Source organism: Parabacteroides sp. AF21-43 (assembly GCF_003635435.1).
GTDB classification, from domain to species: Bacteria; Bacteroidota; Bacteroidia; order Bacteroidales; family Tannerellaceae; genus Parabacteroides; species Parabacteroides distasonis.
The window spans coordinates 1-57,671 of record NZ_QTMG01000014.1 but is presented as its reverse complement, the minus strand read 5'-3'; the positions used below and the strand labels follow the sequence as shown (position 1 = coordinate 57,671).

34 protein-coding genes and 1 pseudogene are annotated in these 57,671 nt (G+C 46.9%); 27 read left to right on the top strand and 8 right to left on the bottom strand.

Annotation, left to right across the window (positions count from 1 at the left end; translation table 11 throughout):
* Window positions 1-403: 403 nt before the first annotated feature.
* The 8 genes from DWX84_RS11460 (at window position 404) to DWX84_RS11425 (ending at window position 10,054) form a co-directional block, all read left to right on the top strand.
* Window positions 404-1,507: a hypothetical protein gene (locus tag DWX84_RS11460; protein ID WP_048927885.1), complete on the top strand. Its 1,104-nt coding sequence runs from the start codon at window positions 404-406 to the stop codon at window positions 1,505-1,507.
* 32 nt (window positions 1,508-1,539) lie between these two features.
* A complete protein-coding gene (locus tag DWX84_RS11455; RefSeq protein WP_005861021.1) occupies window positions 1,540-3,594 on the top strand; it encodes a fimbrial protein in 2,055 nt (684 codons plus the stop codon).
* A 33-nt stretch (window positions 3,595-3,627) separates the two neighbouring features.
* Window positions 3,628-5,526 carry a hypothetical protein gene (locus DWX84_RS11450; protein WP_048927886.1) on the top strand — a complete coding sequence of 633 codons (1,899 nt, stop codon included), beginning with the start codon at window positions 3,628-3,630 and terminating at the stop codon, window positions 5,524-5,526.
* A 349-nt stretch (window positions 5,527-5,875) separates the two neighbouring features.
* Window positions 5,876-6,028: a 50S ribosomal protein L34 gene (rpmH, locus tag DWX84_RS11445; protein ID WP_005633099.1), complete on the top strand. Its 153-nt coding sequence runs from the start codon at window positions 5,876-5,878 to the stop codon at window positions 6,026-6,028.
* A 150-nt stretch (window positions 6,029-6,178) separates the two neighbouring features.
* Entirely contained in the window at window positions 6,179-6,805 is a 627-nt protein-coding gene (locus DWX84_RS11440; RefSeq protein ID WP_005861027.1) for a PASTA domain-containing protein, read from the top strand.
* A 4-nt stretch (window positions 6,806-6,809) separates the two neighbouring features.
* Window positions 6,810-7,889: an RluA family pseudouridine synthase gene (locus DWX84_RS11435; protein ID WP_048927887.1), complete on the top strand. Its 1,080-nt coding sequence runs from the start codon at window positions 6,810-6,812 to the stop codon at window positions 7,887-7,889.
* 2 nt (window positions 7,890-7,891) lie between these two features.
* Window positions 7,892-8,884, top strand: a complete 993-nt coding sequence (locus tag DWX84_RS11430) for a D-alanine--D-alanine ligase (RefSeq protein ID WP_022191919.1) — start codon at window positions 7,892-7,894, stop codon at window positions 8,882-8,884.
* A 6-nt stretch (window positions 8,885-8,890) separates the two neighbouring features.
* Window positions 8,891-10,054: a 1-acyl-sn-glycerol-3-phosphate acyltransferase gene (locus DWX84_RS11425; RefSeq protein ID WP_009018407.1), complete on the top strand. Its 1,164-nt coding sequence runs from the start codon at window positions 8,891-8,893 to the stop codon at window positions 10,052-10,054.
* A 105-nt stretch (window positions 10,055-10,159) separates the two neighbouring features.
* Here the strand turns inward: DWX84_RS11425 and DWX84_RS11420 are convergent, their stop codons facing one another.
* The gene (locus DWX84_RS11420; RefSeq protein ID WP_227154209.1) at window positions 10,160-11,548 is read right to left on the bottom strand and encodes a hypothetical protein; all 1,389 of its coding nucleotides are present in this window, start codon (window positions 11,546-11,548) and stop codon (window positions 10,160-10,162) included.
* A 587-nt stretch (window positions 11,549-12,135) separates the two neighbouring features.
* Between DWX84_RS11420 and DWX84_RS11415 the strand changes: the two genes are divergently transcribed.
* Together DWX84_RS11415 and DWX84_RS11410 are read left to right on the top strand one after the other, a co-directional pair.
* Window positions 12,136-12,609 carry a helix-turn-helix transcriptional regulator gene (locus DWX84_RS11415; RefSeq protein WP_121960968.1) on the top strand — a complete coding sequence of 158 codons (474 nt, stop codon included), beginning with the start codon at window positions 12,136-12,138 and terminating at the stop codon, window positions 12,607-12,609.
* 67 nt (window positions 12,610-12,676) lie between these two features.
* Window positions 12,677-14,827, top strand: a complete 2,151-nt coding sequence (locus DWX84_RS11410; RefSeq protein WP_121960967.1) for an MAC/perforin domain-containing protein — start codon at window positions 12,677-12,679, stop codon at window positions 14,825-14,827.
* Here DWX84_RS11410 and DWX84_RS11405 read toward each other — a convergent pair.
* Complete coding sequence (locus tag DWX84_RS11405) at window positions 14,824-15,033, bottom strand: hypothetical protein (RefSeq protein WP_048927890.1); 210 nt, start codon at window positions 15,031-15,033, stop codon at window positions 14,824-14,826. The two genes, DWX84_RS11410 and DWX84_RS11405, sit on opposite strands and share 4 nt — an antisense overlap.
* 106 nt (window positions 15,034-15,139) lie before the next feature.
* On the opposite strand from DWX84_RS11405, the gene DWX84_RS11400 reads away from it, so the two are divergent.
* The 5 genes from DWX84_RS11400 to rocF all read left to right on the top strand — a co-directional run bounded on the left by DWX84_RS11400 (window position 15,140) and on the right by rocF (window position 24,576).
* Window positions 15,140-15,952, top strand: a complete 813-nt coding sequence (locus DWX84_RS11400) for a DUF6261 family protein (protein ID WP_048927891.1) — start codon at window positions 15,140-15,142, stop codon at window positions 15,950-15,952.
* A 37-nt stretch (window positions 15,953-15,989) separates the two neighbouring features.
* On the top strand, window positions 15,990-20,156 hold the full coding sequence (locus DWX84_RS11395; protein ID WP_121960966.1) for a hypothetical protein: 4,167 nt from the start codon (window positions 15,990-15,992) through the stop codon (window positions 20,154-20,156).
* 1 nt (window position 20,157) lies between these two features.
* On the top strand, window positions 20,158-22,278 hold the full coding sequence (locus tag DWX84_RS11390) for a cadherin-like beta sandwich domain-containing protein (RefSeq protein ID WP_048927894.1): 2,121 nt from the start codon (window positions 20,158-20,160) through the stop codon (window positions 22,276-22,278).
* A 189-nt stretch (window positions 22,279-22,467) separates the two neighbouring features.
* On the top strand, window positions 22,468-23,676 hold the full coding sequence (rocD, locus tag DWX84_RS11385; RefSeq protein WP_048927895.1) for an ornithine--oxo-acid transaminase: 1,209 nt from the start codon (window positions 22,468-22,470) through the stop codon (window positions 23,674-23,676).
* A 3-nt stretch (window positions 23,677-23,679) separates the two neighbouring features.
* Window positions 23,680-24,576: an arginase gene (gene rocF, locus DWX84_RS11380; protein WP_005861034.1), complete on the top strand. Its 897-nt coding sequence runs from the start codon at window positions 23,680-23,682 to the stop codon at window positions 24,574-24,576.
* Between the two features lie 105 nt (window positions 24,577-24,681).
* Here the strand turns inward: rocF and DWX84_RS11375 are convergent, their stop codons facing one another.
* The 4 genes from DWX84_RS11375 to DWX84_RS11360 form a co-directional block, all read right to left on the bottom strand.
* Window positions 24,682-25,953, bottom strand: a complete 1,272-nt coding sequence (locus DWX84_RS11375; RefSeq protein WP_048927896.1) for a hypothetical protein — start codon at window positions 25,951-25,953, stop codon at window positions 24,682-24,684.
* A 129-nt stretch (window positions 25,954-26,082) separates the two neighbouring features.
* Window positions 26,083-28,467, bottom strand: coding sequence for a BamA/TamA family outer membrane protein (locus DWX84_RS11370; protein ID WP_083434128.1), 2,385 nt, complete (start codon window positions 28,465-28,467; stop codon window positions 26,083-26,085).
* On the bottom strand, window positions 28,464-33,074 hold the full coding sequence (locus DWX84_RS11365; protein ID WP_048927897.1) for a translocation/assembly module TamB domain-containing protein: 4,611 nt from the start codon (window positions 33,072-33,074) through the stop codon (window positions 28,464-28,466). The genes DWX84_RS11370 and DWX84_RS11365 overlap by 4 nt, the downstream gene beginning before the upstream one ends.
* Window positions 33,075-33,103: 29 nt before the next feature.
* Entirely contained in the window at window positions 33,104-33,778 is a 675-nt protein-coding gene (locus tag DWX84_RS11360; protein ID WP_048927898.1) for a TonB-dependent receptor plug domain-containing protein, read from the bottom strand.
* A 177-nt stretch (window positions 33,779-33,955) separates the two neighbouring features.
* On the opposite strand from DWX84_RS11360, the gene DWX84_RS11355 reads away from it, so the two are divergent.
* From DWX84_RS11355 to DWX84_RS11310, 10 genes are all read left to right on the top strand, one after another.
* The gene (locus tag DWX84_RS11355) at window positions 33,956-34,741 is read left to right on the top strand and encodes an inositol monophosphatase family protein (RefSeq protein WP_048927990.1); all 786 of its coding nucleotides are present in this window, start codon (window positions 33,956-33,958) and stop codon (window positions 34,739-34,741) included.
* 226 nt (window positions 34,742-34,967) lie between these two features.
* On the top strand, window positions 34,968-36,698 hold the full coding sequence (locus DWX84_RS11350; protein WP_048927991.1) for a tetratricopeptide repeat protein: 1,731 nt from the start codon (window positions 34,968-34,970) through the stop codon (window positions 36,696-36,698).
* A gap of 88 nt (window positions 36,699-36,786) precedes the next feature.
* Window positions 36,787-37,152 carry a DUF3244 domain-containing protein gene (locus tag DWX84_RS11345; protein WP_048927899.1) on the top strand — a complete coding sequence of 122 codons (366 nt, stop codon included), beginning with the start codon at window positions 36,787-36,789 and terminating at the stop codon, window positions 37,150-37,152.
* 618 nt (window positions 37,153-37,770) lie between these two features.
* Entirely contained in the window at window positions 37,771-39,669 is a 1,899-nt protein-coding gene (gene dxs / locus DWX84_RS11340; protein WP_008773943.1) for a 1-deoxy-D-xylulose-5-phosphate synthase, read from the top strand.
* Between the two features lie 20 nt (window positions 39,670-39,689).
* The gene (gene trkA / locus DWX84_RS11335) at window positions 39,690-41,027 is read left to right on the top strand and encodes a Trk system potassium transporter TrkA (RefSeq protein WP_005861043.1); all 1,338 of its coding nucleotides are present in this window, start codon (window positions 39,690-39,692) and stop codon (window positions 41,025-41,027) included.
* Between the two features lie 9 nt (window positions 41,028-41,036).
* On the top strand, window positions 41,037-42,491 hold the full coding sequence (locus tag DWX84_RS11330; RefSeq protein ID WP_005861045.1) for a TrkH family potassium uptake protein: 1,455 nt from the start codon (window positions 41,037-41,039) through the stop codon (window positions 42,489-42,491).
* An 11-nt stretch (window positions 42,492-42,502) separates the two neighbouring features.
* Window positions 42,503-43,390 carry an SMP-30/gluconolactonase/LRE family protein gene (locus DWX84_RS11325; RefSeq protein ID WP_048927900.1) on the top strand — a complete coding sequence of 296 codons (888 nt, stop codon included), beginning with the start codon at window positions 42,503-42,505 and terminating at the stop codon, window positions 43,388-43,390.
* Window positions 43,391-43,454: 64 nt separating this feature from the next.
* On the top strand, window positions 43,455-44,045 hold the full coding sequence (ruvA, locus tag DWX84_RS11320) for a Holliday junction branch migration protein RuvA (RefSeq protein WP_005866654.1): 591 nt from the start codon (window positions 43,455-43,457) through the stop codon (window positions 44,043-44,045).
* 50 nt (window positions 44,046-44,095) lie between these two features.
* Window positions 44,096-51,514, top strand: a complete 7,419-nt coding sequence (gene sprA / locus DWX84_RS11315) for a cell surface protein SprA (RefSeq protein ID WP_122377515.1) — start codon at window positions 44,096-44,098, stop codon at window positions 51,512-51,514.
* Between the two features lie 100 nt (window positions 51,515-51,614).
* Complete coding sequence (locus DWX84_RS11310; protein ID WP_122377514.1) at window positions 51,615-54,329, top strand: TonB-dependent receptor; 2,715 nt, start codon at window positions 51,615-51,617, stop codon at window positions 54,327-54,329.
* Between the two features lie 91 nt (window positions 54,330-54,420).
* On the opposite strand, the gene DWX84_RS11305 is transcribed toward DWX84_RS11310, so the two are convergent.
* Window positions 54,421-55,119 (bottom strand): M48 family metallopeptidase, encoded by a 699-nt coding sequence (locus tag DWX84_RS11305; RefSeq protein ID WP_048927903.1) that lies wholly within the window; start codon window positions 55,117-55,119, stop codon window positions 54,421-54,423.
* A 106-nt stretch (window positions 55,120-55,225) separates the two neighbouring features.
* On the opposite strand from DWX84_RS11305, the gene gpmI reads away from it, so the two are divergent.
* Together gpmI and DWX84_RS11295 are read left to right on the top strand one after the other, a co-directional pair.
* Window positions 55,226-56,749, top strand: a complete 1,524-nt coding sequence (gene gpmI, locus DWX84_RS11300) for a 2,3-bisphosphoglycerate-independent phosphoglycerate mutase (RefSeq protein ID WP_005861057.1) — start codon at window positions 55,226-55,228, stop codon at window positions 56,747-56,749.
* A gap of 16 nt (window positions 56,750-56,765) precedes the next feature.
* Window positions 56,766-57,347, top strand: a complete 582-nt coding sequence (locus DWX84_RS11295) for a DUF3109 family protein (protein WP_048927904.1) — start codon at window positions 56,766-56,768, stop codon at window positions 57,345-57,347.
* 93 nt (window positions 57,348-57,440) lie between these two features.
* Here DWX84_RS11295 and DWX84_RS11290 read toward each other — a convergent pair.
* Window positions 57,441-57,671, bottom strand: a pseudogene (locus tag DWX84_RS11290) (hypothetical protein); the annotation flags it as partial.

Below are 57,671 nucleotides of genomic sequence, written 5' to 3'. Positions count from 1 at the left end.
CGAAATGATAGGATTCTCTATCGTTTATTTCAACAAACCTTAAATTGCTAGTTTTACCCCTTAAAGTTGAAAGTTCCGCCTATTCCATTCATTAATGTATCCATTTAATTTTGTCAGTGTAAAAAGCCTAACTTACAAATTTCCGGTATCTAGTACAGATAGGACTAATACCTTTCCTTCCATTCCAAATACTTGTCAGATTGCATATTCTATCCAATTTTATTATTTTGGTAGACATTATTTTCAGATCAGCTCAATTTGCCATTCAATAATGGAGAGGGTTGATCTTTCCTTATTTAGCCTATTTTCCTACGTAACTCACCGCCCTTAGTCCTATCTGAACTCAATCCATCTTAATGTCTTTTATCAAGAATAAGGAAGTCGAACGAATAAATATAAGAATATGGAAATAAAGACGATAATCTCAAGTATCTGCTTGTTACTGCTGGCGGTCTCGTGCTCAATGGATGATGATGCGCTGAGGGATATAGAGAAAGGACATTCGGGGAGTGCTGTGATAGAGGAGGGAGAGGTTGCCCTTTCTATGAAAGTTTCTCTTTTTTCTTTGGAGACAAAATCCTTGTCTGGTGTAGGGACATTGCCTGCTTCCATGGACGAGGCAAAGATTAATAATTGTACATTGATTTTTTTTGAGGGTGGGCAAGTCAATTCGATAATGGAAGGGCTGTTTGTAAATAGCGAGAATTATATCGTTAAAAAGAAAAACGGCACGGAAGATGACTGGGCAAAAGTAATCGTGAAAGTGAAAAAGCCTAGCCCTTACTCCGTAATGTTAATCGCTAATAGCTCTAAATCGTTTGCGGGTTGTCAATCGGAAAGTGATATAAACGATATAATACAGGATAATAAGGATGCTTTAGTTAAAGTAGGGAAAATGAATATCAATTTTGATTCCAACTTTGCCGGTTATGCGACAATTAGGGAAGCATTGGAAAAACCTTTAGAAGTTGGTCCAGTCCCTCTTTCTCAGCTAACCGCTCGTATAGAACTTGCGGAATTTAATGTTTCTGGTTTTCAAGGAGCATCTGTTCAAGAGAAGATTACTGTTACAGGAGTGGATCTGTTGAACTTGAATCCTGAGAGTTATACGACAAATGAGCAAACTCATAAAAATGCGACTTATAACTCAGAGAGTAAGACGTGTAATGTGGAGGTATATAATGGAGCATCAGAGTTTCCGTCAACTTATTCTTTTGTGGAGAATAAAAATGTATTGTCTTTTTACTCGTTCCGGAATCTGGCGGCGGCAGAAAGTGATCAAGTGAAAATGCAAGTCCGGTTTAAGGTCGGAAATAGCGAGGAAAGAACGACAAGGCAGTTTGTGATCAATAAGGAGGGGAATATTTTGCATGGTGTGAAATCCGGATATGTTTATCGCTTGGTTGTCAATATGACTATTATTGGAGATAAGGTCGAGACAGAACTACTTTGCTATACAAGAGATTGGTTGAATAATACCATATCCATTCCTATGGAAGATAATTAAGGTGTAAACGGGTAAAATAAAAATACAAGATTATGAAAATAAGGAATATATTATCAGTGCTGTTTGTCGGACTGCTTTTCACGAGCTGTAACTCGGAAGAAGAAGTCCAGCGAGGAAATGAGGACGGGCGGGATATCTCATTCTCTATGACTCTTACTTTGGGAGAAGTGACAGCGATGACGAAAGCTGGAGGGGATATCGCTGAAGGGTATACATATTCGACAGAGGATGAGGTAAAAGTGAATAATGTTGTGGTCGCTATATTTAATGAGGCGAATGGAACTGTGGGTGAGTGCTTGGAGTACAAGTCTGTAGCGTTTGACGGGGGAATTCCCAATTCTACCGTAACGATTGATGGAAAAACATTGATTGCTTATAAAATTGATAATATACAAGCAAAGACAGGTAAGGTTCGTATCGTAGCGATTGCGAATTCAACGCATTATGAGGACTTGGCTAGATTGGGAACGACTACTTATGAGAACCTGAAAGGTTTGTCGGAAACCGTTTCAGGTGGAACTTTTGATGCTTCAAATTTGGTAAAGGTCGGGGAGTTGGCTGCGTATGACCTAAATACGGCTGTGACAAGTATATCTGTTCCGATGACACAATTAGCGGCACGCATCGATATGAAGTTTACGGTAGATGAAGAGCCGGAGACTGTGTCTACAACAGATGATACAAAAGTAACCAACCAGTGGTTCTATACTGTAACTGAACTTACGGTCAAGAATATCAATCAGAAATCAGATTTAATATTGCTTGGTCGAGATAATCAATATGATGATGCTTTCTCTACGGCAAAGGATATTACATTGCAAAATGGCGTTGCGTTACCTTTTTATACCTATGAGAAGTTGAACACGACGTTAACCCCATTGTCTATATATGTAACGGGTGATTTACAAAAGATACAGGTCACGACTACCTTTAATGAGGATATGACTATTCAAAATGTAACGAAGGGAAGTATTATAGAGGAAGAGAAAGATCATTCTTATAAATATGAGGATTTTAATCCTACGACAGCGCTTGAAGGATGTACGACAAATGGTATCATACATGGTAATAGATATGAGCTTACAGGTAAAATATCCATGAAGACACAACGAATCAACTTTACGGTATCTACAACTCCGTGGGAAGGCGTGGAAAAGTTTGTCGTGGATGTGGTTATTGCGGATTTGAAGTATTTGTTCGTGAGGGAGACTAAGGTGGTGATGGCGAATATCACTGAGTATAAGATAGAGTTTGTCTCAAGTTCAGATGTAACAGTAGAGATGCCTACTAATGCTACTTATGAAGAATATTATTTGGTAAAAGGAAAGATCACGAAGAGAACAGGTACATATTATCCTAATAGCTATTATAGTAAATGGACAGACGAAAATAGGCACAAAAAAGATCAATATCCAGAAATTGTAGCAGTAGGGAAACAAGGCTATATAACTATTAAAAGCTCTTTACCCGTGAATTATTTTCCGAAAGAGTTTGTTTTTGGGATTTATAATAATGACGGATTGAAAGTGCCTGAAATTATAGTAGATCAATATCCCGCACAATATTTAGAGGGGAAAGTCTCTGAAACAGCTGGTCCAGCAGATGTTCCTGACGGAGATAGAAACCCTAATATTTTTACAATAACTGTCAAAGCTGCAGGGAATCTGATAATTGGAGATCCTAGTACTATAAAAAATGGAGTCCGGGTGACTAAAGACGACGCTTTCTCTGCGGAATTAGTATCTCCAAAATTTGTAGTAGCCTCAAGATTTGGTGCTGTAGGTACAGGTACTTATACATATTCCAAAGCGGTAGAACGTTGTAAAAAATATTGGGAGAGGTTAGAGGATGGTACCTATTATGAGGCTGGCACATGGAGGGTTCCTACTTTAGCTGAGTTAGAGTTTATGAATACAGTACAAGACGCTTCTCCTGCGGTAAACTATTTGTTTAATACAAACGGTACTTATTGGTGTGCAATGCCGTATTGGTATTATGACTTTGGGGCAAATAAACGTAATCAGTTTACTAATAATGCCTCTAGTCAAAAAGCTGACGGTATTCGTTGTGTAAGAGATTTATATTAAAGATGTTTATTAATGATTTAAATAGAGATTTTTATGATAAAGAAATTATATAGCCTGTTTTCCATTTTTCTGTTGCTCGCTTCATGTGCGACAGAGGAAATAGAACAAATAGAAATTCAACCGACAGATGGATCAATGGTCTCTCTTTCGTTCTCTGTAGATGCTCCGAATGCTCTTGAGATTACGAAAGCGACCGGGGATGTGGAGAAAGGTGTTGAGTCCTTATATCTATATACATTTAATGAGGATGGAGAGTTTATCTCTCCAGTTGTAGAAGCTGTTGTTTCAGGCAATGGATATACGGCTTCTATCTCAAAAGAGACCCGTACCATCCATTTTGTCGCCAATGATGGAACGTTAACCCCTTCCCTAGAAAGCGGAATGGCCTCGTTAGTGACAGATAAGCAAATCTTTTGGGGAAAGAGAACTTTTAGTGATATTCCTGCGAAAAATATAAGCAATAGTCTGGAAGCTGCTGGTAACAACAATGTTGAACTACTACGAAACTGGGCTAAAATAACGCTGAATCTCTCTTCGGAGGCAGCTGTGAAATTAAAAAATGTTTCTTATCTTATTTATAATGAATCGCAGTTGGCATCTATTGGGTATAAAGATGAGGGAAAGTTGAATATTCCAAATCAAGATTTTTATGCGCCCCACAATGAGCCAGATGCTAGTAAATATGCGAAGCCGGGTGAATCTGTGTATACTTTTGAACATTATAATCAAGATAAGAAAGCGACTTTTGTTATTATTAAGGCGCAATTTGATGGTAGCGAGACCTATACATATTATAAGATTGATCTTGCCGTAAAGGATGAGAATGATAAGGTAACTCGTGTTTATGATGTCGTTCGTAATTATGCCTTTAATATAACGGTCAAGAGCGTTTCCAGAAAAGGAGCTACGTGGGCTGAGGTTATAGATGAAAATGTGATAGCGGATAATAATATCACGGCCTCGGCTATTATGGAAAAGTATCCGAATATAACTTATGATGGCGAGGCCTTGAATGTTACAAAGACGACATTCGTTTTTACGGGGTCTTCTAACACATTGTCGATGACTGCGACATATGCGGGAACGGGGCAATTGAGCGTGGTTCCAGATGAGGGTATGTCGGATGTCGTAGAAGGTAACTTAAGTTATCCTTCTAGTATTCCTTCCGGCAATCAGACGATAACGATTACAGCTGATATAAAGTCGGCTCCCGGCTCCGGCGAGAAAATAGCGTATTTCTACGTGGTAGGAGGTAATTTGCAGCGTAAGATTAAATTGGTCTTACGTCCCCCTTATAACTTTGTCAATCCGAGATTTGAAAATGTAAAAGCTGGTGCCGGAACAAATGTGATTAATGGAGGCCTGAAACAAGATGTTTATCTGAAATTCTCGATACCGGAAGATATTGATGAATCATTATTCCCTATTGAGTATAAGATATATACTAAAAAACTATATGCGGTAGAACCCGGTGTTCGTTTGGAAACAACAGGAGCGAAGGATTGGTGTTATGTATATACGGATCAAGTCTTTAGCAAAGATGAGAAGGTTATCCATTTTAAGACGAATACGGCTAATGAAGGAGAAGGTATGGGGGATAATGACAAAGTGTTTTTAAAGGCAGATCTGTTTAATGCGTTTAGTGCTTTAACTTATTCACGAAAAGCTCCAACAACCATATCTCCTACTATTGCTGGAAATGTTACAGGGGGAAGCAGTTCTTGGAATGGATATACTGTTCGCTATAAAATAAATAATATAGGTTCGGAGAATTCTTTTAAATGTGGAAGTGGGGGGGCTTACTCTATTGCGTTGAAGAATGTTTTGTCTACAGATGTTGTTTATTTTTATTATTCAGGAAATAGCTATTGGTCTTGTCAGAAGTCCGTAAGCCACTTGATAGAGGATGGTAATATAGTGATGAGTAGATAATTAAGTACAATCAGGGTTCCCATCCATCATGTGAATGACGGATGCGGGGAGCGTGCAGCACACAATGGATTGAATTTGTTTTACACGTAGGCTGCACCTCCTCCCCGGCCCTTTACCTCAATATTGCATTCGTGCTTTATCGATGCCATTCATTCCGTAAGGAGATGGGCGGCATCGCTTTCTTCATTTGCCGATGACGTTAACTTACTTGCCCCATGCAGTTAACTTGCTTTGGTCTGATATCAAAGGTTCTTGCGTAAAAAATTGCGCAACCCTTTGTTTATTAAAAAAAAGGCTCTATCTTTGCAGCCCGAATAAGTATGCGAATAATAATAAATAATATAGAAAGATGAAAAGAACATTCCAACCTTCCAACAGAAAAAGAAAGAACAAGCATGGCTTCCGTTCAAGAATGGCTACCGCTAATGGCCGTAGAGTATTAGCTTCTCGTCGTGCTAAAGGCAGAGCTAAATTAACGGTATCTGACGAATACAACGGATAATTAGTCACGTTCTAAAGATTTATAAAGAAAGTAGAGGTTTTTTCCTAAAAAGCCTTTACTTTCTTTGTTTTTGTAGTATTGCTCTGGTGGATATTGGTCTATATGCCGTTTTTTTTCTACTTTTGAACCGCCTACAAATACATACGTGAAATGAGTAACTTTTTTGTAAAACTGATAAAGAATCCGTTTGTCATCAATCTCTTGTTGGTGATAGTCGTGTCGTGCGGCGTTGTTTATGGCGTGCTGGCGTGGCTGGATTCTTATACCCGCCATAATCAAGCGGTGGTCGTTCCGGACGTGAAAGGAATGAAGCTAGAGGACGCCGCCGAGTTTTTCGGGAATAATAAGCTACGCTATAACGTGATCGATTCCGTATTCTCGAAAGATGTGGCTCCGGGCTCCATCGTGGAGTTGGTTCCCGGTGTCGGATCGAAGGTGAAAGAGGGGCGGATCGTCTTTGTTACGATTAACGCGTTGACCTCCCAGATGGCCGTGATACCGGAGGTGGAAGACTTATCTTTCCGTCAGGCGTATGCCTTGCTGCGGGCCCGTGGCTTCTCGTCGGTCGAGATAGAGTATGTGCCGGGCGATTATAAAGATTTGGCGATGGGGGTGGAGTTAAACGGGCGTACCTTGCTCAAAGGGGAACATGTACCGCTGACCGCTCATCTGGTATTGAAAGTAAGCAGTGGCGATCCGAATATGCTTCCCGACTCATTGGCTTTGGATAGTATTCCGGTAGAACCATTGGATAGTGATATAGAAAACTGGTTTTAAGGGAATGGACGAGTTTTTGGACGATATGGATGATGAACAGGTAGACGACCTGTTGATGCCGGAAGAAGACGAAACATCGTCGAGCCAGATGTATGAGCATTTCCGCTTCGTAGCGGACAAGGGGCAATCCCTGCTCCGGGTGGATAAGTTCTTGGTAGACCGTATGATGGGCGCTACCCGTAACCGCATCCAATTGGCGGCTGAGGTGGGTTGTATCTTGGTGAACGATAAGCCGGTGAAAAGTAATTACCGGGTGAAACCTTTGGATGTGGTTTCTATCGTGATGGATCGCCCACGCCGGGAACTGGAGATTATCCCCGAAGATATCCCTTTGAATATAGTATATGAGGACGATGATTTGCTGGTGGTGAATAAGCCGGCAGGCTTGGTCGTACATCCCGGTCACGGTAATTATACCGGTACGTTGGTGAATGCCTTGGCTTATTATTTGAAGGATGATCCCTATTATGATCCTTCCGATCCTCGTTTAGGCTTGGTACACCGTATCGATAAGGATACATCGGGCTTATTGGTGGTGGCTAAACGCCCGGAGGCCAAGAGTAACCTAAGCCTGCAGTTCTTCAACAAGACAACCAAACGTAAATACCGTGCCTTGGTATGGGGCATCGTTCAAGAGGATGAGGGGCGTATCGAGGGAAATATCGGCCGTGACCCTCGTGACCGTATGCAAATGACCGTCTTCCCGGAAGGCGATCAAGGCAAGACTGCCGTCACCCATTACACCGTATTGGAACGCTTGGGCTACGTGAGCTTGGTGGAGTGCCGTCTGGAGACGGGGCGCACGCACCAGATCCGTGTACATATGAAATATATCGGTCATACGCTTTTCAACGATGAGCGGTATGGCGGACATGATATCTTGAAAGGAACAACTTTTACTAAATATAAACAGTTCGTGCAAAACTGTTTCGCTATTTGTCCACGTCAGGCCTTGCATGCTAAGACGTTGGGGTTCGTTCATCCTACTACGGGAGAGGAGATGTTTTTCGATTCCGAGATTCCTTCCGATATGCAGCAGCTGATCGACAGATGGCGTGTATACGCGAACACTAAAGAATTATAAAAATGAAAAAGAACATCGCTATCGTAGCAGGGGGAGATTCCTCCGAGATCGTTATTTCATTAAAAAGTGCGGACGGAATCTACTCTTTTATTGATAAAGACAAATATAATTTATATATTGCCATCGTTAAGAGGGATGAGTGGGCGGTTATACTTCCTAGCGGGGAACATACACCAATTGATAAGAATGATTTTAGCTTCAAGGAGAATGGCGTGACGAGGCATTTTGACTTCGCTTATATAACGATACACGGTACTCCGGGCGAGGACGGACGTTTACAAGGATATTTCGATATGATCGGTATGCCTTACTCGTCTTGCGGGATGCTGGTGAGCGCTTTGACATTCAATAAATACGTATGCAATCATTACTTGAAAGACTTTGGTGTAAAAATTGCCGCATCCATTCATTTATTCAAGGGAGAGACTATTACGGACGAAGAAGTCGTGACTCGTTTGGGTTTGCCTATTTTCGTGAAACCAAACGATGGGGGTAGTAGTTTTGGCGTGACGAAGGTGAAAGAGGTCTCTGCTATCCAGCCCGCTATCGCTAAGGCGTTTGGGGAAGGACGTGAGGTGATTCTCGAGAGCTTTATCGATGGAACGGAAGTGACATGCGGTTGCTATAAGGTGGAGGGTAAAGAGGTTGTCTTTCCTTTGACCGAGGTGGTTACGGATAACGAATTCTTCGATTTCGACGCAAAGTATAACGGGCAGGTGGACGAGATCACTCCGGCCCGTATCTCCGCCGAGTTGACGGAGTTGATACAGCGCAAGACATCAAGGATCTACGATATATTGGGCGCCAAAGGACTGATTCGTGTGGATTATATTATTCCGGCAGACGGGGAGCCTGTCTTACTGGAAATAAACACGACACCGGGAATGACGGCTACCAGCTTTATCCCACAGCAAGTACGTGCGGCGGGATTGGATATAAAGGATGTCATGACAGACATTATTGAAGACGAACTCAAAAACAGAAAAACAAAATGAATAGATATGGATACAGAAACAGTTTCCCCTAATTTCGACGACATCCGTCCGCTGAACAACAGTGAGGTGAAGGACGCGATTGAAAAATTGGTCGCCAATGAGGATTTCGAGCGGGCTTTACGTTACATAAAGCCGAATTTGAATTGGGAGGAATTCTCAGTTGCCATGCGTGCTTGCAAGACGAAGGAGGAGTTTAAATCTACTCTGGCCTATGACGCTGTAATGACGGTGGCGAAAAATACTACTTTCTCGCTTACTATCTCAGGGCGTAGCCGTCTGCCGAAAGATAAGGCGGCCTGTACGTTTATCTCGAACCATAGGGATATCGTATTGGATGCCTCCTTCTTGAATGTCATGTTATATGATGTGGGGTATGGTATGACGCAGGTCGCTATCGGCGACAATCTTTTAATCCGTCCGTGGATCGAGACATTGGTACGCTTGAACAATAGTTTTATTGTGAAGCGTGGTGTTTCTGTTCGTCAGATGTTGGAGGTCAGCAAGACGCTTTCCGCCTATATCCATCATGCGATCAAGAATGTGAACGAGTCTGTATGGATCGCCCAGCGTGAGGGACGTGCTAAGGATTCGGACGATCGTACGCAGGGTAGCGTATTGAAGATGTTGAGTATCGGCGGCGATAAGGATAATCTGTTGTTGAATTTGATGGACTTGAATATCGTACCGGTCGCTATCTCCTACGAGTTTGATCCTTGCGATTTCTTGAAGGCGAAAGAATTCCAGATGAAGCGGGATGATCCGGATTACGTGAAATGTCAGCGGGATGATTTGTTGAGCATGGAAACGGGTATCCTGAATAATAAGGGTCGTGTCCACTTCACGATCACTTCCCCGATCAATGATTCCTTGGCTAAACTGGACAAGGATATGGAGAAGAATGAGCTGGTAAGCGCTATCGCGTCCGTTATCGACCGGGAGATCTATAAGAACTATCGTTTCTATCCGTGCAATTACGTGGCGTATGACTTACTGAACGGCACTCGTCGTTTCCAAGAACATTATGGTCCGAAGGATAAGAAGCAATTCGAGGAATACTTGCAAGGACAATTGGATAAGATCGTCCTTCCGAACAAGGATGAGGCGTTCTTACGTAAGAAGATCTTAGAGATGTACTCCAATCCGCTGAAAAATTATCTGACAACTTTATAAGCGGCCTTTATCGGCTATGCGTAGCGGTTCGTACTTGATCCGCCCTTGATCCCCTCTTTCCGGCAAGCATGCCACCTTCGGGTGGCAGCCGCCGGAAAGGAGGGATTATCTTTTTTGCAGGAATTCGTCCAAGGATTCCTCTTTCTGCAATCCAAGTTTCTTGCGGATACGGCTGCGTCCGGAGTTGACGCTGGGACGGGAGATGCCCAAGGCCAACGAGATCTCGTCCGTGCTCTGCTTCAGGTAGATCAGCATGCAGAGCAGTTCGTCGGATTTGGTCAGTTCCGGGAAGTCCTTACGCAAGCCGGGCAGGAAGCGAGGGTACAGGGCAGCGAAGGATTGGCGGAACCGCAACTCGTCCTCGCCGCTCAGCAAGGAGGGGTTGAGCTTCTGGCGTACGCTGTCGATCACCTCGTTATGGGCGGCTTGCTCCAGCTCGGCGCTCAGTCGCTCATTGCGGCGGTTCAGTTCTTGTTGGGTAGCGAGGAGATTATCCAGTCGTTGACGCTGGATCTCCCGCTCACGTTGGTGAAGCCGGCGACGTTGGAGTGCGTAGACAATGATCCCGGTCAGCAGGCAAATGGCTAGGATCAGGATGACGCGCGTATAAACGAGCGAACGTTCCTTCAAGGCCACTTCGGCGGATAAGGCCCGATTCTCCTGCTCCTTCCGTCCGGTCTCGTAGCGTACGTTGGCACCAATGGCGTACCGCTGTTTCTCCGCCAGTTGCAACGAGTCGTGTATCTCCTTGTATTCCGGGTAGATCTCGGCCATCTTGTCTCCCTTCTTTTGTTGGGCGTAAAGGTTGAGCAAATGCCGTCCGGTCCAATCCATCATATCGTTCGCCTCGTATTTCTTGTAGAGAGCGTAGGCCTCTTCCATCAGGGGGAAGCCTTTTTCCGGCTTTCCGTCGCGTACGAGGCAGGCCCCCAGCATGAATTTGAAAAGATCTTGATACCCCGCGGAGATCGCTTCTTCCTCTTCTATCAATTCCTTGTACCCTTCGAGGGCGGCAGGGATAGAGTCGGGCACATATTCGTAGTAATAATTGTAAAGTATGTTTTTGGCGGCGAGGACATAGGCGTTCTCTTTCAGCTCCTCCCCTCTCTTTAAGGCCTGCCGTGCGTAATATAAGGTAGAGTCGTGCTGTTCCAGCTCCCAGAATATCCCGGCTTTCATCCGGTAGAGGTCGCTGATGGTAAAACTATCCAACTGGAGGGAGTAGTCGATGGAGCGTGAGATGGCCTCCATAGCCTTGTCGTACAATCCGAGGTCGCTATAGGTGGAGGAGAGGTCGGCGAAGGTGTAGACGAAACCCCGGTTGAGCTTCTCGGGGTGGGCTACGCACCAGTCCATGGCTTCCTGTATGACTTCCACCTCTTTTTCCCGCATTCCCTTGCGGCGGTAATAATGGCCGAGGGTAGAGAGCAGGTCGGCCGGATCGTCGGCGGCATCGGGGTGGAGGCGATAGACGGCGAGGGCCCTTTCTTGCACACGGATCGCATCCGAAGGGTCGCGGCGGAATTTATAGAGCGTGTTGGCTACCGCTTGGGCGATACGGATCTCTAGCCACGGGTCGTCGGAAGGGGGAAGAGCGGCGAGGCTGTCGGCGAGGCGCAAGGCCTCCTCCCGGTTGTCGCGGTCGTTGAGCTGCCGGAGTATCTCCTTGGTATCGGGCGGAAGCTGCCGGGAGAGGGAGCCGTCCGCGGGAGGCGTGTCGTGCCGGCAAGCGAGGGTGGCTAGCGAGAGGAGGGTGGCTAGCAGGAAATGCGTGATGTCTCTCATCTGCGTAGGATTTTATGGTTTATCGCGAATATACGCCGTTTTTCATGGAAAATAGCGTGTCCCGGGGTATAAATCGATTGAATCATCTATTGGTTTTTTATCCGTCCGAAGGCCCGGCGGCGTACCTTTGACTTGTCCGTACCACCGGTGCCCCGAGCGGCGTGTCAATTAAATTGATGATCGCATTTCGTGCGGATAAGGGCGTTGTTGAGGACTTGTTGAGCGGATTGCTCAAAAAAGAATTCGTCGTATAAGGATAGGAATGGTTTCCTTTGAGAAACAAAAACGAAGTAGTAATGGAAGGGTCATACTTACGGATTTTGATGATGTGCGGGCTGCTGGCGCTCCTCCTCTGCGGGGGCTGCTGGGTGTTCGCATGGAAGCATCTGCGCCGGCGGATCGACGAGCGGTTCGACGTACTGTCGGAACACTTGGAGCGTCACGCCGCCGAGTGCCCGATACGGAAGGAGCACCTGCTGGCCTCGTGCCTTCCCGCCGATCCGGAGCGAAAAGGGAACGGATCGTTCCACCGATCGTTCCGGGCATCGTATCCGGGTTTCCTGCCGACGCTTAGGGAGCGGGTGCCGGGGATCACGCCGGCGGAGGAAACGCTTTGCATGCTGATCAAGATGAACCTGAGCAACCGGGAGATCGCCGACAAGATGTCTATCTCCATCGGAAGCTTGCACACCACCCGCTACCGGCTGAAACAGAAGATGCCGCCGGAGGCCGCCAAGGGCATGGACGAATGGGTACGGGCGATCGAATAGGGTCATGGGGAGGCGAACTCCCTACATTATAATATAGAGTATACACCTTTATCTAAGAAGAATCAGTATGAGAAGAGAATCTTTATTTTTCGGTATTTTGACGCTGGTGGTGTCGGCCTTCCTCACGGGATGTTCCGACGACGACACGGAAGTGTACGTCCCCCAGCGTGTGGCGGAGTTCAACCTCTCCGACGAGTCGGACGGCAACCGGCTGTTCATCATCCATCCGTGGGAGGGCGAGATCGCCATCCCGGTGCACAATGATCGTATCCGCGACTTCGAGTTCAGCGGCAAGTATTTCGATTGGGAGATGAGGCAGGGGGCCGAGAGCCGCTTCCTCGTGCTCAACCTCAAGAAGGAGGTGGAGCGTAAGCCTTTCCTCGAGAAGATCGCCCTGCGGGGGATCGCCAGCAAGTCGGGGGAGGCGGCGACGGACACGCTCTTCCTCGTGTCGCAACCCAAGCTGGAAAGCTCAGCTTCGGATAACGCCCCGAGCTATATGCACAACGTGGGCAAGACGGTGAACACGGCGGGCGATATCTTCGCCGCCCCTAGCGAGCCTTTCCTAGATTTCGACCTGATGTACGGCACGGAGGCTTTCGTGAAGACCCCCCACGCCGAGTCGTGGGGACGGGAACGCTCCGGCGTGGACTACGAGGAGATGGTGGACAACATGTGGCAGGAGCTCGGCATCTCGGTGAGCAGCCTCGGCTTCACGAACCAAGGCGCTCCTACGCCTACGAGGTCGAAACTCTTCTCCGGCTCCTTCGACCAGCGGTTCCAGCATAACCAGACCTCGTCCAACCGCTTCGAGTATCACGTGGACGTGCATGTCAAGCCGATGGTGGAGCTGCATATGGCCACCGCCATCTATACCTCCGCCAGCAATCCCGACGTCTTCCTGCCGTTCCTCACCACGACCGCCTCGCGCTTGCTGAACGAAACCAATAGCGACCTCTACAAGCGATACGGCAACACGCAGAAGGGCATCTACGATCTATACGACACCTACGGCACCCACGTGCTGGTGGGCGGTGTCTTCGGCGGGAGCTATACCTATATCTACAGCCGGAAGGAGAACCTCTATTACGACGAGACGGTGTTCGCCGCCGAGGCGGAGCTTTCCGCCAAGTCGTCGTCGCCGGCGGGAGAGAACGAGAACTGGCTCCAGACCTACTACCGCGTGATGGGTACCCACGGCGGCAAGATCGGCGCCGGGGGCGGCTATACGAAGTCGGAGCTGAACGAGCATATGTCCGAGGAGAGCATCATGATCATCACCGGCGGCAACGCCTCCGTGGACTTCGAGAGCTGGGACAAGTCCATCGCCGACGAGAACAGCAACCTCCACCTCGTAAGCTACGGCCCGAGGGGCGATACCACCCGTTGCTTCCTGGTCCCCCTGTATTACCTGACGAAGAACTACGCGCGGCAAGATGCGCTGAAGAAATATCTGGACTCCTACGTGGAGGCGCGTTCGAAGCTGGCCAAGAAACCGCAGCTGATCCTGGCCGACTTCATGATGCGTACCGGGAAGGACAATCACGGGGATCCCGCCGGACAACGTGTCTTCACCGGGCCGGACGGCAAGGAACGCATCTACAGTCCGTTGGTGCTGAATACCAAGGGACCGAACGACTCGCGGATCGGCAAGATGCTCGATACCTCGGCCCACGAGTACCTCGACGTGGGGGATAACGCCGACCAGCTCTGGTGGGTAGCCCTCGACTTCAAGGACGAGTGCCGCCCCATCTACCACATGCGCTTCATGAAGGAGGACGACGCCCGCAAGCACGGCTTCGAACCGTGGGGGCAGGATGCCGAATCGGGAATGATGTGGGACGCGATCGATAACCATTACGTTTGCTTGAAGTTCTCGCCCGACGACAGCCATAAGGAACCGGTCACCGGCGTGGGCATCGCCCGCAAGGGGAAGAGCGATGACCTATACTACGTGATCGCCACCTCGCCCGGTACCGACATGACGCTTCCTTACTCCATCGACGAGCAATTCCCGGCCTATTGGGGAAGCAAGGAGTATAAATTGAAGAGCGAGAACCCGCCGTACCGCTTCGGGGTGGACCAAGAGAACGACTTGAACGAGGGAGACAGTTGGTTCGGCCGCAACAAAGCCACCAACCATGAGCAATGGATCTTCCCGGTCTACACCACCAAGCCGTTGGACTGGCCGATCCGGTTTACGAAAGCGACGGACTAGCGAAATACCTCGGAAACGATCCCTACGACCGTAGCCATCCCTCTCGAGGCCTCCGGAACGATCCCCACGACCGTAACGGCACCTCCCGAAGCCTCTGGAGTGATCCCTATGGTCGTAGTGGCCTCTCCCGAGGCGTCCGGAGCGATCCTTACGACCATAGCGGTCCTTTCCGATGTCTCGGGAGAGATTTCGACACCCGTAGGCATTGTTTGATAGAAAAATATATGATTATCAAAGGGATTATCCTGCATTTGTAGGAAACCTTACGTCTGCGGACAAGAGGAAAGTATTAACGAAAAAACAACAAACAGTATGAGTTTAGCGAAACAAATCGGATCGGTATCGAAGACCGCGTTGACCAACGCCGGCCACATGAACATGAACAACGAGATCTACGCCCGTATCTTGGATACGACCGTGGCCGCCCTCCATCTGGAGGCCCTCGCCCCGGGTTACAAGGAATGCATCGACCGGGAGGCGGAGTGCGTGAACCGCGTCACCAAGAGCGCCTCCACCGCCCAGCTGGAGGCGAAAGACAAGGAGCGTGACAAGACCCTCCAGTTCATCTACTCCATGAACGGCTCCTATAAGGTATGCCCCGACGAGACCCTGCGTACCCCCGCCCTGCTGGTAGACAGCGTGCTGCGGGCCTACGACAAGATCTACGCCAAGGCCTACGCCGAGGAGACCGCCCTGATCGACGGCCTGCTGCTCGACCTCGCCAAGGCTGACGTATCGGAAGCCCTCAAGACCCTCCACCTCGACACCTACGTGGCCCAGTTGAAAACCTTGAACGATGCCTACAAGGCTCTCGACATCACCCGCACCGACGAGTACTCCGCCCGTGTGAAGACCGATACCACCAAGGCCCGCAAGGCGACCGACGAGACCCTCGACCTCATCATCCAGCGTGTCAACGCCTACGCCGTACTTGAGCCTACCGAGGCCATCAACGCCTTCATCGACACCGTGAACCAGATCTTCCGCAAGTATAAGAACCTCATCGCCGCCAAGGGAGGTCCCACCAGCCCCTCCAAGCCCGACGACAAGCCTTATCCCACGCCCGACCCTACGCCCGAACCCGAGAACCCCGGCGGCGATAGCGAGAGCCCGGACGAGATCTGAGCCTAGCAAATTGTCAAACACTTAAAATCGAATCCATATGAACGAATTTTATCTTTCTAGAAAGATATCCGCGCGGCTCTCCCTCCGGGCCGCCATGCGGATGTTCTGTATCCTGACGCTGGCCCTATGGGGGCCGGCAATGGCAGGAGCGCAAGCGCAGCCACAGCCGCTTGACGTGGCTAGTACTAGTATTACTGATAAACTAACCCTCACCTATAAACCGAAAACCGCCGGCTCGACCGATTACGCTTGGTTTTACAAGATCGGGACTAATGGCACCGACACCGAGTTCTCCGGTACGCTGACGGGCACGAACGCAAACTGGCAGCAGGGCGCGATCAATATCAAAAGCGAGAAAGCGATAGCCGACGCGAATAATCTTGACAGCTACCCGATCCTAAAATTGGATGGGCTAAACCTGACCTCCACTACTGCCGACGGCTCATTATTTTATCTGGAGGGCAGTAAACCGTTCTGTATCCAAGCGACAGGCAACTCTGCCAGTAACCTGAAAGCGAAAAAGGATGTGATTAATAACTACCAAGGATGCATCCTGCTTCTGGATGGTGGCACCGCCGGATTGAATATCGCCGCGGAAGGAACTGGATCATATGGAATATATCTGTACTCTACTAGTTCTGCTATAAATACCACCATCAAAGGCAAGATAACTGTCACGGCGGAAGCTGTTGCTGTGTTTCTAGACAATTGGGGTGCTTTCTCGGCTACCGAAGACGCGAAAGTAACGGTTTCTTCGGAAGATAAAGATGGAGACGCAATTTATGGAAGCTCTAGAGTGAAATCCCCCTTCCTCCAATGGCAGTTCGCCACCGCCCCAACGAGTGGCCAGACGCTCGAGGTGAAAGACGCCAGCGGCCAATCGTTCGATCCCGCTATCCAATTCACCACCGACGGTAAAAAGAAGGGTTTCGCCATCAACGTCACAAAGAACACCGGCTACACCCTTTGGCTGGGCAACGAACAACTGATGGATTCGAAAGGAACAACCGTCTTTACGGCAACGGAAGATAAATTAGTCTCCTTCTCAGGCATGACGACTCTCCCCGCCGACTGGCCCGAGTACGCCAAATTAGCCAATGTCGGCCCGACTGGCACCGATGTCGCCGTCTCCGGCACTACCTACACCGTCAAGACCGCCTGCGGCCTCGCGTGGATCGCTTGGGTGACGAATAACGGGAAGACAATCGCCGATGCCGATAAAACCTATACCGATTCCTATCCCGCCTCCGAGGGCTTCAAAGACTGTACGGTTACGCTTGCGGACGATATCTCGCTGGCGAAACCTGCCCAAGGCGTGGCGAGCGGCTTCGAGGCTAATTGGATACCGATAGGGACTTATAAAGGCTTCGATGCACGTTACTACTTTCAAGGCACCTTCGATGGTGGCGGCCATACGATTACCGGAATGACGATCTCCTCGGCCTCGTTTTACTATATCGGCCTTTTCGGTTATCTGTATGGAGCGACCGTGCGGAATCTGACGATGGCAGGATCTGACAATATTAATTTGACAACTATTGCTAATGCTCAAGACACCGCTTACTATCTTGGCTGCGTGGCAGGTTATGTAAAGAATGGAAAAATCATCAATTGCCATAATCAATGCAAGGTTAGTTTTTCTGTGACCGGCAATTCTGGGTCTCTCGGTGGAATTGCCGGTTACTCTGAAGGTTCGGTGATTAGCGCTTGTTCAAACAGGGGAGCTGTCACTATGACCGGAAAGATGGGTCGTGGTGGTGGAATCGTAGCGACTAATAATGGCTCTTCTATCGTTTCCTGCTTCAATACGGAGGATATCCGTGTTACTGCTACCGGTTCTGGTTCTAGCGATGCCGCGTATGCGGGCGGTATCGGAGCCTATAGTAGCGGTAATTGTAGCATATCGCACTGCTATTCGACAGGGTGGATAATCGCTAAATCTTCCGCTGCTAATGCTTATTCTGGCGGCATTGCCGGACTATCTGAGAAAACGACGATTGAATCTTGTTTTGCCACAGGCGCTGTTTCTGCAGGATCAAACAGCGACAGCCGGATAGCTGCCGCAGGTGGTATTGTGGGGCAAGCTTTTGCTGGAAACATTAATATAACGATAAAGAATTGCCTCGCCTTAACTACCGCCGGCGTGAAAGCCTTAGGAAATACGTCGGATAAACAGGCCGGTCGGATTGTCGGATCTGATCCACCTACTAATAAAGTTACCCTTCTCGACAACTACGCCAGTACCATGATCCAACTGACGATAGGAGATAATACGCTAGCCGTCCCTACCGATAACATAGGTAGCGATAAGGCAAACGGTGCCGACACTTACCTCGATGATGTCGCCGCCGAGATCGCCGCTTGGGCAGGCCCCGAAAATACACAAGCCTTCACCGCCATCGGTACCGCCGAGAACGGCCTGCTCCCGCAACTGAAAGCTATTGCCGGCTATGGCGCTGACGGTCTGCCTACAGCTTACGCGAGTACTATTATCCCCGGCCAGTCCGGCTTGTCGTCTGCCTCCTATCTGAGGTCCTTGTTGTCACTGCCCTTGTCTTCTAGCGATACGATGACCTTCATGCTCTTCTACTCCAACAACAAATGGAGTTATAAAAAGGGAGCCGGAACGGAGACCCGTTTCAACGGCAAAATATCGTCACCCCCAGGCCCTTCCGCCAACAAGCTCATCGTCGCCACCGCTACCGGCAACCCGACGCTGACGTTGAATTACGTAACGATACGCCCGACCGACGGTGCTGCCTTGACCGTCAACGAAGGTTGCGATCTGACAATTGCGCAGACCGGTTCGATCCTCGGCTCGTCCGGTGCCTCTACCTTGATCAATAAAGGCACCTTGAGGCTGTCGGGCAGCAGCTTCCGCATTGAAAACAGCAGCTCGTCCGATATGCATTACTGCCTCGATAACTCTGGCACCTTCAGCGTGCTTGATCCGGTAAATGGCTATACCACTTTCCATTGTGCCCACACCGCTATCCATAACACCGGTACCCTTACCAATGCTTGGATGGAATGTCTGTTCACGGATGAGGCGGGAGATGCTGGCGCTACGATAAGGTTTCTGCCTCGCTCATCCCAGCCCATCGAAGTAAAACGCTACAACAAGACCTTAGCCACTACCGTTACGGCGGGCGAGGAGTATAAGCTCTGGGAGATGAAAGCTAGTACGTTTATCCCGCAGAAAGGCCTCGATAGCGAAGGCACGGCAATCGATCGCTTCCCTGCTCCCGAGGCGGATGGTAGGGTAACGACCTTTACGGAGGTGAGTGATTGGAAAGAGGTCGAGATCTCCGGCAATCAGAATCTCTCCGAGGCCGGCCTGTCACAGAGTGTCATCGTTAAATCCGATGGCGTGCTTACCGTCGATAGCGAGAATGCGTCCGTCTTTGAGTTGACATTGGAGGAGGGTGCGCAGGTCGTGACAACGAATGCGCTGAAGGTGTCCAAGACTTTCAAAACCAACCGTTCGCTGAATAACAAATGGACGACCTTCGGTAGCCCTATCGAATTGACAGCCTCTGCGGAATATGGTAGTGGGCTAATCCTTTATGCCGCCACCGGCTACACCGCTAAGGAGGCCGTTGCCCAAGGTTGGGAAGAGGTCTCTGTCCTTTACGGGAAAAGGGTCGATCTCACCGCCGGTAGCCCCTATCTGTTGGCCGCCGACGCAGCCTTGACTCGGGTAACCTTTAGCCAAACAGCCTCCGACGCGCCGATCGAGATACCGGCTACGGCTACGGTCGCTTCCGGCGATGCCCTCGAGAACGGCGTGTTCCTCTTCCGGACGAACCCGAATCTCGCCAACCTTACGCTCCGTGGTATCTACGTGCTCAATGCCGAGGGTACCCGCTTCGACCTTCAGGAGGCGGATTATGTGCTGAAGCCTTTCGAGGCATACATCACCGCCAATGCCGTCACCCGCTCGCTGGTTCGTAGCGTGGGTGTGTGCGATGGCTCCGTGGTGACCGCCAACGAGATCGCTACCGCTACCGCCGCTGTCCGTATCTGGGCCGCCGACGGTGCGCTGCATGTCTATTCCGGGGAGGCCGCCGCGCTTACCGTGGTACGCTCCGACGGACGTACCGTCTACGCCGCCTCTATCGTCCCCGGCGATACCCGCTTGGCTTTGCCTTCCGGTATTTACATGGTTCGAATCAATAACATCACTTATAAAATAGCGCTTTGATATGAAACAATATACTAGTTTATGGCTCGTATGCCTGCTGGCGGTCTTCTCGATGACCGCCCGGGCGCAGGAAGGGATCGAGACGAAGGCCCGTCCCGACTACCCCGCTCTTCCTTTCATGTTGACTTTCGAGGCTCCCGCGGAAGGATCTGCCTCCTTATCGATCTCGGCGGACGGTGAGACCCTCACATCCCCTACGACCTTGCATTCCGGCACCGAGGTGACGATTACCGTCACCCCCGCCGACGGCTACCGAATGGCTTCCGGTTACCCGAAGGTTTACCGCACGGGTACGCCCTCCGAAACGGTACCGGCTACGTTTAAGCCCGATGCCAGTAGCGGTATCGCCTACCTCTACACCTTCACCATGCCGGACTTCCCGGTCACGGTAGAGGTGGAGTACGAGAAGATCCAGTCCACCGTCACCTTCGCCAACCCGGCGAACGGTACGCTTACCTTGAGTACCGCCGATGCTCCGGGTAGTTCGATTGTTTCCGGCGGCGAGGTCGCCTCCGGTACGAAGGTGACGATTGCCGCCACCCCCAACAAAGGCTACCAAATGGTGTTCGGCTCCTTGAAGGTATCCGGGAAGGTCGGGGATAAAACCAATACTGTTCCGTTGCAGAAAGAGAAAGATGGTACGACCTACTTCTTGATGCCGGCCTATACGGTGGAGGCTGAGGTGAAATTTGAGCCTATCCTCGTGGCTCTGTCCTCGGAAGCCCGTTTGAGTTCCCTATCGTATAAGGAAGGAAGTGGGGAGGTTACCCCGCTTCCCGGTTTTCTTGCCTCTACGATGAAATATGAGGTGCTGCTCCCAAATTCCACCCAGAAATCGGCTACCCTCACCTTATCCGGCCAGCTGGTCGATGCGAAGGCTGAGCTGCTCGTGAATGGATCGCCTGTTTCCGTAGAACCGACAGGATCGTTCACGGCTACCGTATCGCTCGAGAGTGGATCGGCCAAGGCTACCTTGGTCGTTACCGCCGAGGATGGACAGACCAAGCGTACGTATGAGGTAAACTTCACGGTACTTCCCGAGTCGGAATATTACGTCAAGATCCTGCAGCCGGAAGGCGGTACGATCTCCGTTTCTTATACAAAAGAGGGTAAGGAAGTGAGCGTGAAATCCGGTGATGCCGTACCCGTTGGTACTGAGTTGAGCTTGGCACATACGGCCTTGCCAAAGTACGAATTCGTGAGTTACAAAGTGAATGATGACCCGCTAGCATCTGGGAATATTACCGTCTCCGGTACCGACGACTTGACGATAACCGCTACCTTTAAGCTGCAATCTCCCGTAATCCCGGAAGAGATCGGTACGCCAGCCGTTCCCAAGGAAAAGGAAGGGCAGGAGGGAACGAATGTTCCAACGGATGATAACCCGATCGTGATCATCCCCGATGCCGTATCCCTGCCATCGGATACGGAACTCTCCAGCCTCCGCTTGGTGAAGGAAGATATAGAAGACCCAGCGAAAAAGGCTGAGATTGAAGAGAAAGCGGAAGCTGCCGCCCAAGATGCGGGTATCGCTCCTGATGCCCCGAAGATCGTGATGGAAGTGACCTTGGTTAAGGTGACGACCACGATTTCCGCTACCGACGCATCCACCACTACCGCCGTAACTCCCGTGCAGCCCTCCGATATCGTGACGGTACGTATCCCGTATCCGGAAGGCGTAAATAAAACCCAACATGATATCGTGATTATCCACCTCCGCTCGGACGGCGTGGTAGACGTGTATTCCGAGGGTAATAACAATTTGACATTAGAGGATGATTATATGGAGATCTCCGTTGCCAGCTTCAGCCCGTTCGTGGTAAGCTATACGCCCAAATCTGGGCCGGTGGATCCCGATTATCCTGACACACCCGACACCCCGGATACCCCGGATGTCCCGACATCGAATGCCTCGGTAGAGGGAGGCATAGCGGTTTGGACCTCTGCCAACGCCCTCCATATCCGTGCGGATCGTCCGGCTGAGGCATGGGTTGTCGGCCTGTCGGGTGCTAGTCGTGCCCGGTTCGCGGTCGTTCCCGGCGAGACAAGACACGCTCTTCCCGCGGGAGTCTATCTTGTCCGGATAGCCGACCAGACCTATAAGGTACGGATACGGAACTAAGCGTTGTTTGTTTGACGTGAGAGGGATGCCCTTGTTTCTCCTTGGGGAGAGCGGGGCATCCCTTCTTTTTTGTGGATATGTTTCTTAACATACATATCCGTAATCAATTGGTTAGCCGCAAATGTTTATCTTTGAGCTATCCCGATGTAAACGCTTACAATATGACAGTCATTTAAACTCAATTATAGTATGAAACCGGAAGATTACATTACCAGAGAGGAGAAGTATGGTGCCCACAACTATCATCCCCTGCCGGTCGTTCTCAGAAGAGGCGAAGGCGTGTTCGTGTGGGACGTGGAAGGAAAACGTTATTTTGATTTCTTGTCTGGCTATTCTGCCTTGAGCCAAGGACATTGCCATCCTAAGATCGTGAAGGCCCTGATGGAGCAGGCGGAGAAGCTTACGCTCGTATCCCGTGCCTTTCATGCGGATATACTGGGTGAGTACATGGAATTTACCTGTAAGTTCTTCGGATATGATAAGCTCTTGCCGATGAATACGGGGGCCGAAGCGGTAGAGACGGCCTTGAAGCTTTGCCGCCGTTGGGGATACCGTCGGAAAGGGGTCGCCCCGGAGCGTGCGAAGATCGTGGTTTGTAGCGAGAATTTCCACGGACGTACGATCACGATTATCTCCATGAGCACCGATCCTAGTTCCTACGCCGATTTCGGCCCTTATACGCCCGGATTTATAAAGATACCCTATAATAATGTGGATGCGTTGGCCGAGGCCCTGAAAGATCCTGATGTAGTAGGCTTCTTGGTGGAACCGATCCAAGGTGAGGCTGGGGTAGTGGTGCCCGACGATGGTTATCTGCGGGCTTGCTATGATCTTTGTCATCAAAAGAATGTGTTGTTTATCGCGGACGAGATACAGACGGGTATCGGCCGTACCGGTAAGTTATTGGCTTGCGATTACGAGGGGATTCGTCCGGATATCTTGATCTTGGGAAAGGCGTTGTCCGGTGGGGTCAGTCCGGTCTCGGCGGTATTGGCGGACGATGAGATCATGCTTACGATCGCTCCGGGAGAGCACGGTTCTACGTATGGTGGAAATCCGTTGGCGGCGAAAGTCGCTATCGCAGCCTTGGAGGTGGTACGTGACGAGCATTTGTCGGAGAATGCGTTTAAGATGGGTGAATTGTTCCGTAGCGAGATCGAGAAGATCGATAATCCGATGATTAAGAAAGTACGGGGTAAGGGCTTGCTGAACGCTGTCGTGACGGAACCTAAAGATGGGAAGACGGCATGGGACATCTGTTTGGCGTTGAAGGAAAACGGTTTGATAGCCAAGCCTACCCACGATCATATCATCCGCTTCACGCCTCCTTTGGTGATTACGGAGGAGCAAATGATGGAAGCGATTGGCATTATACGAGATACGTTCGCTAAATTCTAGTGTATGAAGATAAATGTAATAGGTGTTCCCTTGAATCTGGGATGTGACCGGGCTGGCGTAGAGCGTGCCCCGAACCACCTTCGGGAACGGGGATTGATGGGGGTGATCCGGAAGAACGGGCATAAAGCCTTTGACTTGGGTAATTTGTATGTACCCCCTGTTAGCGAGGCGGATAAGTTCGTACGGGGTAACAGCATGAAATATCTGGATGCGATCGTGGAGGTGAATACAAATCTGGCGGAGTTGGTTTATGATACATTGCGTGGAGGAGCGTTCCCCTTGGTGATTGGCGGGGATCATTCGCTGGGTTTAGGTAGCGCCTCGGGCGTGGGTAAATGTTATGATGATTTCGGCATTATCTGGCTGGACGCTCATGGGGATATCAATACCAGCGAGACTTCTCCCAGTGGTAATATCCACGGGATGCCTTTGAGTGCGTTGATGGGGATGGGAAGCGAGGAACTGGTGAATATCTACGCTCCCGGGAATAAGGTGAATCCGCAGAACGTATTCTTGGTCGGGACCCGCAGTCTGGATGAGGGCGAGTGGGATTTGATCGAGCGGGAGAAGCTGAGTGTCTATACGATGGAGACGATCCATCTGAAAGGCATCGGCTTCGTAGCTGAGGATATCAAGCGGAAATTGAAGGAACGGAAGATCCGCAACGTGCATTTCAGCATAGACGTGGATAGCATAGACCCCCGTTTCGCTCCGGGCACGGGAACCCGTGTGTGTGAGGGACTGATGCCGGATGAGTTTAATAACTTCGTGGATCATATGTTGTCTACGAATCTGGTTAAGTCGATGGATTTGGTAGAGCTGAATCCGGAACTGGACGTGAACGAGCAGACCACAAACCTTTGTCTGCAGATCATTGATTATATTACCGCCCGTCTATAAGGAATCTAAATTCCATGGTTTATGATAAGAGTGTGAAAAGGAAGTCCCCTTGTTCCGGTTAAGACCGGATACGAGGGGACTTGAAAATACGATATGTCTATTGGTTTATTTCATTCTTCGGATATTGGCGTAATTGAAGCTATCGCTCAAGAAATCGTCCTCGCTGAATTTATAGCCTTGCGGTCCCCAGTTGCCCATAGCGAGCATGGCGATCATCTTCATCGGGTTGAAACCGCTCATATCGCCGCCGGCGGCCGCTAGAGGAACGGACTCCATCAGCTTGCGCATGGAATGTGGATAATTCTCGTTGATCACCATGTTGCGGTATAAGGCAAGGATTCCATCTCCTTGCTCCTTACGGTTCCAAGTCAGTATATATGTACCGTCGTTGGCTTCCGCCTTGGCTTGGAGATCGGGCAGTTTGGCGGAGTTGGCGTCCGCTATGATAAAGGTTACGAAACCTTCCTTGTCCACTTTAGGCATTTCCTCGTCATAAATAGAGGCATACGAGTAGGTCTCGGCTGACCCAAGGCATATGGACCAGTATCGTACATCGGCGGTGGCGTATTCGCTTACGCTTTTAGGAGCCGTAGGAGGGATGAAACGGAAAGTAGCTACCTCCCCTTCGTTCAGTTTGATGCGGGCGAATAGGTATTCTGCCGGGCTGTTCGGGTACATTAGGCTCAGCGGGGCACGCATGAACGGGAGTTGCGGCAGGTCGGCGGAGAAATCCATCGGCGGCAAGTTCAACGATTCGTGGATGTTGCAGACCTCACGCTTCAGGAAATCTACTTCCTCACCTGTAGTCACGTCGAAAGCTTGGATAGCAGGCATGTCCACGCCGCCATACTCATCGCCGCTATATTGTTTCGCCAAGTAAAGACGCATGAAAATGGAGACCATATTGACATCCTCCGGGAACTCACATACGTTCTTCATCGAGGCACGTGCGCTGGCGGGGGTGTTAGCGGGAATGATGTAAATCGTATAGCCATTTGCTCCGTAGTCATCTGTTTCCTTTACATAAGGGTTGATGGAGCTGTCGTCGGGTTGGATATTTACGTCTTCAATGCTGGATACGTCTATTTGGGTCTCGTCGTTATAAACCGTGAAGTTGAAGAAGCGTGACTTCGGGAACTTTCCAGTCAAACGAAGGCCGATGTTTGGATTATCTTTGTAAGAATAGGTGTATTCCCAATAATCGGCATAGATATCAGGAAAGGCCAGTAGGGTTTGATTGTCGCCTCGAAGCGTCTTGCCCCATTGTTCCTTGGGTTCCGGGTTGTTGATTTGAGGGGTATTCTCATCATCGTCGTCGCAAGCGGTGAACATACCCACAGTAAGGGCTACCAACATTAAGTAAAAAATCTTCTTCATGATTCTGTTCGTTAATTAATCTGTTTGTTATTAAAATGAGAGCGCAAAAGTATCTCATTTCCAATTAGGGTTGACCTATTGAAAATGAAATACCTTGGATAAGACCACAGAATCCTAGGAATGGAACAGCTAGAAGGGGTATCCGATAGCGAAATGGTAACCCATGCCGTCCTTGAATTTCGGGATATTGTAATAGCCTTTCTTTCCGGTATCGTAAGGGAGATGCAGACCGATACCCACGTCGAAACGGATGACGATAAAGGTGAGGTCGTAACGCAGGCCGAAGCCGGTTCCCAAGGCTAGATCCTTGAGGAAGCTACCCCATTTCAGTTGTCCGCCGGGACGATCCGGATCGTTTCGGATCAGCCAGATGTTACCGCTGTCGAGGAAAGTGGCCCCATGCAGGTCGCCAAGGATCGGGAAGCGGTATTCGAGGTTGGCCTCGAATTTAAGATCACCCGTACGGTCGATGTAAGCGTATTTATTGTTGTCGCTGTTCTGGTAGTAGCGTCCGGGACCGATGCTGCGGATCGTAAAGGCACGGATGCTATTCGCTCCGCCGATGTAGAATTGCTCGTTATAAGGGGAGGTACGGGCGTTGCCGTAGCTATAAATAGCGCCGGCCATTAATCGGCCTACGAGATATTGCTTATGCCCGAGGGCGTAATTATAACGTATCTCGGCGGTTCCCTTGATGAATTGGGCGAAGGGGTTGCCGAGTAATTCCTTATCCTCTTTATTGAATTTCTTCCCGGCTAACGCATAAATCCCATCCAAGACAAGGCCCGCTTGGGTAACGGATGCCTGCCACCAAAGATGGTTCCGGCGACTGGTAATCGGGGAATCATCATAGGTATAGGTATAGTTCATGGCCGGGATGAATTGATTTTGCAAACTCTTCTTTAGGGCCTTGTTCACGTTGGTAATGCTGTCGAACTCATGCGTGGTATGCTGGAGCAAGTTGAACGTCAGCTTGAAAGGGGTGATGGAATGATGAGACGTGGCGGTAGGCTGGAACTCATACGAGGCGTCACCACCGAATGCCAGCAACTTGAAGAAACGGGCCCGGTTCATCTGGTCCGCATAGAGGCGGAAGGTGGTGCTGGCCGGGAAATTCATGTCCCGTTTGCTGAATGTAGGGAACAATACCCGTGGGAAAGTCAGCGTGGTAGTCAAGCCTAACTCATAACTGTTGATCTTGGAGTTGCTACCATCCAGCTTGTTTCCGGTCTGCCATTCGTAAGAGCCGCGGAGTTTCACGCCGAAGGTCTCGCCCCCTCCGAAGACATTCCGTTTGGTCACGCTGAAAATGGCGCCCGGACCCACTTGGTCGTTGCTCTTGGCGGTAACGTTCAACTCGAGCTCGCCGTCCAATGGAAGATCGTAGACCGTATTGATCCGCAGATCCAGCGTATCTTGGCGGCGCATGGTATCACGGGGGGAATATTGCAACTCGGCATAACGGAAGATACCCAAGCGGGACAGGGCCGTTTGCGTCCGTTCCTGCGCCCGTTGGTTATAAAGTTCCCCCGGCTTGAAATATAAACGGTTGTAAATGACCGAGGGGCGAACCCTTAGCTTACCCTCATAATGGATCGTAAGGTCCTTATAGCGGATCGAGTCCGTGGGAGTCTCATTCTGATAGCCGTTTAGCCAGACGGATATATTCCCGAGTTTCCAAGGGCGGAGGGCCGAGGGGGGCAGGCTTTCCTTCGGGGCCACCCGTAAGGCCACTTTCCCGGGGTTCAACAAGGTATCCGCTTGATAGGTGATGAAATCGGGACGGAAATAGTAATATCCGTTGTTACGGAGCAAGGACGAGATGCGTTCCCGCTCGGCTTGCAATTGGACGACATTGAAATTCTCTCCTTTGTGGAGGATACGATCGCCGATCGTGGCATCGATCAATGAGTCGGCACGGTGACGGATATGGACGTATTGGATGCTGTCCAGCGTATACGGATCGTTCATGGTGACACTGTATTCCAGCTTCGCCTTCCGGGGATTCTTGGGATCGGGTATGACCTCGAAAGAAGTCTCTCCGTTGAAATAACCGTATTCGTTCAATAGGTTCCGGGCTACCTTGACGCGGACATCCGGGTTCACGGTGGTGATCAGCACCGGTTTCGACGCTAGTTTGTTGAAGATCCACTTGCCGACCTTCCCTTTCTTGTTCACGAAAGCGTTGTAGACCCACAGGCCGAAAGGAAAAGGCATCCGGATCGAGGAGCTTCCCAGCAAGGCGTTGTTGGGAGGATAGGCTAGGGCGGCCTCGACCTCTTCCAAGGCGGCTTCGCCGGGTTTGGTCTTATCCTCGTTCTTCACCTCTATTTTCTTGATACCGGTATATAGGACCGCTCCCTCGGGAAGGTTCTTCGTGGTGGAGCAAGAGGAGAGAAGAAGTACGGATAGGAGGATGCTCCCGGTGGCGATGTGCCATCCCCCGCTCGGGTTAGACGCTCTCCCTCGCCCGAGGGAGTCGTCCCGCCTAAAATATATTAAAATGCTTTTCATTCCTTTTCATCATTTATGGGTTTCACTTTCGTTTTCTTGAAGTTGAATAACTCCCTGAGGTGCATCATTTTCTTGCGGAGCACGATACCGGCTCCGGTCTCCGTGATCTCGCCTTCCAGCAGGCTCTCGTAGTTCTTGTCGTGGAAGAGCTTGACGTAGCGGGAACCGCTGCTGTCCAGCCGGTATTCGACGGATACGTTGTCGATGAACGGCTGCGCCTGCCCGTTGTTAATGTTCTCGCCGGTAGAGATACGGCCGCCTAGAACCACACGGATACGGTCATTATAGAATCGCTTGGCGAAGCGGAAGGAGTAGTCGGTACGGGTACCGCCTCCGGCGTCGCCATTATCGTCGTATGTCTCCATGCCGAAACTGATATCCACGGACTTCAAGGCGCTTCCGGCGATGTTGTTGATCTCGCTTTGCAAGAAGCTGGTCAAGGCGTCTCCCATATTCATGTTCACCTTGCCGCCACCACCGCCACCGCCGAGGTACATACCGGTCACGAGCATGCTGACAGCCAGCTTCGCCCGTTCCTCCGGACCTTTCGAGGTTAGTTCCTCTTGCATCGCCATGTCTTCCGGGGCGGTGAGGGTAAATTGCAACCCTAGGTTCTCCAGTTGTTGGGTCAGTTCGATGCCTACGTCGAAATTTACCAAGCGGGGCGATGATTGCCCGGTTAGGGTGACGGACGTACGGACTCGCTCGGTAGCCGTAAGGTTCAAGGTCGGGTCCATGGGGTTGCCCGTCCATTGCACGTAGCTACCCTCCTGTACGTTGAACTCCTTCAGCGGGATGACCGGGATGGAGTACTTGATGGTTCCGCCCGTCAGCGTGTAGCGTCCGTTCAAGAACATATCGCCTTGCGGGGTATACTGGAAGGAAAGGTCGCCGCCACCCTCCAAATTGATATGGTTGGACTGGTCGGGACTTAAATCCACGTTCGCTTGTACGGCGGGATCGATGTGGATCGTCATCAACATGTCCATGCCTCCCATCGGCAACGGGGGCTTACGAGGCATGCGCCGACGTAAAGTATCCGTGAAAGAGGTGAAGGTTACCATGTCCGACATACGGTCTTGCACGGTCAACGGGGAGTCTTTCAGCACGTAGGTGATATTCGTCCCGCCCAATAACTGCAAGTCCCCTCGCATGGTCAAGGCATCCAACGGCCCGCGTACGGTAGAATTCAGGTTGACGAACAGCTTTCCGTAGACAAGGCTTTCCTCGTTTTTCTTAACGTTCAGCAGTTGCAAGTTATTCGCCGTTAGTTTAAGATTGGCGGTCATGCGGGATAAATCGTTGAAATCCACTTCTCCGTTGATGATAAACGGATTCTTGTTGTATGCGTAAATACCATATTGGTTGAACAAGATTCGGTTGTTCTTTATCTCTATCTTCTTATCGTCGAAACGGAAGGTAGAACCTGCGGCGCCTACATAAACGGAGGCGGTATCGAGAATCAGATATCCCTCGGCCATGGGTTTATCGCTTTGTCCGCTGATAGCGAGCGTACCATCGAGGTCTCCGCCCATTTTCGCCATATCATCCGGGATGAACGGGTTGGCGATATCCAAGGGGAAGTGCATGAACTCTATATTACCGCTGATATGGTCGGTCTCGCCCATCTGGTATAAGGCGGTAATGGCACTCACCTCTTTCCGGTCCCGGAAAAGGTGCATATCCACTTGATGGTTCCCCTGCTCTAAAGGTAGATAGACTGCGTTGAACATGAGTTCGCCGACCCGCTCGTTCTCATAATACAGATCATCAATGTTCATATCCGCCACGACCATGAAGGCCGAGCCGGAAGGAGCGTACTGGAAATCGGCGTTCAATATACCTTTCATCGGCGGGATATAACTGAATGCGTTGGAGATAACCCCAAGGTCGATCTGGTTCAACTCGGCGTGGACTTCCTCCATCTCGTCACTTTCCGCTTGGGAGTGTATCCAGAGGGCGGCGTTATTATCTCCGCTGAGTCGTAGGTTCGCCTCGATATCCTTCATGCTGCGTACCACGACGTAATTATCCGGATTCAGCTTGAAAGGGCGGAACGCTATGATCGGGTCATCGGGGAAGAGATGGAACTTGACCCCGTTCTGTATCTTATCGGCCCGGATTCCGAGCAACAAGCCGGTCTCGCCTTTCCCGTCCTTGAAATAGAGGCGGGCGTCGCCGAAGCCATAACGTATTTGCCCGTCCAGCCCGGCGCTGAAAGGTTGTTGCTGCCTGTATTTATTCTTGATCACTTGGGCGCTATAGAGTAGTCCGAGCGAATCTTGGTGCATCTCCGCCCGGATGGTATCGATCTGCATCGTATCCCGTGCCAGATCGTAAATGGAGGCATCCATGCGTATACCCGTTTCCGGTGAGGTATAGGCGTTCATGGCGATGCTCTTGAAATCTACGTAATAGGTTTGGAGATAGTTGTAGATCGGATTGTCCTGTCCTGCCCGTACCTCGAGGTACATATCGGGGAGGAGCGGGCGAAGGATCTCCAGATTGACAGTCGAGTCCCGTTCCAATTGGAGGGTGATATCGTTCGATACCTTAGTCAACTTATCCGTGATGTGGTGTATGCAATCATTACCCGTGAGGATGATCCCTAAATCCCCGGCGTGGAAAGACACACGGGTGGTATCGATATCCGTCCGGGCATGCAAGGTCAGCGTTTTCGGCTTGAAACTTTGTTTTGGGGTGACGACCTCCCAGTTTCCTAACGTAACGTCGATCGTGTTATCTTCATCCAGATTACTTTCTGCCTCGGCGAAGAGCTGGAAAGAGGTGGCGAAGGGATTTGCCATTAAGTGCATACCCTGTAAATCCATGTTCTCTACATCCGCTATCAACATCGCTTTCACCTCGTGCTTGTGGAGGGTCGCGTTTAAGGAGACATCCATTTTCGCCAACGGGTATTTGCTAAGCAAGTCCACTTTCAGTAAGTTCTTTTCCAGAGAGCCATCGATGGATACGTCTGATACCGATGAGGCGCCATAGCGTATATCCGATATCTTACCGTCCAGTTTGGCCCATGTACGTTCAGAGAAAGGATCTGTGCCCCGGCCTTCTGCTTTAACAGAGGCGGTCAGCCAAAATAGAGAGTCTTTAGGCATGAAATGAGTAGGTTCCAGACTGTCTATCCGTAAATTAGCCTCATAAGCCAGTTTTACCGGATTATAGCGGGCGGTCAGACCTACTTTGCCTTTATCTTGGGTAAGAACAAGCTCGGTGCGGTATTCTTGATTTGCGACTGTAGCTTCCCCCTTCAACTGAATTCCTGCCGGAATGGCAAATTGATCCCGTTGGGAGGCGGGAAGCATCGCCAGCAAAAAATCCAGATTACCGGATCGAGCCTTTAACTGAATCTCACCGGTTCGCCGGATGCTATCCGTCACGGACTCCATACTACCCGTGACGTTCATCTGAAACGCTCCCGGCAGCATGATATCGCCTTGTATGATACGTATACTGGAGAGGTTGCCTTCTACGCCAGCCGTAATAGCGAGAGGCTTGTCCGGGTAGGCTTTCTTGAAATCCTCCGGAAGAGAACCTGCCGCTATCAATAAATCCTCTTTCCCCAACGAGGCGTTTAACAGGGCTTTCATGCTACCTTGCGGATGATCCTCGAGGGAGCTCCAAGGGATAGTCGCTGTCAATCTCACTTCGGAATTTGGTGTCTGGAGAAGTAGGTCCGGTACGTCTATCTGTTCATGGTCACTCCGGACATTTCCTGCTAATGCCGAAACCTTAAGGCCGGAACGTTCTTCCACGAAGAATTCCTTGATGTGGGCGTTTATTTCTTTTCCTTGATATAAGATGGAATCGATAGAGGTGTTCAGGTTCGTTAAACTGATATGGGAGAAATCGAGTCCTTGCTCGGGTGCCGCGTAATTCCCGTCATAAGCGAATGTAGAATTCGTTATGTCAAAGTTTCTCGCCTTATATTGTTCCGCTCCAAGATCTACGAGGCCGTTATTTAGCCCGGCTTTATTTACGAAAGCCGTAAGGCGTAAGGAATCCGAGGGCATTTGTAGGGCGAAGGCTACCCGGTCCAAACTAATTTTATCCAGCTTGAGTACCCAGTTCAGAGGTGTGGAAGTCGTGTCTTCTTTCGAGGTTGAATCATTTAATAGAAGGGTAATGGCGGTATCGGATAAATCTACGGTATTAAATGTAGCTTTCTCCTCGGACAGGTCTATACGATCGGCGTGCAGGTAAAGCTTTCCCAAGAATCCTTTGATTTCCATACCTTCAATCATAGTCCCGGTGTTAACCTTTACGTTCCGGAGGTCGATCGCCTCTACCAATACTTGCTTCCGCAAAAGAGGAAGGGCACGAACCCGTACCGTCAAGCTCTGTAAACTCAACAAGGTATCGGCGGGAGGATTTACGACCTCGACACCCTTAACCGTAAGGTCTAACGGGAAAGATAGCCTAATCTGCTCGATCCCGATTTGCATACCAGTCGCTTTTCCTGCGTATTCGGTCGCTTTCCGTACCGCGAAGTTTTGGAAAGGAGGTATATATAGTAATATAGAGAGTAACAATACCAATGCGATCGGTATTAGGCATATCACTCCTATCCGTTTAATCCATACTCTCATATTGATACGTTTCTCTTTTTCTTATTTGTTTATTTGCCTGTTTTTATGACGATCGCTCCGTTTGCGCCTCTTACCCCGTATTCACCGGCGTCTTTCAATACTTTTAATTCCGAGACATCTTCGACGGGAATCGTGTTTAGAACAGATAGGTCCATCGGTATACCGTCTACCACTACTAGCGGGTCACTAGGACTGTTTAGGGAAACGCTCGCACGGATGCGTACGGAACCATCGGCGAATGTTATGCCACTCATCCTTCGTAGCAGGCAATAGAGATCCCGGCATCCGGTTTTCTGTATCTCTTCTTTATTCATAACGCTTGAGCTTACTATTTTGTTTCGTTCCCTTTCCATAATTTCTTTTAGGGCCTCATCCGGTTCAAAACTACGCTTTGCGTTGAATGTGCTATTCTCTAAAGTAATGGTTATATAATTGTATCCGTTGACTGGGACTTTGACTATATTTCTTGTTTTCTTAATAGTGACGAACAAGGTATCATTCAGGTTAGCCCCCGGGATGGTGAATACGCCATGTTTGTTCGTTTTCACGGTGATCGGATTCTGACTGCCTAGCGTGACCGGATAGCGTTTGATTATTTTATCGCTGATGTCACGCAATACACCGACTAAAGTATCATTCTGTGCCAAAAGTATTTGACTGCTGAATGATAAGATGATGATTGAAAGATAATGTATTGTTTTCATAGCTCAATCTTTTTAGCTGAACATAACACAAAGATAATATAATATTTCTTAAAGGCAGAGTTTTAGGGTAAATTCGTAATAGGTATTATTTTTACGTTTCTATGTGGTCTCATTTGTCGCTAAAATGAGATTACTATAAATGGAAATCATTACATTTGCCAAAATAAAATGAACGGTATGGAATTAGATTTAGCCTATTTGTGTAAGGAGGTTCGAGAAATAGCTCGTGCTTCTGCGACATTCTTAAAAGAAGAACGCCGAAAGTTTGACTGGAACTTAGTGGAGGAAAAAAGTGCTCATAACTATGTATCTTATGTGGATAAAGAATCGGAACGACAGATCATAGAGGCTTTGTCTACTTTGCTACCCGAGGCTGGTTTTATCTCGGAGGAAGGCTCTGGAAGTTTGACCGATGAGGAATATTGTTGGGTAATTGATCCATTGGACGGTACTTCAAACTATATTCATGATATCGCACCTTATTGCGTGAGTATCGCTTTAAGAAATCGGAAGGAGTTATTGTTAGGAGTAGTCTATGAGGTGTGTAGGGACGAGTGTTTTTATGCAGTGAAAGGTGGTAAGGCTTACTTGGATGGGAATGAGATACATGTATCGGATGTCTCAGTACTGGATAACGCTTTCATTGCGTTGGGTTTCCCTTATAACTCTGATGCTTATCGTCCGGTAGCCGCTCATTTGGTTGATAGGTTGTATGGTTTTGCGGGAGGTACCCGTTTGATGGGATCTGCCGCCGCTGAACTGTGTTATGTGGCAGCAGGACGTTTTGATGCCCGTATAGAGGCCTTTTTAGGCCCTTGGGACGTAGCTGCTGGTGCCTTGATTTTATTGCAGGCCGGAGGAAAAATATCGGATTTCAATGGAGGAGAGAACTGGGCTTCGGGTGAACAGGTAGTTGCCAGCAATGGCAAGGTTCACTCTCTTGTGTTGTCTTTGTTGCCCTAATACTAGAGTAATCCTGCGTATTCTAGTGCTTCTGTGTGTATTTAAAAGGTAAAAGAGTTTAAACTTACTTCTTATTTGCGGGGTGTTTGATCCGTTTTGATTTTCAAAACAGATGGAGGAATGCAAATACCCGTAAATCCTCGTGTGTGTCTAATTCAGTAAAAATCAAGACTTTTAGGATTAGAGATTTTACTTACATTTGTGGAAAATAAAAATGTTACAGAGTATGAAAAACAATCTATACGTCTTTTTTCTGTTCTTTATTACTGGACTAATGTCATGTAGCCATCACTCAGGTCTATATGAACATGCGGAAAAGATAATGTCCCAACATCCCGATAGCGTTTTAACATTGCTATCAACAATACAAGATGTAAATGATCTTTCAGAAAAGGATCGTGCTATGTACTACCTACTTTTGACAGAAGCTCAAAATAAAACTTATGTCAAACCTACTTCAGATTCGTTAATTACAATAGCAGTTGAATTTTTTGATAAAACGGAAGATTGGGGAAGAAAAGCAAAAGCTTGGTATTATAGAGGGAGAATAAACCAAGACCTAGGTGATGCTCTTCATGCGCAGGATTATTATTTGAAAGCGTTGCAGGATGAAAATCAGATTAATGATTATATACTTATTGGACGAATTTATAGTAGCATAGGAATGTTATATACATATCAAAATGTGTATGAAAAGGCTCTTCCTTACCAAAGGAAGGCTTTAGATCGCTTTGCTTTAATGCAAGATTCAGTTGGAATATCATATGTTTTGAGAGATATAGGGCGAACTTTTACTGCTTTAGAAAAGAAAGATAGTGCAATAGCATATTATGAGCAAGCTCTTCTTGTTTGTAGTAGTCGTAATAAACCTCTGGTTTATGGTGAATTAGCCAGTTTGTATATAGATAAGGGAGAGTATCTAAAAAGTTACAAATATATACAGAAGGTTTTGAGCTCTCCTTCCAAAAAAGTGTTGTTGGATCCCACATATCTTACTTTAGGAAAACTTTTCCATAAAACAAATCAGATAGATTCTGCCTATTTTTATTTACGACTTTGTACTAATAGCCCTATTATTAAAACACGTGCGGGTGCTTTTTATTATTTGGCTCAATTAGAATTAGAAAAGAAACATTGGAAGAATTACGCTATCAATCAGATACAATATGAAGAACTGAGAGATTCTATTAATCTGATTAAGCAGACTGAGTCAATTCGTAAAATGGAGAGTCTATATGATTATCATCAAGCTGAATCAAAATTTTTGAAAGCGAAGATTTTGCTTGATAAAATGGAGATAAGATATTTATACGTGTGTTTGTTTGGTGGAGTTTGTCTGATTTGTGTTGTAATAGGGGTAATATGTGTATATTTCTCTATGAAAAGAAAAAGGATGAAGCTGTGTGAGCAACGAGAAAAGCTATTTGTGCTAAAGAAGAAGCGAGAGGAAGATCAAATACGTCTTGAACATAATGAAAAGATGATCCAGTGTTTAGAAAAGCAACTGGAAGAGTCTTCCATGGCCTATACTGAAAAAGAGAAAGAACTTATGGCTTTGCAAAAATTAAAATTGGAAGCCGAAAATCAAACTTTAAAATGCGTTAAAACGGAAAAGCAACTTCTAATTGAGAAATTTTGTATGTCAGATATTTATTATAGATTTCACCTTAAAGAAGAATGGAGGCCTAAAGAAGAGGACTGGAAGCAGTTGTTTAAGGGTATAGATGATGCATATGACAATTTTACCCATCGCTTAATGAGTGTCGCTCCTAAATTAACGATGACGGAATTGCGGGTAAGCTGTTTAATTAAAGCAAATGTTCCTCCTGTTACCATTGCTATGTTGATTGTAACAACACCAACTAATGTTTCAATGATAAGGAAACGATTATATGATAAAATTCACTCAGAGAAAGGCTCTTCTGAAAAATTTGATAAGTTTATACGTGACTTTTAATAGGATTGTGCATAATTTGTGCAGTTAGTAATATCCAGTTTTTTTACTAATCATGCTATGTTTGTTGCACAATTAATACACATTTATTATGAGAAATGCATGTAAATTTGCTGTTTTAGCAGTTATGTTGTTTTTAGTTCAGTTTTCTTTTGCGGATACTATTCCTACAGAAGGACAATGGAATGAGGAGGATTATTATCGTTCTGTTCACACAAACCGTCCTCCAGTAGCATCAATCGAAGGAGACATCCTTTCCTTGAGCTTTGAAGACGCTTTATCAAACTTGACCGTATGTGTCATGAATGATGAAGGAGTGAAAGTCTATGAAGATGTTGTTTCTTCAGAGGCAGGTGGAACTTATTCTTTCTCTTTAGCGGGAGAAGCAAATGGCCAGTATCAGGTTGTGTTGTTACATCGGTTGGGACACTTGACCGGTAGCTTTACCTTGGAATAAAAAATTAAGAGGTTTTGTAAGAAGAAAGAGCTGTTAAGCTTCTCGGTAAAATGGGAAGTACAGCTCTTTTTTATTTGGACAACTGTACCAAATACGAATCTTTACTTGAAAACGTATCTATGTATATGTTTTACCGCTAAACGTATCATTAATCAGCCGGGAGTCATTCTGTTTATTGTATATTTCTTGAAAATAGGCTCCATTGTAGCCTGCTTTACTATCCATAGAAATAGCGATTAGTATTAATAGAAATTCAAAATACTATGGATACTAATCGGAGCTTGGATAGATACGATTTTATTGTATGTTGATTATTAGGTGTATAGGTAATAGTTTGGAAATATTAGACTTATTGTGCTTTTTAAGAGATCAAATTTGGTGTGGTTGGGCTATTTTTATTTCCAAATGGTGTTATTTCATGACTATATTATAACTTGAAAAATTCATAGTTATGAAATTCACAACTCATAACTATGTTTTGAAAAAAACATAACTATGAAATTTTATAGGATTTAGCTGTTAAAATCAATATGGATTTCCCCCTTGTCTAAGAAATGACAGAACAATACTATTATATATGCCGTTTATTCTGTATTTTTGCCAGAAAAATTAGCAGACATGGCTGAAAGCAAAGTTGAACACCTATTGGATAGCATTCATTTTCCGGAAGACCTGAGACATTTGTCACAGGATAAGTTGGAGCAGGTATGTGCCGATTTGCGTCAATATATTATCGATGTTTTGTCTGAGAATCCCGGTCACCTAGGTGCAAGCCTTGGTACGGTAGAGCTGACAGTCGCCCTTCATTATGTATTCAATACCCCCTATGACCGTATTGTCTGGGATGTCGGGCATCAAGCTTACGGACATAAAATACTTACAGGAAGGAAAGATATTTTCCATACGCTCCGTAAGTTTAAAGGAATTAGCGGATTCCCTAATCCTGCGGAAAGTGAGTATGACGCTTTTATCGCCGGACACGCCTCAAATTCAATCTCTGCGGCGATGGGTATGTCGGTAGCCTCGGCCTTGAAGAAGGAACTGGATCGCCATGTGATCGCCGTGATCGGGGATGGCGCTATGACCGGAGGACTCGCCTTCGAGGGGTTGAATAATGCGTCTGCCAACCCTAATAATTTGTTGATTATCCTGAATGATAACGATATGGCGATAGATCATAGCGTAGGTGGTCTTAGCCAGTATTTAGTGGATATAACGACGAGTCAAGCCTATAATAAAATGAGATACGATGTGTATCGAGGCTTAAAGAAGATCAAGCTCATCAATAACGATCGCCGGGAAAACATCTTACGTTTTAACAATAGCCTTAAAGCATTGCTTACCCAGCAACATAATTTATTTGAAGGCTTCAGCATCCGTTACTTCGGTCCGGTGGATGGGCATGATGTAAATTATCTGGTGAAGGTATTGAATGATATAAAAGATATGCAAGGCCCTAAGCTGTTGCATATCAAAACGAAAAAAGGAAAAGGCTTTAAACCTGCGGAAGAGTCCGCTACGGAATGGCATGCTCCCGGAAAGTTCAATAAGGAAACTGGCCAGCGTATTATCGTTCGTAAATTAGATGAACCTCAATTATATCAAGACGTATTCGGTCATACATTGGTAGAGCTTGCGGAGAAAGATGAGCGTATTGTAGGCGTAACTCCGGCTATGCCTTCCGGTTGCTCGATGACTTATATGATGAAAGCCTTCCCGGATCGTGCGTTTGATGTGGGAATTGCGGAAGGACATTCCGTAACTTTCTCTGCCGGATTAGCTAAGGAGGGAATGATACCTTTCTGCAACGTGTATTCTTCGTTTATGCAGCGTGCGTATGATATGGTTATCCATGATGTAGCTTTGCAAAAACTACATATGGTGATCTGTCTGGATCGTGCGGGATTAGTGGGAGAGGATGGAGCTACACATCATGGCGTGTTTGATTTAGCATATCTTCGTCCGATACCGAATTTGGTAATCGCTTCCCCATTGAATGAGTTGGATTTACGGAATTTGATGTATACAGGCTATGCCGCTTTTAATGGCCCGTTCGTAATCCGTTACCCTAGAGGTAAGGGGGAGATGAAAGATTGGCGTAACGAGATGCAAGTATTGCCTATAGGAAAAGGGAAAAAGTTGCGTGACGGGGATGATATCGCCGTACTTTCTATCGGACCGATTGGAAACGAGGTGATCAAAGCCATCGAGATGGTGAAAGAAGAGGGGGTATCGATAGCCCATTACGATATGATCTACTTGAAACCGTTGGATGAGGAGCTGTTGCATGAGATCGGGCGGAAATATAACCGTATTATTACGGTAGAGAATGGAGTGATAAAAGGTGGTTTTGGTAGCGCTGTCCTTGAGTTTATGGCAGACAATGGTTATACGCCTCATGTAAAGCGTATCGGAGTGCCGGATGCGTTTATCGAGCATGGTTCTATACCGGAACTGTATCAATTATGTGGTATGGATGCCGAGAGCATTGCGAAACAGTTGAAAAAGGAGAATTGATTATTGTCAATTAATAAAATATGAAAATTGTCATAGCCGGTGCGGGAGAAGTAGGTACACATTTAGCGAAAATGTTATCTCAAGAGAATCAGGACATCATTTTGATGGATCCGAATGAGGAACGGCTGAATTTCTCAAAATCTAGCATGGAGATTCTCCCTATGGTCGGGAATCCGACCTCGCTTAGAGATTTGGAGGAAGCGGGGATCAAGAAAGCGGACTTGTTCGTAAGTGTTACTCCCGAGGAGACTACCAATGTGACGGCTTGTATGTTGGCTCATAATCTAGGAGCGCATCGTACGTTGGCCCGAATCAATAATTACGAATATTTATTACCCAAAAATAAAGAGCTGTTCGAGAAATTAGGAATCAACTCGATGATTTATCCTGAGATGTTGGCGGCTAAGGAGATCGTGACAGCTGTACGCCGTCCGTGGACACGCCAATATTGGGAGCTGTTTGGTGGAGCCTTAATTCTGATAGGTGTTAAAGTTCGGGATAATTCCCGTTTGGTGAACCGGGTATTGGCCGAATTGCTAAATGAGCAGAAGCTATATCATATCGTCGCTATTAAGCGAAAGAACGAGACGATAATCCCCCGTGGTACGGACCGGATAGAGTCTGGTGACATCGTGTTCTTTACGACGACCCGATCTCATATAGAGGATGTGCGCTTACTGGCCGGGAAGAAAGATCCGGAAGTAAAGAAGGTTATTATTATGGGAGGAAGCCGTATCGCTATCCGTGCTTGCCAATATTTACCTAATAACATCCGGGTAAAAGTAATTGAGGCTAATAAAGAGAAAAGTCATCGAATCGCTGAGGTAGTGCCTAGTAATGTCTTGATTATAAACGGAGACGGCCGTGATACTGATTTGTTGATGCAAGAAGGCATCAAGGATGCGCAGACTTTTATAGCTTTGACGGAAAATTCCAGCACGAATATATTGGCATGTCTGGCCGCTAAGCGTTTAGGTGTGTTTAAGACAATCGCTAAGATTGAGAATATCGATTATATCCAATTGGCGGAAAGTATGGACATCGGTTCGGTTATCAACAAAAAGCTGATAGCGGCCAGCCATATCTATCAATTTCTTTTGGATGCGGATGTCTCTAACGTGAAATGTTTGACCTTTGCGAATGCGGATGTGGCGGAGTTAGTGGCTCGCCCGGATTCAAAGATTACCAAGAAACAAGTCAAGGATCTCCGTCTGCCGAAAGATATGACTCTCGGTGGGTTGATTCGTGACGGTGAACCTATGATGATCAAGGGTGATACTCAGATACAGGCATACGATCATGTTGTCGTATTCTGCTTGGATACGGCTATGCGTAAGCTGGAGGACTACTTTAACTAGTTGATAGTTATGTTGAACGTACGTTTTATAGTGAAGATGCTAGGGGTGATGTTCATCCTTGAGACTTTTTTTATGCTGGCCGCTACCGTCGTAGCCTTCCTTTATCGGGGGAGTGATGTATATCCGCTTCTTATTTCAAGCGGAATCTTATTCGGGACCGGTTTTTTGTTCTACTCTATGGGCTTTAAGGCGAATGAACACTCGGCCGGTCGGCGGGAAGGAATGTTGATCGTGACATTGACTTGGATTTTATTCTCTTTATTTGGAATGTTACCATTCTATATTGGAGGATATATAGATAATGTGACCGATGCCTTTTTCGAGACCATGTCTGGATTTACGACTACCGGCTCTACTATTTTAACGAATATAGAGGCGTTGCCTAAAGGTATCTTATTCTGGCGGAGTCTTACACAGTGGCAGGGAGGTATCGGTATGGTCGTATTCACCGTGGCTTTGATGCCTATTTTCGGAGGTGGTGCCTCGCAGATGTTTGATGCCGAAACGCCCGGTATAACCCATGAACGTTTTCGTCCTCGTATTACGCAAGTCGCTAAACGCCTGTGGGGGGTGTATGTTTTTCTGACACTTTTTTTAGTCGGCCTTTTATGGGCTGGTCCGATGAATTTGTATGATGCGGTAAATCATGCGTTCACGGCTATATCTACTGGTGGATATTCAACCAAAAACGCAAGTATCGCTTATTGGAATTCCTCTTATATAGAGTATGTAATAACTATTTTCATGTTTATCGGAGCTACCAATATGACATTGGTTTATTTCTGTTTTAATGGAAATGTGAAGAAATTGATTAAAGATGAGGAGTTCCGCTGGTTTTTCTTTTTTGTTTTAAGCGCTATTATCGTTGTCATGGTGTGGATCTTGTACCTTGGATTCGCCTCGGATGTAGAGAATGCGTTCCGTAAGGCGGCTTTCCAAGTGGTGACCTTGGTTTCTACCTGTGGATTCGCTACGGATGACTATATTCCTTGGGGACCGTTTTTCTGGTTTATCGCATTGATCTTGATGTTTATTTGTGGATGCGCCGGATCTACTTGCGGTGGCTTGAAGATGGGACGCTTCGTTATTTTAACGAAGAATCTCTCCAATGAATTTAAGAAACAGACACATCCCCATGCGGTGATTCCAGTACGAATGAACGGACATGTCGTATCTGGTGATATCGTACACCGTGTGTTAGCTTTTGTGTTCGCTTATATTACGTTAATCGTGGTGAGCTGTTTGGCTTTATCTTTGGATGGGATGGGATTTTCGGAGGCGATTGGTGCCGCTGTTTCTGCTATAAGTAACGTAGGGCCCGGCTTGGGAACGCTTGGTCCGGTAAGTAATTTTGCGGATGTCCCCACGGTGTCGAAATGGTTTCTGTCTTTTTTGATGTTAACAGGACGTCTGGAGATATTTACGGTATTAACGATATTAGTCCCCGGTTTTTGGAAACAGTAAAATTATTGAAAATGAAAAGTATACAGGTCATTGCTAGTCTGCTGTGTGGTATTCTGTATTGTGGGATTTCTTTAAATGCCCAGAATGTATTGAAAGCAACGGGTTGGATGCCAGAGCACACATTTACTTCCGGAATAGAAGGTCCGGCTGTAGATAGCGAAGGAAATTTATATGCCGTAAATTATAAGAAAGAAGGGACGATCGGTATTGTACGCCCAGATGGTAGCCATGGCTGTTTTCTCACTTTGCCGGAAGGATCTACCGGGAATAGTATCCGCTTCGGGAAAGACGGAAATATGTACGTGGCGGATTATACAGGGCATAATATCTTAAAAGTGGATATGAAATCTAAGAAGATCAGCGTATTCGCTCATGAGCCAAAGATGAATCAACCAAACGATATCGTATTCGCGTCAAATGGAAATATCTATGCGAGTGACCCGGATTGGCCGAATCAAAAAGGCCAACTTTGGTTGATTACCCCGGATGCGAAAGTCTCCTTATTGGAGACGAATATGGGAACGACTAATGGCATCGCTGTGAGTGAGGATGGTAAACGCTTGTACGTTAATGAATCTGCCCAATTAAAAGTCTGGGTATATGATATATGCCCGGATGGTACTTTAAGGAATAAACGTCTATTTCATACTTTTGAGGGGTACGGTATGGATGGTATGAAGTGTGACGAGAAAGGAAATCTTTATATTTGCCGTTATGATAAGGGCACTATAGCTTTGTTAAATCCGCAAGGAGATTTAGTTGAAGAGATTCAATTGACAGGAAAACAGCCGTCTAACTTAACATTTGGAAGACCTGATCATCGTCAATGTTATGTGACATTGCAGGATCGGGGTTGTTTTGAAACCTTTAAGGCTCCTTATCCGGGAAAAGAATGGTAACCCGATATACGTTTTTGATTAATTTTGCGTTATAATAGGTACGGAATATTAAAAAGATATATAGATGATAGAATATATAAAGGGTGAAATCGTGGAACTTACACCTACACGTATGATTTTGGAGTGTGGTGGTATAGGCTACGAGCTGAATATATCCTTGAATACATATAGTGCGTTTGGGAACAAGACTACCGGAAAAATATATATATATGAGGTAATCCGGGAAGATGCTCATTTACTATTTGGCTTTGCCGAGAAAATCGAAAGGGAGTTGTTCCTTTTGCTTACTTCCGTTTCTGGAGTGGGACCGAATACCGCACGCATGATCCTTTCTTCTCTACCGCCATCCGAATTGGTTCAAGTGATCGGTTCGAAGAATGAGGCCGCATTGACTGCCGTGAAAGGGATTGGTTTGAAGACGGCCCAGCGTATCTTGGTAGATTTGAAAAATAAGGTGAAACCTATGGAGAGTATGGCCGGAAACTTGCCGGAGGCATCAGTCTCTAATGGAGCGGTAACCGAGGAGGCCGTAGCCGCATTGGTTATGTTGGGTTTCCAGAAAGCGGCTTCGCAAAAAGCGGTATCCGCTATTTTGAAAGGCTCGCCCACTTTAGCTGTGGAACAAGTAATTAAAACTGCGCTTAGAATGCTTTGATAATTGACAATTGAGGATTAACGATTAACAATTGACAATTAAATGAGAAAATGAGAAAACGAATACTGAAATATTCCATATGGATCGTTGTATTATTGTTTGGTGTCGGCTTGTATTCGCTGAATGCTGATTACCTTGCGTATACATCATCTTTGCCGGAATTGGAGTTGCTGGAAGCTCCGGAGGATACGATTCCTCCCCGTTATCCGGTAGCTAAAACTACACCGGAGGAATATCAAGATATCGTGAAACAATCACCTGCCGATTTGCGTGATCCGGAGAATGTCAAGACTACGATTGAGTATGATTTAAAGACGAATACGTATATTGTCCGTACGAAATTAGGCGATATGGAGATTGGTACGCCGATGAGTTTAACCCCAGCGGAATACCAAGATTATTCTATGCAACAATCACTTCGTTCCTATTTCCGCCAAAAGAACGAGGAAGAATTCCAAAAAGCTACGAATAAACAGTTTAACTTAACCGATATGCAGTTTAATATCGGTGCGGCGGAACGTATTTTCGGCCCCGGTGGAGTACGTGTAAGAACACAAGGTTCGGCCGAGATCACGATGGGATTGAAGACGAATAAGAATAATGATCCTTCTCTTCCGGAGCGTTCCCGTAAACGTACTTTCTTCAATTTTGACGAGAGTGTGCAGTTGAATGTACAAGCCTCGGTGGGTAGCAAGGTGAATTTCGGAATGAATTACAATACCGAGACCTCTTTTGATTTCGATTCCAAAAAATTGAAGTTGGCGTATACAGGCGAGGAGGATGAGATTATCAAGTCGTTAGAAGCCGGTAACGTGAGCATGAATACCAGCAATTCCTTGATTAATGGAGGTGCGGCTTTATTTGGTATGAAAGCGGATTTACAATTTGGTAAGTTGCGAGTGAACGCCTTGTTTGCCCAGCAGGAATCTGAATCCAAGACGGTTAGCTCAAAAGGGGGCGTGCAGACGAAGCCCTTTGAGATCAAGGTGGATGAATACGACGAGAACCGTCACTTCTTCTTGGGCCATTATTTCTATGATAACTACGATAAGTTTATGGAGTCTTTGCCTACCGTCACCTCCGGTATCGAGATCTCTAAGATAGAAGTGTGGGTAACCAATAAACGCGGTAATTATGACCAGTCCCGTAATATCGTAGCTTTCACCGATTTGGGAGAAAATGAATCTCGTAATATCGGTAATACTGCGTTGGTGATGCCTTCCGGAACGGACAGACGTCCGAATAATTCCGCAAACAATTTATATACGACTTTAACCACTCAATTTACGGATGCCCGTAAGATTAATATGGTGAATGATGCTTTGAAAGGTGCCATGGAGGGAGGACGGGATTTTGAAAAAATCGAGAGTGCCCGTTTGCTAGAGTCATCTGAGTATACATTAAACAAGAAATTGGGTTATATTTCTTTGAGGACTCAGTTACAGGCTGATGAGGTATTGGGTGTCGCTTTTAGTTTTATCTATAATGGCAAGACCTATCAAGTCGGTGAGTTCTCTACGGATAATAAAGAGAATACGAGCGACTGTATTTATGTGAAGTTGCTAAAGGGTATCACGATGTCGCCGGATATGATGTTCTGGGACTTGATGATGAAGAACGTATACTCATTGGGTGCTTATTCGGTGCAGAAAGAGAAGTTTAAGTTGAACGTTACCTACCAGAGCGATTCTACCGGTACGTATGTAAACTATCTTCCGGAAGGTAATTGTGCGAATCAAATCTTGATTCGGGTATTAGGGCTGGATCGCTTGGATACCTATGACAATCCGAATCCGGATGGTTTCTTCGATTTTATTGACGGTTATACGATACAGGCGGAGACCGGTAAGATTATATTCCCTTGTGTACAACCTTTCGGCTCGAAATTACGGGAAAAGGTAGGTAATGCCTATGCCAGTAAATATGTATTCCAAGAGTTGTATGACTCGACATTAACCGTTGCCCGCCAGATCGCCGAGAAAAATAAATTTCTTTTAAGTGGTGAGTATAAAGCCTCGTCGGGTTCGGAGATCGACTTGGGAGCTACTAACGTGGCCCGTGGATCCGTACGTGTCACGGCAGGAGGAGCTACACTGACCGAGAATGTGGATTATACGGTAGATTACAGTTTAGGACGTGTGACGATCTTGAATGAGAGCATCATATCGAGTGGGACACCCGTTAGCGTATCTCTGGAGAACCAGTCTACTTTTAATATGCAGCGAAAGACGATGATCGGGTTAGACTTGAATTACCAGTTCAATAAGGACTTCATGGTCGGTGCCACGGTTATGCATATGTCGGAAATGCCTCTTACGGTAAAAACCACTTTGGGAGATGAGTCTATAAAGAATACTTTATGGGGCTTGAATACCTCTTATAAAGCCGAGAGCCAGTGGTTGACAAATGTATTTGATAAGTTACCCTTGTTGACATTGACCAAACCTAGCCAAATCTCATTCAATGCGGAATTCGCTCATTTAATAGCGGGACATTATGAGAATCAATATACGGGTGGTTACTCTTATTTGGATGACTTCGAGTCTACACAAAGTGGTATGGATCTTTTGAACCCGTATGCTTGGAACTTGGCGAGTACCCCCTATGAAGATTCGAATCCTAAATTTCCGGAAGCGGAGAAGGTGAACGATATCGCTTATGGTAAAAACAGAGCTTTGTTGGCTTGGTATACGGTAGACGGAATCTTCACACGGAAGAGTTCCTCTTCCCGCCCTCGACATCTTACGAATGATGATTTATCGAATCATTACACCCGTGGAGTCAGTTATAAAGAGATCTTCCCGAATAAAGAGTTGGGAACCAATGATAATACGACTTTGCCTGTATTAAACCTCGCTTTTTACCCGAATGAGCGTGGTCCGTATAACCTGGATGCGGAAAATGTAAACTCGGACGGTACGTTGGGTAATCCGGAAAAACGTTGGGGTGGTGTAATGCGCAAGATCGAGCCTAGCGATTTGGAATCTGCCAATTATGAATATATCGAATTCTGGCTTTTAGACCCGTATCTTGAGGACGAGACAGCCGAGGGTGGTGACCTATACTTTAACTTGGGTGAGATTTCCGAGGATATCTTGAAAGATGAGCGGAAATTCTTTGAGAATGGTATGCCCGTGGACGGTGATATGTCGAAAGTTGATACGACTGTTTGGGGTAAGGTGCCTCGCACGCAAAGTACGGGATATGCGTTTGATGCCCAAAATCGTGAGCTGCAAGATGTCGGTTTGAACGGTCTTTCTACGGAGGAAGAGCAAATTTTCCCTACGTATGCGGATTATTTGAATAAATTGAGGGCGAAACTATCCGGCGAGACAATCTCTAAGATGATGGATGATCCGTTTTCTCCTTTTAACGATCCTGCCGGGGATAATTATCACTATTTCCGTGGGGATGATTACGATGCTAAGGAGTTGGATATCCTATCTCGCTATAAACGATATAACGGTACAGAGGGAAACTCACAAGAATCCGATCAAAGATATGCTACAGCCGGAAAGAGTACACCAGATGTGGAAGATATCAATGGCGATAATACGTTGAATGAGACAGAGAAATATTTTGAGTACAAGATCTCTCTCCGTCCAAAAGATTTGCAGGTCGGTGTAAACAACATCGTTGATGAGCGTACTCCGGAAGTAACCTTAATGAATGGTGATAAGGAGAAAGTAAAATGGTATCTATTTAAGATTCCTATTAAAGATTATGAGAAGAGGGTTGGAGCGATCCGGGATTTCAAGACAGTCCGTTTCATGCGTATGTATATGACAGGATTCCGTAAGTCTACGGTTCTGCGTTTCGGTACCTTGGAATTGGTTCGTGGTGATTGGCGTACTTATACGCAGGATTTGTCAAATCCTCTTATTCCGCCAAAGTCTGATGGACAGATCGTCGTATCTTCTGTAAATATAGAGGAGAACGGGCAGCGTCAGCCGGTCAACTATGTGTTGCCTCCGGGTATCAGCCGTATGTTCGATTCCAGTCAGCCTCAGTTGCTTCAACAGAACGAGCAGGCATTGTCTATGAAGATAACGGATTTATCTCCTGCGGATGCACGTGCGGTTTATAAATCTACCGCTTATGACCTTCGCCGGTATAAACGATTACAAATGTTCGCTCATGCGGAAGCGCCGATTGATGAGAGCAAGACTTTGTCGAATGGTGATTTCTCTGTATTTATTCGTTTAGGTTCTGACTATAAAAATAATTATTATGAGTATGAGGTGCCTTTGGATCTGACTCCCCATAGTACTATTCTTTATAATACGAATAATAGTGCGGATCAAGAAAAAGTATGGCCTTTAAATAATACCTTGAATTTTAAACTGGAGACTCTAACCGACTTGAAGTTGGAGCGAAATAAATTGAAACGTCAAGGACAGGGAAATATAAGCTACCAAAAGGTTTATTCGAAAAATGATCCGGATAATACGCGTAATAAAATCAGTATCATCGGTAACCCTAGCTTAGCGGAGGTGAAAGTGATCATGATCGGCGTACGTAATAATACGGGTGATATCAAGAGCGGTGAGGTTTGGGTAAACGAACTTCGTATGACCGATTTCGACGAGAAAGGCGGTTGGGCCGCTAATGCGAATCTGAACGTCGCTTTATCCGATTTGGGTACGGTCAATGTAAGTGGACGAATGGAAACCGCTGGTTTCGGTGCGTTGGATCAGTCGCTGGCCGAACGTCGGATGGATGATTATTCGCAATATAGTGTGGCGACCTCGATTGAGTTGGGTAAGTTGTTCCCTGAGAAAGCAAAGGTTAGCATACCTTTTTACTATGCTTATTCGAAAGAGACTACAACTCCTGAGTATGATCCGTTGAATGAGGATATTAAGCTTTCGGACGCTTTGGATGCGGTAGAGACCCAAGCCGAGAAAGACTCCATCAAGAGTTATTCTTTGAATCAGACCACTATTAAGAGCGTCTCTTTCAATAACGTAAAGGTAGATATCCGTAGCAAGAACCCGATGCCGTATGATCCGGCGAACTTCTCGTTAGGTTACTCTTATAGCCAGAACAGTAAGAAGAACCCGGAGACCGAATATGAGACAACCAAGGATTACCGGGGTAATTTCGCTTATAATTATACGCCTTACGTGAAACCGTTCCGACCCTTCGAGAAGCTGAAGAAGAATAATGGATATACGAAATATATCAAGCAATTCGGACTGAATTACGTTCCGTCGAATATTAGTTTCCAGACGGCGATGATGCGGAATTACTATGAGATTAAGCTAAGGGATTTGACAAGTTCTACGGATGGAGGTAACCAGTTGCTCTCATTCAGTCACAATTTCTTGTGGGACCGTGCCTTCAGTTTGCGTTGGGACTTTACGAATAATCTGAGCATGACGTTTACTTCCGGTACGAATGCCCGTATCGAGGAACCGAATGTTCAAGTGAATAAGAAATTGAATCCGGATGATTATCAGGTATGGAAGGATTCCGTGAAGCAAAGTATCCGTGATTTGGGTACTCCTTTGAAATATGACCAAACGTTTAATGTCACTTGGAATATGCCATTGCAATTCATACCGGCATTAGACTGGGTAAATAGTTCATTGACTTATAATGCCACGTACAACTGGGATCGTGGAGCCAATGTCGCTAGTATTGAGTTGGAACAGGGTAATATAATAAAGAACCAACGTCAATTTGACTGGCAGGGTAGTTTCAATTTGCAGTCATTGTACAATAAGAATAAATATCTGAAGAAGATCAACCAGAAATTTATGGCCTCTTCCCGGGTAAGCGCTCGTCAACCGGAGAAAAAGAAGAAAGAGGTGAAACTAGAGAAAGAGATTCAATTGAGCCCGGATAGTGGAACGATCGTGCAGCATGGAATGTTTACGAAGAAGGTTCGTATCACGGCACGTGGAGCGGATGGGAAGGTCTATTCAATTAAATATAAGCCGATCAATTATGCCCAAGTCATGATCTTGAATAAAGATACGGCTCATTTGAAGCTGACAATTGTGCCTGGTCCTCAGCCTTTGGAGGGAACTTTAACAAAAGTAGCTGAATATAGTAGCCGTTTCTTGATGATGGTACGTCGGGTAAACATACAATATTCGTTGGTAGACGGTATGATGTTGAGTGGTTACGCTCCGGAGGTTGGTGATATGTTCGGGCAACGGCGTACAGGAACTTTGGCTCCGGGACTCGGTTTTGCCTTTGGAGCGGTAAGAAGGAGCTTTATCGACGAGGCGGACGAGCGGGGCTGGCTGGTAAAGAATGAGAATATGACGACTCCCGCCATGATCAATAGCGCGAAGAATCTTACGATTCGTGCGAATCTAGAACCTATAGCCGGCTTGAAGATTGATTTGAACGCAAACCGGGTAGATACCCGTAGTACCGATATCTATTATATGCAAGACGGTATGCCCGAGCAGATGGGAGGTAGCTTTACGATGACGACGATTGCCTTGGGTAGCGCTTTCGGCGGTAGCGGAAACGCTAATAACGGTTATTCCTCGAAAGCGTTCGATAAATTTATCGCTCACCGTAGCGTGATCGCCCAGCGCTTGGCGGATACATATTCCGGTACGGTTTATCCGAGTTCCGGTTTTATGGCGGGGCATGCTTTAGCCGGAAAACCTTATGATCCAGCCGTAGGGGGAGGTGTAAGTCTGAATTCCATGGAGGTATTGGTGCCTGCTTTCTTGGCGGCTTATACAGGCAAGGACCCAAATAAGGTAGGTCTGTCAGCTTTCCCGTCCATTAAGAGTCTGCTACCGAACTGGCGTGTTACGTATGATGGCTTGATCCGTATACCGGTTATCCGCAAATACTTTAAGAGCATGATGTTGAGTCATCAATATCGTTGTTCCTATAGCGTAGGTGCGTTTTCCTCCTTCTTGGATTGGGTAGATGCCGGGCAGGATGGTTTGGGATATATCCGTGATATCCAAACCGGTAATCCTACGCCATCGTCTCCTTATGATATAGCGGCTGTGAGTATCACGGAAGGATTCAGCCCGTTGTTTGGTGTAGACGCTACTTTATTGAATAATATAACCGGTAAGTTTGAGTTGCGCAAGACTCGTAACTTAAGCCTGAATATTTCCTCTTACCAATTGGTGGAAGCGCTTTCCAACGAATTCGTGATAGGAGTAGGATATAAGTTGACTGAGTTTAACAAGGTGTTGAAAATGAAAAAGACACGGGACTTCAGTAATGATCTTACGATCCGCTTAGATTTCTCTTACCGTAAAATGCAATCGTTGATCCGTAAGATAGAGGATCAGTTTACGCAGGCTACCAGCGGGAATATCGCCAAGACCATCCAGTTCTCTGCGGATTACGGGTTAAGTCGTGCCTTGACATTGAGAGCGTTCTATGATTTACAGATCAATGAGCCGATCGTGTCCACATCTTCTTACCCGACATCGAACTCGAACTATGGTATTAGTTTACGGTTCTCCTTAGCGCAATAAAAAGAGTATAGTCTATTTACAGGACTTCTTGGTCTGTTTTTAAATACCTGTCTAGCGGTATGGAATAAACCTTTATATTTGTGCGAAATATAATTTGGATATGAAGAATACTTACAAATTGATATTATTTCTTCTCTTGATAACCCAAGCCTCTTTCGGCCAAGACGTGAAAGGGTATATTAAGGATGCGGAGAGCAAGGAAGCTTTAGCCGGGGTAAACGTTTTTTATAAGGACAAAGGGGGTACGAGAGGAACTGTGTCTGATATAAACGGTTATTATGAGCTGAAAGTGACGGATGGCGACGCTGTATTGACTTTTAGCTATCTGGGATATGAAACGTTGAGCGTTCCCGTGAAAGTAGATCCGGGAGAGTTCTTGACACGTGACGTATCCTTACGAACAAGCTCAAACATGATGGACGAGGTCGTCGTGAGCGTCGGGCGTTATGAGCAAAAGCTAAGCGATATTACCGTCTCTATGGAATTATTGAAAGCGAAAGATATCACTCGTCAGTCTCCGAAAGATTTAACGGATGTACTGAAGAATATCTCCGGAGTGGACGTAACGGACCGGCAACCTTCCGTACGCGGTGGTACGGGATGGACCTATGGCGTGGGTAGCCGTTGCTTGATTCTGGTGGACGGAATGTCGGTGCTAACTCCGGGTTCCGGCGAGATAAACTGGAATATGATCCCGATGGAGAACGTCGATCAAGTAGAGGTACTGAAAGGGGCCTCTTCCGTATTATATGGCTCTTCTGCGTTGAATGGTCTGATCCATGTGAAAACGAAACGCCCCGGATTAGATCCGGTAACACAGGTGAACGTACAAGGAGGATTGTATGGGAAGCCACGCCAAGACGGGACGCCTTTATATGGAGGGTTGGATCTCTCTCATTCCCGTAGGATCAAGAATTTTGATTTGACAGTGGGGGCTAATACATTCTTGGACGACGGGTATCGGCAGGATAATTACAACCGCCGTGTCCGGGTCGGTGGGAATCTTACGTATCACGATCCCCGGGTACAAGGGTTGAACTATGGTGTGAACGTGAATTACTTGTATAACGATTATACAGGTTTCTTTATCTGGCGTTCTCCGGAGGAACCCTATATTCAATCTCCGCTGGCGAATATGGGACGCCGTGAGAATACATTTTATATAGATCCCTTCTTGAATTATACGAATTCGGAAAAAGGGACGACTCATCGTTTCAAGGGGCGTTTCTTCCATCGGGGAAGCCGTATCATCACGCATACCACGGATAAGTCTCTTTTTGACATAACGAATAATATGGGTTTTGATATCTCATCCGTTCCGGAGATTATCAATATGGCGCAAAACTGGCAAACTGAGTTATTGCCGACCTTCTTACCGTATTTGCCGGAGGTGATGAACGGGAAGGTGAGCGGATTGATGGCTGAATTGGGCAAGCTGGGAAATCATTTTTTCCCGACAGCTACCTCGGCGGATTATATGGACTTGATTTCTTGGGTGATGGGACGTACTCCGCTACCCGATAAGAATAACGTAGGGGCTTGGTTGGTAGATGCCATGAAGCCGGTGGAGAAAAAGGCGCCGGAGGCTACGGATCATACTTATTCCTATAATCTGGATTACCAATTCAGCAAGAAGTTCGATCATTCACAACTCACGGTTGGAGGTACTTATGAGCGGATTCATGCGGATTCGAAAGTGACCGGGCAGCATAGTAGCGATAATGTGGCTACCTTCCTGCAATATGATCATAAATTTATCGATCGTTTGAACGTCTCGGTCGGTGTTCGTCTGGAGTATTACCGGGTCGATGATTTCTACAGGGAAGCGGAGACGAAGATTTTCGGGGCGAAGGTTCCGGTAAAACCTGTTTTCCGTGGAGGCTTGAATTATGAGTTGGGTGAGTATAGTTTTATCCGGGCTTCTTTCGGACAGGGATACCGTTATCCATCCGTTACGGAGAAGTTTATCCTGAAGGATATCGGAGGTGTGGGAGCTTTCCCGAACGCTGAATTGAAAGCGGAGCAAGGTTATAATGCCGAACTTGGTTTCAAGCAAGGTTATAAGTTCGGCAATTTGAAGGGCTTTGTCGATGTGGCCGGCTTTTATACCCGTTACAAGGATATGATCGAGTTCCGTTTCGGCCTGTTTAATAATAAGACCTTCGATTATATCGATGGGCTTTCCAAGTTGTTTAATGCGTTCTCTAGCGGCGACGGCTTAGGAATCGGCGCTCAGTTCACGAACGTAGGCCGGGCGGAGATTTATGGGGTAGACTTGTCTACCTCGGGTGTGTATGAGTTTAACCGTGATACTCGTCTGGCATATACTTTGGGGTATGTTTATACGAATCCGATCGATATGGACGTGGATTCACGGAACGCGGAGGAGGAAGCGAATGATGACTTAATGGCGATGCGCTCGAAATCGAATGACAGCAAGTATTTAAAATATCGCCAGAAACATTCCGTAAAGGGGGTATTCGATCTGGAATGGAAACGATTTAATATCGGAACGAATATGTCATGGAAAAGCAAGACATTGGCGGTCGATTATTTTATGGTTGATGAGCGTACGAAAGCGGAGCCTAACCTGATGGATTATATGCGCTCGATGCTATTCGGAAACTTACATGATTATTGGGCAGAGAACAATAAAGGATATTTCGTCATGGATATGCGTGTCGGGATGAAAGTGACGAAGAATATCCATGTACAAGGACTGGTGAACAACCTCTTAAATAAGCGTTATAGCGCTCGCCCGATGGATGTTGGCGCACCTCGGACTTTCATCCTGCAAGTAGGAGCCAATTTCTGACAATTCACCCAGTTGTAGAGACGGAGCGTGCTCCGTCTCATCCCCTCAAAATGGTAACAAGGAATCCCCTCAGACGGGGCACGCCCCGTCTCTACAACATGTGATAATTTTTCAATTCCGTTCGTAAACGGATCGCTTGATTGTCCGTCACCTTGTCCATCAGCATCCAGAACTTTTCGCTATGGTTCATCTCTATCGTATGGCAAAGCTCATGCAATAATACATAATCCACCAAATGCCAAGGAAGAAGCATCAGGTATAGTGAGAGGTTGACGCTTTTCCGCGGCGTACAACTTCCCCAATGCGTCTTGCTGTTGTTGATCTTTACCCCGGTCAGCGTAAAGCCGTGTTGCTGGGCCAACCGAGCGATCCGTTGGGGAAGCAATCGTTTCGCCTCGTGGCGGAATGCCTTTTCTAACATGGATTTCAGCAAGGATTGTACCTCTTCTCTCTCAAAACAGGTTTCCAAGGGACAGGCGATATGCAAGATTCCCTCTTCTAAGCGCATGTAGAAATTTTCCCTTTCCGTCCGGAAGATATGTGTCTGGAAGGTTGTGGCTTGCAATTGTGTCTGCTCGTTGATCAAAGGGCGTGCCGGATGTTTCTGGAGTGCCTTGATTAATTTCGGTTTGTTCTCCATGATAAAAGCGATCATACGTTTCTCATCTCCCCCGGGCGGCATCGTGGCGGTTATCTTTCCTTTTGATATCTTTAGCGTGTATCGAGTGGCCCGGGGAGTGGTACGGAGCGTTATGACTCCCAAATCCTTGTCTTGTATATTCTTTTCCATTCCTGCCACAAAAGTAATACATTGAGAGAAACAATAATACGATGGAATTGATTATCTTCGCGATCGTAAAGGTTAAAAACATAATCAATATAATAAATTAGCAATCATGAGCAAAAAAGCACTTTTAATTATCTGTGATGGTTGGGGAATTGGTGACAAAGGTAAAGACGACGTGATCTTTAACACGCCGACTCCATATTGGGACGAGTTATTGAAAACTTATCCAGCCTCACAGTTACAGGCTTCTGGCGAGAACGTTGGTTTGCCTGACGGACAAATGGGTAACTCTGAGGTGGGCCACTTGAACATCGGTGCTGGCCGTATCGTTTACCAAGATTTGGTGAAGATCAACATCGCTTGCCGTGAGAATACGATCATGGAGAACCCGGAGATCAAACGTGCTTATAGCTACGCAAAAGAGAATAATAAGCAGATCCACTTCATGGGCTTGGTTTCCGATGGTGGTGTACATAGCTCTTTGGAGCATCTTTTGAAGTTGACGGATATCGCCAAGGAATACGGAATCAGCAAGGCTTATGTTCATTGTTTCATGGATGGTCGTGATACGGACCCGAAGAGTGGTAAAGGTTTTATCGAAACGTTGGAGAATCATCTGAAGACTACCGGCGGTAAGATCGCTTCTATCATCGGACGTTATTACGCTATGGACCGTGACAAACGTTGGGAACGCGTGAAAGAGGCTTACGACTTATTGGTCGAAGGTAAGGGTAAGCAAGCCGAGTGCATGGTAAAAGCGATGGAAGAGTCGTACGCCGAGGGTGTAACGGACGAGTTCATCAAGCCGATCGTCCACGTTGAGAACGGAAAGCCGGTTGCTGTTATCGAGGAAGGCGATGTCGTGATCTTCTTCAACTATCGTAACGACCGTGCGAAAGAGCTTACGGTTGTATTGACTCAGCAAGACATGCCGGAGGCTGGTATGCATACGATCCCGGGCTTGCAATATTTCTGTATGACTCCGTATGACGCTAGCTTCAAGGGTGTTCATATCTTGTTCGACAAAGAGAACGTAAATAATACGCTGGGTGAGTTCTTGGCAAACGTAGGTAAGACTCAGTTGCATATCGCCGAGACAGAGAAATACGCTCACGTGACTTTCTTCTTCAACGGCGGCCGCGAGACTCCGTTCGATAGCGAGGAGCGTATCTTGGTCCCTTCTCCGAAAGTGGCTACTTACGACTTAAAACCGGAAATGAGCGCTTTCGAGGTGAAAGATAAATTGGTGGACGCTATCAATACGAAGAAATTCGATTTCATCGTAGTGAACTACGCCAATGGTGATATGGTAGGCCATACGGGTATCTACAAAGCGATCGAGAAAGCGGTCGTAACGATCGACGCTTGCTTGCACGATACGGTTGAGGCCGCTAAAGCCAACGACTATGAGGTAATCATCATCGCCGACCATGGTAACGCAGATCACGCCTTGAACGAGGATGGCACTCCGAATACGGCTCACTCCTTGAACCCTGTTCCATTCGTTTATGTGACAGCCAACAAGGACGCTAAAGTAGAGGATGGTATCTTGGCCGATGTGGCTCCTTCAATCCTTCACATCTTGGGCTTGAAACAGCCGAAGGAGATGACTGGCAAGTCATTGATTAAATAAGAGCTAGGCGCATCTTATGATCCAGATAGATGACACTTTAGTAAGTCTTGACGTTATCGAGCGTTATTTTTTATGTGATCTTTCCAAATGTAAGGGGGAATGCTGCGTGGAAGGAGATTCCGGCGCTCCATTAGAGGATTCGGAGTTGGCGAAGCTCCAGAAAGTATTGCCCATTATCTGGAATGATTTATCCCCGAAAGCTCAAGAGGTCATTAATAAGCAAGGCGTAGCTTATATCGATGAGGAAGGCGATACGGTTACCTCTATCGTGAACGGCAAAGATTGTGTCTTTACCTGTTACGACACCGATGGTACTTGTAAATGCGCTATCGAGAAAGCATACCGGGAAGGTAAGACAGATTTCTATAAGCCTGTTTCTTGCCATCTTTACCCGATACGTGTCACTCAGTATCGGGATTTCAAGGCCGTGAACTATCATCGCTGGAGCGTTTGTAAGGCAGCGGAGATCTTAGGAAAGAAAGAGCAATTGCCGGTTTATAAGTTCCTCAAGGAGCCCTTGATCCGTAAGTTCGGCCAGGCTTGGTATAAGGCCTTGGAAGAGTGTGCGGAGGAATGGAAGAAGCAGCGTGAGGAGTAGCTTTTAGATCGTTTATAAATATATAAAATCCCTTCAGTCTCTCCCTTTGATAACTATACGTTAAAAACGGATGGAGGCTGAAGGGATTTTGTTTTATAGTCGCTCTATTTCCTCAAGGGAAAGGCCGGTGCATTTTTGGATGATAAGAGGGGTTATTCCCTCGGCTTTCATATTACGTGCCGTAGATTCTTTCCCTTTTTGCAGTCCTTTTTGCAGTCCTTCTTGTAATCCTTTTTCCATGCCTTCTTCCATCCCTTTTTTCATGCCTTTCTCAACGGCGAAATCCAAGGTGTTATAATAATCATTATACATCTTCCACTCCGC

Excerpts from the sequence above, each read along its gene's own strand:
- DWX84_RS11355 (WP_048927990.1), top strand. The coding sequence starts at position 33,956 with ATGGAATTAGATTTAGCCTATTTGTGTAAGGAGGTTCGAGAAATAGCT.
- DWX84_RS11360 (WP_048927898.1), bottom strand. The coding sequence starts at position 33,778 with ATGAAAACAATACATTATCTTTCAATCATCATCTTATCATTCAGCAGT.
- DWX84_RS11305 (WP_048927903.1), bottom strand. The coding sequence starts at position 55,119 with ATGGAAAAGAATATACAAGACAAGGATTTGGGAGTCATAACGCTCCGT.
- dxs (WP_008773943.1), top strand. The coding sequence starts at position 37,771 with ATGGCTGAAAGCAAAGTTGAACACCTATTGGATAGCATTCATTTTCCG.
- DWX84_RS11400 (WP_048927891.1), top strand. The coding sequence starts at position 15,140 with ATGAGTTTAGCGAAACAAATCGGATCGGTATCGAAGACCGCGTTGACC.
- DWX84_RS11460 (WP_048927885.1), top strand. The coding sequence starts at position 404 with ATGGAAATAAAGACGATAATCTCAAGTATCTGCTTGTTACTGCTGGCG.
- DWX84_RS11325 (WP_048927900.1), top strand. The coding sequence starts at position 42,503 with ATGAAAAGTATACAGGTCATTGCTAGTCTGCTGTGTGGTATTCTGTAT.
- DWX84_RS11415 (WP_121960968.1), top strand. The coding sequence starts at position 12,136 with ATGGAAGGGTCATACTTACGGATTTTGATGATGTGCGGGCTGCTGGCG.
- DWX84_RS11410 (WP_121960967.1), top strand. The coding sequence starts at position 12,677 with ATGAGAAGAGAATCTTTATTTTTCGGTATTTTGACGCTGGTGGTGTCG.
- DWX84_RS11310 (WP_122377514.1), top strand. The coding sequence starts at position 51,615 with ATGAAGAATACTTACAAATTGATATTATTTCTTCTCTTGATAACCCAA.
- DWX84_RS11365 (WP_048927897.1), bottom strand. The coding sequence starts at position 33,074 with ATGAGAGTATGGATTAAACGGATAGGAGTGATATGCCTAATACCGATC.
- DWX84_RS11430 (WP_022191919.1), top strand. The coding sequence starts at position 7,892 with ATGAAAAAGAACATCGCTATCGTAGCAGGGGGAGATTCCTCCGAGATC.
- DWX84_RS11375 (WP_048927896.1), bottom strand. The coding sequence starts at position 25,953 with ATGAAGAAGATTTTTTACTTAATGTTGGTAGCCCTTACTGTGGGTATG.
- DWX84_RS11440 (WP_005861027.1), top strand. The coding sequence starts at position 6,179 with ATGAGTAACTTTTTTGTAAAACTGATAAAGAATCCGTTTGTCATCAAT.
- rocD (WP_048927895.1), top strand. The coding sequence starts at position 22,468 with ATGAAACCGGAAGATTACATTACCAGAGAGGAGAAGTATGGTGCCCAC.
- DWX84_RS11390 (WP_048927894.1), top strand. The coding sequence starts at position 20,158 with ATGAAACAATATACTAGTTTATGGCTCGTATGCCTGCTGGCGGTCTTC.
- rpmH (WP_005633099.1), top strand. The coding sequence starts at position 5,876 with ATGAAAAGAACATTCCAACCTTCCAACAGAAAAAGAAAGAACAAGCAT.
- DWX84_RS11295 (WP_048927904.1), top strand. The coding sequence starts at position 56,766 with ATGATCCAGATAGATGACACTTTAGTAAGTCTTGACGTTATCGAGCGT.
- DWX84_RS11395 (WP_121960966.1), top strand. The coding sequence starts at position 15,990 with ATGAACGAATTTTATCTTTCTAGAAAGATATCCGCGCGGCTCTCCCTC.
- gpmI (WP_005861057.1), top strand. The coding sequence starts at position 55,226 with ATGAGCAAAAAAGCACTTTTAATTATCTGTGATGGTTGGGGAATTGGT.
- DWX84_RS11455 (WP_005861021.1), top strand. The coding sequence starts at position 1,540 with ATGAAAATAAGGAATATATTATCAGTGCTGTTTGTCGGACTGCTTTTC.
- DWX84_RS11450 (WP_048927886.1), top strand. The coding sequence starts at position 3,628 with ATGATAAAGAAATTATATAGCCTGTTTTCCATTTTTCTGTTGCTCGCT.
- DWX84_RS11405 (WP_048927890.1), bottom strand. The coding sequence starts at position 15,033 with ATGCCTACGGGTGTCGAAATCTCTCCCGAGACATCGGAAAGGACCGCT.
- DWX84_RS11350 (WP_048927991.1), top strand. The coding sequence starts at position 34,968 with ATGAAAAACAATCTATACGTCTTTTTTCTGTTCTTTATTACTGGACTA.
- trkA (WP_005861043.1), top strand. The coding sequence starts at position 39,690 with ATGAAAATTGTCATAGCCGGTGCGGGAGAAGTAGGTACACATTTAGCG.
- DWX84_RS11370 (WP_083434128.1), bottom strand. The coding sequence starts at position 28,467 with ATGAAAAGCATTTTAATATATTTTAGGCGGGACGACTCCCTCGGGCGA.
- rocF (WP_005861034.1), top strand. The coding sequence starts at position 23,680 with ATGAAGATAAATGTAATAGGTGTTCCCTTGAATCTGGGATGTGACCGG.
- DWX84_RS11435 (WP_048927887.1), top strand. The coding sequence starts at position 6,810 with ATGGACGAGTTTTTGGACGATATGGATGATGAACAGGTAGACGACCTG.
- ruvA (WP_005866654.1), top strand. The coding sequence starts at position 43,455 with ATGATAGAATATATAAAGGGTGAAATCGTGGAACTTACACCTACACGT.
- sprA (WP_122377515.1), top strand. The coding sequence starts at position 44,096 with ATGAGAAAACGAATACTGAAATATTCCATATGGATCGTTGTATTATTG.
- DWX84_RS11425 (WP_009018407.1), top strand. The coding sequence starts at position 8,891 with ATGGATACAGAAACAGTTTCCCCTAATTTCGACGACATCCGTCCGCTG.
- DWX84_RS11345 (WP_048927899.1), top strand. The coding sequence starts at position 36,787 with ATGAGAAATGCATGTAAATTTGCTGTTTTAGCAGTTATGTTGTTTTTA.
- DWX84_RS11330 (WP_005861045.1), top strand. The coding sequence starts at position 41,037 with ATGTTGAACGTACGTTTTATAGTGAAGATGCTAGGGGTGATGTTCATC.